The sequence below is a fragment of the Pseudomonas sp. B21-051 genome, from assembly GCF_024748795.1.
Taxonomy (GTDB): domain Bacteria; phylum Pseudomonadota; class Gammaproteobacteria; order Pseudomonadales; family Pseudomonadaceae; genus Aquipseudomonas; species Aquipseudomonas putida_A.
Window position 1 is genome coordinate 2859003 of sequence record NZ_CP087166.1, and the last position, 57671, is coordinate 2916673.

Annotated in this window: 42 protein-coding genes (2 of these 42 cut by a window edge); 23 read left to right on the top strand and 19 right to left on the bottom strand. The window is 59.7% G+C overall.

What is annotated here, in order from left to right:
* The 9 genes from LOY52_RS12810 to LOY52_RS12850 all read right to left on the bottom strand — a co-directional run.
* Positions 1–1163 carry the 5' portion of an ATP-binding protein gene (locus tag LOY52_RS12810; RefSeq protein WP_258679718.1) on the bottom strand. 508 nt of this gene lie to the left of the window's left edge, so only the first 1163 of its 1671 coding nucleotides appear in the window; its start codon is at positions 1161–1163; its stop codon lies off the left edge, out of view.
* Entirely contained in the window at positions 1160–2662 is a 1503-nt protein-coding gene (locus tag LOY52_RS12815; RefSeq protein ID WP_027612749.1) for an ATPase domain-containing protein, read from the bottom strand. Before LOY52_RS12815 ends, LOY52_RS12810 begins: the two co-directional genes overlap by 4 nt.
* A 140-nt stretch (positions 2663–2802) precedes the next feature.
* A complete protein-coding gene (locus LOY52_RS12820; protein ID WP_258679719.1) occupies positions 2803–3858 on the bottom strand; it encodes a tetratricopeptide repeat protein in 1056 nt (351 codons plus the stop codon).
* Between the two features lie 266 nt (positions 3859–4124).
* A complete protein-coding gene (locus LOY52_RS12825; protein WP_258679720.1) occupies positions 4125–5546 on the bottom strand; it encodes an efflux transporter outer membrane subunit in 1422 nt (473 codons plus the stop codon).
* A complete protein-coding gene (locus LOY52_RS12830; RefSeq protein ID WP_258679721.1) occupies positions 5546–8734 on the bottom strand; it encodes an efflux RND transporter permease subunit in 3189 nt (1062 codons plus the stop codon). Before LOY52_RS12830 ends, LOY52_RS12825 begins: the two co-directional genes overlap by 1 nt.
* A 15-nt stretch (positions 8735–8749) precedes the next feature.
* Positions 8750–10003, bottom strand: coding sequence for a multidrug efflux RND transporter periplasmic adaptor subunit MexE (gene mexE / locus LOY52_RS12835; RefSeq protein ID WP_258679722.1), 1254 nt, complete (start codon positions 10001–10003; stop codon positions 8750–8752).
* A gap of 273 nt (positions 10004–10276) precedes the next feature.
* Complete coding sequence (locus tag LOY52_RS12840) at positions 10277–10729, bottom strand: DUF805 domain-containing protein (RefSeq protein ID WP_258679723.1); 453 nt, start codon at positions 10727–10729, stop codon at positions 10277–10279.
* Between the two features lie 15 nt (positions 10730–10744).
* Positions 10745–11092, bottom strand: a complete 348-nt coding sequence (locus LOY52_RS12845; protein WP_258679724.1) for a DUF4190 domain-containing protein — start codon at positions 11090–11092, stop codon at positions 10745–10747.
* A gap of 85 nt (positions 11093–11177) precedes the next feature.
* A complete protein-coding gene (locus LOY52_RS12850) occupies positions 11178–11522 on the bottom strand; it encodes a hypothetical protein (protein ID WP_258679725.1) in 345 nt (114 codons plus the stop codon).
* Positions 11523–11733: 211 nt separating this feature from the next.
* Between LOY52_RS12850 and LOY52_RS12855 the strand changes: the two genes are divergently transcribed.
* On the top strand, positions 11734–12918 hold the full coding sequence (locus tag LOY52_RS12855; RefSeq protein WP_258679726.1) for a sugar transporter: 1185 nt from the start codon (positions 11734–11736) through the stop codon (positions 12916–12918).
* Positions 12919–13043: 125 nt separating this feature from the next.
* On the opposite strand, the gene LOY52_RS12860 is transcribed toward LOY52_RS12855, so the two are convergent.
* The 7 genes from LOY52_RS12860 to LOY52_RS12890 form a co-directional block, all read right to left on the bottom strand.
* Positions 13044–13982, bottom strand: a complete 939-nt coding sequence (locus LOY52_RS12860) for a hypothetical protein (RefSeq protein ID WP_258679727.1) — start codon at positions 13980–13982, stop codon at positions 13044–13046.
* 116 nt (positions 13983–14098) lie between these two features.
* Positions 14099–14512: a hypothetical protein gene (locus LOY52_RS12865; RefSeq protein ID WP_258679728.1), complete on the bottom strand. Its 414-nt coding sequence runs from the start codon at positions 14510–14512 to the stop codon at positions 14099–14101.
* Positions 14513–14563: 51 nt separating this feature from the next.
* A complete protein-coding gene (gene hxsA / locus LOY52_RS12870) occupies positions 14564–15172 on the bottom strand; it encodes a His-Xaa-Ser repeat protein HxsA (RefSeq protein ID WP_202368277.1) in 609 nt (202 codons plus the stop codon).
* Positions 15169–16404 carry a His-Xaa-Ser system radical SAM maturase HxsC gene (hxsC, locus tag LOY52_RS12875; protein ID WP_258679729.1) on the bottom strand — a complete coding sequence of 412 codons (1236 nt, stop codon included), beginning with the start codon at positions 16402–16404 and terminating at the stop codon, positions 15169–15171. Before hxsC ends, hxsA begins: the two co-directional genes overlap by 4 nt.
* Entirely contained in the window at positions 16404–17891 is a 1488-nt protein-coding gene (gene hxsB / locus LOY52_RS12880; RefSeq protein WP_202368275.1) for a His-Xaa-Ser system radical SAM maturase HxsB, read from the bottom strand. The genes hxsC and hxsB overlap by 1 nt, the downstream gene beginning before the upstream one ends.
* Positions 17888–18187, bottom strand: coding sequence for a His-Xaa-Ser system protein HxsD (gene hxsD, locus LOY52_RS12885; protein ID WP_258679730.1), 300 nt, complete (start codon positions 18185–18187; stop codon positions 17888–17890). The genes hxsB and hxsD overlap by 4 nt, the downstream gene beginning before the upstream one ends.
* 337 nt (positions 18188–18524) lie before the next feature.
* A complete protein-coding gene (locus tag LOY52_RS12890; protein ID WP_027612769.1) occupies positions 18525–19439 on the bottom strand; it encodes a LysR family transcriptional regulator in 915 nt (304 codons plus the stop codon).
* Positions 19440–19708: 269 nt separating this feature from the next.
* Here LOY52_RS12890 and LOY52_RS12895 point away from each other — a divergent pair, with 269 nt between their 5' ends.
* The 4 genes from LOY52_RS12895 to pgm all read left to right on the top strand — a co-directional run bounded on the left by LOY52_RS12895 (position 19709) and on the right by pgm (position 25940).
* Entirely contained in the window at positions 19709–20731 is a 1023-nt protein-coding gene (locus LOY52_RS12895; RefSeq protein WP_123586427.1) for a zinc-dependent alcohol dehydrogenase family protein, read from the top strand.
* Positions 20732–21275: 544 nt separating this feature from the next.
* Positions 21276–22748: a hypothetical protein gene (locus LOY52_RS12900; RefSeq protein ID WP_258679731.1), complete on the top strand. Its 1473-nt coding sequence runs from the start codon at positions 21276–21278 to the stop codon at positions 22746–22748.
* Between the two features lie 48 nt (positions 22749–22796).
* Entirely contained in the window at positions 22797–24197 is a 1401-nt protein-coding gene (locus tag LOY52_RS12905) for a PLP-dependent aminotransferase family protein (protein WP_258679732.1), read from the top strand.
* Between the two features lie 96 nt (positions 24198–24293).
* Positions 24294–25940 carry a phosphoglucomutase (alpha-D-glucose-1,6-bisphosphate-dependent) gene (gene pgm / locus LOY52_RS12910; protein WP_258679733.1) on the top strand — a complete coding sequence of 549 codons (1647 nt, stop codon included), beginning with the start codon at positions 24294–24296 and terminating at the stop codon, positions 25938–25940.
* A 179-nt stretch (positions 25941–26119) separates the two neighbouring features.
* Here the strand turns inward: pgm and LOY52_RS12915 are convergent, their stop codons facing one another.
* Positions 26120–26815, bottom strand: coding sequence for a pirin family protein (locus LOY52_RS12915; RefSeq protein WP_123586423.1), 696 nt, complete (start codon positions 26813–26815; stop codon positions 26120–26122).
* 278 nt (positions 26816–27093) lie between these two features.
* On the opposite strand from LOY52_RS12915, the gene LOY52_RS12920 reads away from it, so the two are divergent.
* Positions 27094–29568 (top strand): UvrD-helicase domain-containing protein, encoded by a 2475-nt coding sequence (locus LOY52_RS12920; RefSeq protein WP_258679734.1) that lies wholly within the window; start codon positions 27094–27096, stop codon positions 29566–29568.
* Positions 29569–29626: 58 nt separating this feature from the next.
* Here LOY52_RS12920 and LOY52_RS12925 read toward each other — a convergent pair whose 3' ends face one another.
* A complete protein-coding gene (locus LOY52_RS12925) occupies positions 29627–29899 on the bottom strand; it encodes a DUF1652 domain-containing protein (RefSeq protein ID WP_258679735.1) in 273 nt (90 codons plus the stop codon).
* Positions 29900–30162: 263 nt separating this feature from the next.
* On the opposite strand from LOY52_RS12925, the gene LOY52_RS12930 reads away from it, so the two are divergent.
* The 14 genes from LOY52_RS12930 (at position 30163) to LOY52_RS12995 (ending at position 51983) form a co-directional block, all read left to right on the top strand.
* On the top strand, positions 30163–30978 hold the full coding sequence (locus LOY52_RS12930) for an AraC family transcriptional regulator (RefSeq protein ID WP_258679736.1): 816 nt from the start codon (positions 30163–30165) through the stop codon (positions 30976–30978).
* A gap of 52 nt (positions 30979–31030) precedes the next feature.
* Positions 31031–32437 carry an FAD-binding oxidoreductase gene (locus LOY52_RS12935; RefSeq protein ID WP_258679737.1) on the top strand — a complete coding sequence of 469 codons (1407 nt, stop codon included), beginning with the start codon at positions 31031–31033 and terminating at the stop codon, positions 32435–32437.
* 31 nt (positions 32438–32468) lie between these two features.
* A complete protein-coding gene (locus LOY52_RS12940; RefSeq protein ID WP_096796762.1) occupies positions 32469–32813 on the top strand; it encodes a cupin domain-containing protein in 345 nt (114 codons plus the stop codon).
* Between the two features lie 55 nt (positions 32814–32868).
* A complete protein-coding gene (locus LOY52_RS12945) occupies positions 32869–33954 on the top strand; it encodes a polyamine ABC transporter substrate-binding protein (protein ID WP_258679738.1) in 1086 nt (361 codons plus the stop codon).
* A 457-nt stretch (positions 33955–34411) separates the two neighbouring features.
* Entirely contained in the window at positions 34412–35875 is a 1464-nt protein-coding gene (locus LOY52_RS12950) for a serralysin family metalloprotease (protein ID WP_258679739.1), read from the top strand.
* A 93-nt stretch (positions 35876–35968) separates the two neighbouring features.
* The gene (locus LOY52_RS12955; protein WP_258679865.1) at positions 35969–36397 is read left to right on the top strand and encodes a protease inhibitor Inh/omp19 family protein; all 429 of its coding nucleotides are present in this window, start codon (positions 35969–35971) and stop codon (positions 36395–36397) included.
* Positions 36398–36599: 202 nt separating this feature from the next.
* Positions 36600–38375: a type I secretion system permease/ATPase gene (locus LOY52_RS12960; RefSeq protein WP_258679740.1), complete on the top strand. Its 1776-nt coding sequence runs from the start codon at positions 36600–36602 to the stop codon at positions 38373–38375.
* On the top strand, positions 38372–39721 hold the full coding sequence (locus tag LOY52_RS12965) for an HlyD family type I secretion periplasmic adaptor subunit (protein ID WP_007963525.1): 1350 nt from the start codon (positions 38372–38374) through the stop codon (positions 39719–39721). The genes LOY52_RS12960 and LOY52_RS12965 overlap by 4 nt, the downstream gene beginning before the upstream one ends.
* Before the next feature lie 2 nt (positions 39722–39723).
* Positions 39724–41088 (top strand): TolC family outer membrane protein, encoded by a 1365-nt coding sequence (locus tag LOY52_RS12970; RefSeq protein ID WP_202368249.1) that lies wholly within the window; start codon positions 39724–39726, stop codon positions 41086–41088.
* A 159-nt stretch (positions 41089–41247) separates the two neighbouring features.
* Positions 41248–44199 (top strand): autotransporter domain-containing protein, encoded by a 2952-nt coding sequence (locus LOY52_RS12975; protein WP_258679741.1) that lies wholly within the window; start codon positions 41248–41250, stop codon positions 44197–44199.
* A gap of 312 nt (positions 44200–44511) precedes the next feature.
* Positions 44512–47598 (top strand): autotransporter domain-containing protein, encoded by a 3087-nt coding sequence (locus tag LOY52_RS12980; protein WP_408980430.1) that lies wholly within the window; start codon positions 44512–44514, stop codon positions 47596–47598.
* 56 nt (positions 47599–47654) lie between these two features.
* Complete coding sequence (locus LOY52_RS12985; RefSeq protein WP_258679742.1) at positions 47655–49343, top strand: polyurethanase; 1689 nt, start codon at positions 47655–47657, stop codon at positions 49341–49343.
* Between the two features lie 173 nt (positions 49344–49516).
* Complete coding sequence (locus LOY52_RS12990) at positions 49517–51370, top strand: polyurethanase (RefSeq protein WP_258679743.1); 1854 nt, start codon at positions 49517–49519, stop codon at positions 51368–51370.
* Between the two features lie 238 nt (positions 51371–51608).
* The gene (locus LOY52_RS12995; protein ID WP_258679744.1) at positions 51609–51983 is read left to right on the top strand and encodes a hypothetical protein; all 375 of its coding nucleotides are present in this window, start codon (positions 51609–51611) and stop codon (positions 51981–51983) included.
* Between the two features lie 118 nt (positions 51984–52101).
* Here LOY52_RS12995 and LOY52_RS13000 read toward each other — a convergent pair whose 3' ends face one another.
* Entirely contained in the window at positions 52102–52326 is a 225-nt protein-coding gene (locus tag LOY52_RS13000) for a YgdI/YgdR family lipoprotein (protein ID WP_041064149.1), read from the bottom strand.
* Positions 52327–52531: 205 nt separating this feature from the next.
* On the opposite strand from LOY52_RS13000, the gene LOY52_RS13005 reads away from it, so the two are divergent.
* From LOY52_RS13005 to LOY52_RS13015, 3 genes are all read left to right on the top strand, one after another.
* Entirely contained in the window at positions 52532–54184 is a 1653-nt protein-coding gene (locus tag LOY52_RS13005; RefSeq protein ID WP_258679745.1) for a VRR-NUC domain-containing protein, read from the top strand.
* Positions 54181–56472 carry an ATP-dependent DNA helicase gene (locus LOY52_RS13010; protein ID WP_258679746.1) on the top strand — a complete coding sequence of 764 codons (2292 nt, stop codon included), beginning with the start codon at positions 54181–54183 and terminating at the stop codon, positions 56470–56472. The genes LOY52_RS13005 and LOY52_RS13010 overlap by 4 nt, the downstream gene beginning before the upstream one ends.
* 76 nt (positions 56473–56548) lie before the next feature.
* On the top strand, positions 56549–57671 hold the 5' portion of the coding sequence (locus LOY52_RS13015) for a PAS domain-containing sensor histidine kinase (RefSeq protein ID WP_258679747.1). 800 nt of this gene lie beyond the right edge of the window; the window shows 1123 of its 1923 coding nt (coding positions 1–1123); its start codon is at positions 56549–56551; the stop codon falls past the right edge of the window.

A 57671-nucleotide genomic window follows, 5' to 3' on the forward strand; every position in this document is an offset into this window, starting at 1 on the left:
CCATAAATCATCGACAGGCCCAGCCCGGTGCCTTGGCCGATCGGCTTGGTGGTGAAAAACGGGTCGAACGCGCGGCTGACCACACTCTGCGGCATGCCACTGCCGTTATCGGTGACGCTGAGCATCACGTAGTCGCCGGGCTCGAGATTCGGGTAGGCCTCGGTGAATTCGGGCTTAAGCACCTGATTGCTGGTTTCGACCACCAGTTTGCCGCCCTCGGGCATTGCATCGCGGGCGTTGAGTACCAGGTTGAGCAGGGCGCTTTCCAGTTGATTGGGATCCGCTTCGGCGATCCACAACTGGTCGTCAAGGCGCATGTCCAGCTGAATACTTTCGTTGAGGCTGCGCTGTAGCAACTCGCCCATCGACAGCACCAGCGTGTTCATCTGCACGGCCTTGGAGTCTAGCGATTGCCGGCGGGAAAACGCCAGCAAACGGTGGGTGAGGCCAGCCGCGCGGTTGGCTGAAGTGACACCGAGATCGATCAGGCTGTCGAGGTCTTCGGTACGCCCACGGGCGAGGCGTCGGCGCAGCAGTTCCAGACTGCCGATAATCCCGGTGAGCATGTTGTTGAAGTCGTGAGCGATGCCGCCGGTCAGTTGACCGACCGCTTCCATTTTCTGCGACTGACGCAAGGCTTCTTCGTTGTGGCGAAGTTGTGCGGTGCGTTCTTCGACCTGCTGCTCAAGGGTTTCCAGGGTCGATTGCAGTCGGCGTTCGCTTTCACTCAGATCAATCAGGCGATCGCGGGCTTCGTACTGTCGTCGTCGCCCGCGCAGGGCGGTGGAGACCAGACTGACCAGGGTCGCCGGATGAAACGGGCGCTCAAGGAACGTGACGTTGCCCAGCAGTTTGCTCAGGCGCGAGGAGGGGCCCGGTTCCGGGCCGCCATGGTGGGTCAGCAGGACGATCGGCAGATCGGACCAGGCCGGCTGCTGCTCCAGAAAATGCAGAAGATTTTCCAGCTCGGGGCCGCGCAGGGCTTCGGTGGCAATCAACAAAAGTCCGGCGCCAGGTTCCAGCTCTGCGCACAGTGCACCCAGATCCGGAGTGATGACCCCGCCGTAACCCGCCTCATTGAGGATCATCAGCGCCACTTGGCTGTCCCGGCCCATGGGCGCCAGAATCAGCGCCCGTTCCGGCAGTGATACGGAGGCTGTCACAAGGTTTCTTCCCGCAACAGCGGATTGCTCGCGCCGAGGTAAGTCGGCACGCCACGCAGCACACCCTGGAACGCTTCCAGTGGTTCGCCGATGGTCATGCCCTGGCCCGAAATGCGGTATTCACGGATGGTCGACTCGTGGCTGCCGGTGCGTTTCTTGATGATGGAAATGGCTCGGCGAACCTTGCCGATGGCTTCGAAGTAGCGCAGCAGGATCACCGTGTCGGCCAGATAAGTGATGTCGACCGGCGCCTGCATGTCGCCGACCAGACCATGCTGGGCAACCGTCATGAAGGTCGCCGCACCTTTGCGGTTCAGGTAGAGCAGTAGCTCGTGCATGTGCAGCACCAGCGCGTTTTCTTCCGGCATCGCGGCCTGATAGCCGTTGATGCTGTCGATCACCACGGTCTTGATGTTGCCTTCGTCTACGCAACGACGCACCCGATGCGAGAACTCGCCGGGGGACAGCTCGGCGGCGTCCACTTGATCGATCAGCAAGTTGCCGGTGGCCTGCAGGGCCTTGAGGTCGATGCCGATGTTTTTCATGCGTTCGAACAGCAGACCCAGCTCTTCATCAAAGATGAACAGCGCAGCTTTTTCGCCCCGGGCCACTGCGGCAGCGGCGAAGATCATCGAAATCAGCGATTTGCCGGTACCGGCCGGGCCGAGAATCAGTGTGCTGGAGCCGGTCTCGATGCCGCCGCCGAGCAGGGCGTCCATTTCCTTGATGCCGCTGGTCAATTGCAGGCGCGGGTAGTCGCTGCGGTGTTCGGCGGCGACCAGTCGTGGGAATACATGGACGCCGTCGCCCATGATGGTGAAGTCGTGGTAACCGCCACGGTATTTCTGGCCGCGATACTTGACGATGCGCACGCGGCGGCGCTCGGCACCGTAATTGGGCGTCAGTTCTTCGAGGCGGATCACCCCGTGGGCGACGCTGTGCACGGTCTTGTCGAGAGACTCGGTGGTCAGGTCGTCAAGCAGCAGCACGGTGGCGTCATAACGCACGAAGTAATGTTTGATCGCCAGAATCTGCCGGCGATAGCGTAGAGAACTCTGCGCCAGCAGGCGGATCTCCGACAGGCTGTCGAGCACCACACGGGTCGGCTTGAAGCGCTCGACCACTTCGAAAATCTGCTTGGTGGCTTCGCCCAGCTCAAGGTCGGAGGAGTACAGCAGGCTTTGCTGATGCTCGGCGTTGAGCAGGCTTTCGGGCGGCGTCAGCTCGAAGATTTCAATGTTTTCGTTCAGCTCCCAGCCATGGGAGGCCGCGCCTTGACGCAATTCTCGCTCGGTTTCCGACAGTGTGATGTACAGACAGCGTTCGCCGGCACGGGCGCCCGCCATCAGGAAATGCAACGCGACGGTGGTTTTGCCTGTACCGGGTTCACCTTCGAGCAAAAACACATGCCCTCGGGACAGACCACCGGCGAGGATGTCATCCAGGCCAATGATGCCGGTGGCGGCTTTTGCACTGATCAACTCGTTGGACGTAGACAAAGAATGCCCTCTCATGACTAGGGGAATCGAGGCAGCAGGCTGTATCAGCCGTTGTGCTCTACCTGATTACTTGACCGCTGCCAGTCATGACGGTTCCGATGTTTCGATATCAAAATGTCATTGAATTAATGGGTAAAGGCTCAGAGTCCCTGCTGCAGGGCCGGGTCATCAGGGTTCATCTGCTCCAGTTGCGCGAGCAGAATCTGCACGTTCTGCAACTGGCCGCTTTCCTTCCAGTAATTGATCAGCAGCACCCGTGCCTTGCGGTCGGCGGGGTGGCGCTGGACGACTTCCTGCAACTGCTTTTGCGCCGCTTCCAGCTCTTCGGCGGAGTGCAGAGTGGTGGCGAGGTCGTAGCGGTAATCCTTGTTGTCAGGCTCAAGTTCTACCGCTTTGGACAAGCCGAGCAGGGCGAATTCACGCTGGCCGTGGTGCAACAGCCACAGCCCGAGCGCGTGTTGCAGATAGGCGGAGTCCGGTTGCGCCTGCAGTTGTTTGGCGAGCAGCTGGCGGGCGGCGTCACTCTGGCCCTGGCGGTCGAGGACATCGATCTGCATCACCAGCGCCTGCAGATTGCCCGGTTCCAGCCGCAGGGTGTTGTCCAGCGCTTGTTGGGCCTGTTTGAGTTCGGCGTTGTGCAGATACAGGCGCGCCAGTTGCGCATAGGTGGCGGCGCTTTCCGGCTGCCCCTTGAGCGCTTGTTCCCAGCCATCGATCGCTTGCTGCAGCGGGGCGAAATACAGACCGAGTTCATCCGGCGTCAGGCCGAGCAGGGCGTTGATCGCGGCGAACCGAACGCTTTGATCCTTATCGTCGAGCATCGGCCCGAGCAGCAGACTGCGTTGTCCGCCGGGCACCAGTCCGACCACACTTTGAATCGCCGCCAGCCGTACTTCGGGGGCTTCGTTCTGCAGATGGGCGTCGGCCAGTTTCAGAGCTTGCGGGCTCGGATAGTTGGGCAGCTCGGCCAGCAGCCAGACACTGCGCTTGACTGAGAGGTCCGGGCGGCCCAATTGCTGATACAACTGCCGTGCGGCCCCCGGTTGGCCGGCGCGGGCCGCCGTCAGTGCTTCGCTGTAGCCGCGCTTGATCGCTTCCGGCACCACTGGGGCTGTGGAGCGCAGGGATAACCAGGCAATGACGACGAGCAGCACAAGGCCAAGGCTGATAAGCAGGTAGTGGCGGGACTGAGGCATGCAGATTTCCGTGAACTGGCGTTCTATAGCAGAGGGGCAAGCTTCGGTCAGAGAAGGCCATGAGTCAAACCCGTGCTTGCGAATTGACCTGTAGGAGCTGCCGAAGGCTGCGATCTTTTGATGTCGCTTCTGAAAAGCAAGATCAAAAGATCGCAGCGTTCCGCAGCTCCTACAGGGGGCGGGCAAAAAAAGCCCCGCGACCGAATGATACGCGGGGCAAAAAAATTGGTTGGTTGCGGCCAACCAAAGGAGCTCTTTAACAACTATTACTTACTGGCGACGGTTTCCGGCTGCCAGCCACCCCCCAGGGCCTTGTAGATCGCGACGATGCCGCGATACAAGTCAACCTCGGCCTGAGCCTGGCTGTCTTCGGCATTCAGGCGTTCGCGCTGAGCATCGAGCAGCACGAGGAAGTCGGTGGTGCCTTCGCGGTAGCGGATTTCCGCGAGATCGGCAGCCTTGCGGCTCGATTCACTCTGGCGAATCAGCGAGATCAGCCGTTGCTGACGCTTGCCGTAATCGCTGAAGGCGTTTTCCGATTCTTCCAGTGCCAGCAGCACTTGTTGCTCGTAGGTGGCGAGGGCGCCTTCGGCATCAGCATCGGCGCCGCGCAAACGGGCGCGGACGCTGCCCAGATCGAACGCCGCCCAGGTGATGCTCGGGCCGAGCGCCCAGGCGTTGGCCGCCGAGGAGCCGATCTGCGAACCACGCCCGGCCGTCCAGCCGAGGAACCCGCTGAGGCTGACCCGTGGAAACAGATCAGCTTTCGCCACACCGATTCGCGCGGTGGCCGAGGCCAGTTTGCGTTCAGCGCTGAGGATGTCCGGGCGGCGTTGCAGCAGTTCACCCGGATCACCGATCGGCAAGGCCTTGGCAATCGCCGGCAAGTCTTTCGGGCTCAGATCCACGGTCAGCTTGTCCGGACGCTCACCCAGCAGGGTCGCGATGCGGTTTTTCTGCCGAACCTGTTCGGCCTGCAATTGCGGCACGCTGGCTTCGACCGAGGCCAGACGCGCATCGGCACGTTCGACGTCGAGCTGATCACCGACGCCGGCGTCACGCAGGCTGATGGTGATCTTGCGCGACTCCTGCTGGTTTTCCAGGTTGGCCACGGCGATCTTCTCGCGCAATTGCGCACCGCGCAGTTGACCGTAGGCGTCCACCAGTTCGGCAATCATGGTGACTTGCAGTTGGTACAGATCGGCTTCGGCCGCCTGCTGGTCGGCGTCGCTGGCTTCCAGATTGCGCTGGATCCGGCCGAACAGATCGAGTTCCCAGGCCATGTCCAGACCCAGATCGTAGCGTTCGCTGTTGACCCGTTTGGTGGTCTGGCCGGGGATTTGCCCCTTGGCCAGATCACTGCTCGCGCGGCTGGTGATGGTCGGCATCGCATCGTTGCTGACGTCGTCGCGGATCGCCCGGGCGGCTTTCCAGCGGGCGAACGCCACGCGCAGTTGACGGTTGCCTTGCAGCGATTGCGTCACCAACTGGTTGAGGGTCGGATCGTCGAATTGCTGCCACCAGATGCCTTCGAACTTCGAACGGTCAAAGTTCTTCTGACCGGCAGCGCCGTCGGTGGCGGTCGTGATATTGGCCGCCTCCGTGGCTGGGGTCTTGTAGTCGGGGCCGACGGCGCAGGCGCTCAACGCCAGCACCAGCAGACTCGGCAGGAAGACTTTCAGACTCATTATTGCGCCTCCAGTGGCTTTTGAAGAGCGTGCCCCTTGGCCGCTTTGCGGGCTTCGCCGCGCTCGACGAAATTACGGATCAATACGTAGAACACTGGCGTCAGCAACAGACCGAAGAAGGTCACCCCGAGCATCCCGGAGAACACCGCCACACCCATCGCGTGACGCATCTCGGCACCGGCACCGCTGGAGAACACCAGTGGCACCACACCCATGATGAACGCGAAAGAGGTCATCAGGATCGGCCGCAGACGCAGACGGCAGGCTTCCAGTACCGCGGCCAGCGGATCGAGACCTTCCAGCTGTTTATCCTTGGCGAACTCGACGATCAGAATCGCGTTCTTGCACGCCAGGCCCACCAGTACGATCAGGCCGATCTGGGTGAAAATGTTGTTGTCGCCGCCGGAGACAATCACCCCGGTGATAGCCGACAGCAGGGTCATCGGTACGATCAGGATCACCGCCAGTGGCAGGCTCCAGCTTTCGTACTGCGCCGCGAGCACCAGGAACGCCAGCAGTACGCAGAGCGGGAACACGAACAGTGCGGTGTTGCCGGACAGAATCTGCTGGTAGGTCAGGTCGGTCCATTCGTAGGTCATGCCGTTCGGCAGTTCATCTTTCAGCAGTTTTTCGATGGCTTTTTCGGCCTGGCCGGAGCTGTAGCCGGGGGCTGCCGCACCGTTGATTTCTGCGGTGATGAAACCGTTGTAGTGCATCACGCGATCCGGGCCCGAGGTGTCGCTGACCTTGATGAAGGTCGCCAGCGGGATCATTTCGCCCTTGTTGTTGCGCACTTTCAGTTGGCCGATCTGGTCGGATTCGAGGCGGAACTGTTGCTCAGCCTGAACGTTGACCTGATAGGTGCGCCCGAAGCGGTTGAAGTCGTTGGCATACAGCGAACCCAGGTAAATCTGCAGGGTGTCGAAGATGTCGCTGACGGCCACGCCGTGGGTCTTGGCTTTTTCGCGGTCGATGGCAGCATCGACCTGCGGCACGTTCACGGTGTAGCTGGTGAACAGCCCCGCAAGCTCAGGCACGCTGTGGCTCTTGGTGATGATGTTCATCGTCTCTTTGTACAGCTCGTCGTAACCCAGGTTGCCCCGGTCTTCGATTTGCAGGCGGAAACCGCCAATGGTGCCCAGACCTTGTACCGGCGGCGGCGGGAAGATCGCCATGTACGCTTCCTGAATGTTCGCGTACTGACCGTTCAAGGCCCCGGCGATGGCACCGGCGGACATGCTCGGGTCTTTACGCTCGTCGAACGGTTTCAGGGTCACGAACACGATGCCGGCGTTCGGACTGTTGGTGAAGCCGTTGATCGACAGGCCCGGGAACGCTACGGCGCTTTCCACGCCCGGCTGTTTCAGCGCCAGGTCGGACATACGCTTGATCACGTCTTCGGTGCGATCCAGGCTCGCGGCGTCCGGCAGTTGCGCGAAGGCCACCAGGTATTGCTTGTCCTGGCCGGGTACGAAACCGGTCGGGGTGCTGGAGAAACCGAAGAACGTCAGCACCATCAGGCCTGCATACAACAGCAGTGCGATGCCGCTGCCACGGATGACCCGGCGCACAGTACCGACATAACCGTGGCTGGCCTTTTCAAAGAAGCGGTTGAACGGACGGAACAACCAGCCACCAAAGATCTTGTCGAGCACTTTGGAGAAGCGGTCTTTCGGCGCGTCATGACTTTTCAGCAATACAGCGGCCAGCGCTGGCGACAGGGTCAGCGAGTTGAACGCGGAGATCACGGTCGAGATCGCAATGGTCAACGCAAACTGCTTGTAGAACTGCCCGGTGAGGCCGGAGATGAACGCCGCCGGCACAAACACCGCACACAGCACCAGCGCCGTGGCGATGATTGGGCCGGTCACTTCACCCATGGCTTTTTTGGTCGCATCGAACGGGTTGAGTCCCAGTTCAATATTGCGCTCGACGTTCTCCACCACCACGATGGCGTCGTCCACCACGATACCGATCGCCAGTACCAGGCCGAACAGCGACAGGGCGTTGAGCGAGAAGCCGAACAGGTGCATCACCGCAAACGTACCGATCAACGATACCGGCACCGCCACCAACGGAATGATCGAGGCGCGCCAGGTCTGCAGGAACAGGATCACCACCAGCACCACGAGGATCAGCGCTTCGAAGAGGGTGTGAACCACCGCTTCGATCGAGCCGCGCACGAAGATCGTCGGGTCATAGACGATGCTGTAGTCCATGCCTTGCGGGAAGCCTTTCTTCAGCTCTTCCATCTTGCCGCGAACTTCGTTCGAGATATCGATGGCGTTGGAGCCAGGACGCTGGAAGATCGGGATTGCTACAGCAGGCTGGTTGTTCAGCAGCGAACGCAGGGCGTACTGGCTGGAGCCCAGCTCGACGCGCGCGATGTCCTTCAGACGGGTGATTTCACCGTTGTCGCCGGAGCGAATGATGATGTTCTCGAACTCTTCTTCAGTGACCAGACGGCCCTGAGTGTTGACCGACAGCTGGAAGCTCTGGGCATTCGGGGCAGGGGGCGCACCGAGCTGACCGGCAGCGACCTGACGGTTCTGTTCACGAATCGCCGTCACCACGTCGGTGGCGGTCAGGTTGCGCGAAGCAGTCTTGTTCGGATCGAGCCAGACCCGCAGCGAGTAGTCGCCCATACCGAACAGCTGCACGTCACCGACACCGCCCAGACGCGCCAGCTCATCCTTGATGTTGAGGATCGCGTAGTTGGACAGGTAGAGCATGTCGTAACGTTTGTCCGGCGAGGTCAAGTGCACAACCATGGTCAGGTCGGGCGAGGCCTTGTCGACGGTGATACCGATGCGCGTCACTTCCTCGGGAAGTTTCGGCTCGGTCCGGGTCACCCGGTTCTGCACCTGCACCTGCGCGTTGTCCAGGTCAGTGCCCAGAGCGAAGGTGATGGTCAGCGTGATCTTGCCGTCAGCGGTGGACTGCGAGGACATGTACAGCATGTTCTCGACGCCGGTGATGGCTTGCTCCAGCGGAGCGGCCACTGTTTCACCGATGACTTTGGGGTTGGCGCCCGGGAAGTTGGCACGCACCACCACGGTCGGTGGCACGACTTCCGGGTATTCGCTGATCGGCAGCTGGAACAGCGAGATCGCACCGGCGATCAGGATCAACAGCGAGAGCACCGCTGCGAAGATCGGCCGTGAAATGAAGAATTGGGAAAAATTCATCGGAATTGTCGTCCCTTAACCGCGTGGGGTCGCAGCGGCGAGCTTCACAGCCGTACCCTGTGCACCTTTGGCGGGTGCGACTTTGGGCAGGTTGCTGGCTTCCAGCGCTTGACGTTGTTGAGCCAGCGCGGCAATGGTCTGCTCGCTGGCCATCGGGATCACTTCAGGCGTCACCGGCGAACCCGGACGTACCCGCTGCAGACCCTTGACGATGATCGTGTCGTCCTTGTTCAGACCGGTGCGCACGATGCGCAGGCCTTCGATCTTCGGCCCCAGTTCGACGGCGCGGTAAGCGGTCTTGTTGTCCGCATCCATCACCAGCACGAACTTCTTGCCCAGATCGGTACCGACCGCTTCGTCGTTGATCAGCATGGCGTTGTAGGTGCCGCTGCCGACCAGTTTCAGCCGCGCGTACAGGCCCGGGGTGTAGGTGCCGTCGCTGTTGTCGAACACCGCGCGACCACGGATGGTGCCGGTCTTCGGGTTGACCTGGTTGTCGACGAAGTTCATCTGACCGAGGTGCGGGTTGCCGTCCTCGTTGGACAGGCCCATGTACACCGGCGTGGTGGCGCCACGTTGGCCGTTGCGGGCGAGTTGGGTGTATTTGAGGAACACACGCTCGTCGGCGTCGAAGTAGGCGTAGACCTTGTCGGTGGAGACCACGCTAGTCAGCGGGGTGGTGTCGGCAGTCACCAGGTTACCGGCGGTGATCTCGGCACGGCTGACGCGACCGCTGATGGGCGCGGTGACGCGGGTGAAGCTCAGGTTCAGTTTGGCCAGGTCCAGTTGCGCCTGCAGGGCGCCGACGGCGGCGCGGGCTTCCTGGGCAGCGCTGGTACGCGAGTCGGCCAGTTCAGCGGAAATCGCGTTGCTCGCACGCAGACGTTCGCCACGCCCGGCTTCGTTTTCACTGCGGGTGGCATTGGCACGGGCTTGGGCTACCAGGGCTTCGAGGCGGCGCACTTCAGCCTGGAAAGGACGCGGATCGATCTGGAACAGCAGGTCGCCTTTTTTGACCAGTGCGCCTTCGGTGAAGGCCACCTCGTCGATCTGGCCGGAGACCCGAGGACGGATTTCAACAGTTTCCGGTGCTTCGAGGCGCCCGGTGAATTCGTCCCACTCGTTGACCGGTTGTTCCAGCACCTTGGCCACGCTGACTTTGGCAGCGGGCAGGGTGGCGGCAGTCTCCGGAGTCTTGCCGCAAGCGCTCATCACCAGCACGGCCAACATGGCCAAGGGGAAGCGCAAATGTTTGAGTGACTGTTCCATGGAATCATCCGCCAATGTATTGAAGATGGGCGGATGATGCTCGGCGGGCTGTGATGGCACGAATCGAATGAAGCAAAGGTAACTATCATTCGGAATGATATAAGACCGATTCGAGCCCTCTAGCATGCACCTTTCGTTAGGGTGCTATCAATTGGTTTGATGACAAATGTGTGTTGCGCCGTCAGTAAAAATCCAGTGGCGGCTTCAGGGACTGATTGCACAAACAAAGAGACGGCCATGAAGGCCGTCTCGTTCAAAGTGTTGCGGGGTGACTCAGTTGTTGCCTTTGCGGTTCGGCCCAAAGCGATTAGGACCTGGCTGGCTGTCTTGTACCAGGAACACCAGGTTGACGATCGGCAGCAGCAACCACCAGCCACTGCGGTCGGTGTCGTGCATGCGGCGCGCGCCTACTGCGATGCTCGGCAGCAACATCGCCAGGTTGTACAGGTTGTAGAGCACGCCGTTGGTGTTGAGCATGGCGTCGAGAACGCCCATGACAATGCAGATACCCAGGTTGATCAGCACGAACATCCAGTACTCGCGGCGGGTCGCGCGGCCTTTGAATTCGGCGTAATTTTTCAGTGCTTCCACGTAAGGGTTACCGGTGGTGATGGCGGGGCCACTGGCAAAGGACGGTTGAGCAGCCTGAGGTGCGCCGCACTGTGGGCATGCCACGGCCAGGCTACTAATTTCCTTGGCGCAACCACGGCAGAAAACCAAGCTCATATTTTTTCCCTAAAATTATTCAATCGATAGACAGGACAAAACGAACGCGGCAAGGCCAGACAAAATGATGCCGGCGATCGCGAGGTTTCTTCCTGAGTGTTTTTGGTTGATACAGACGATGCCGCAAGTGAGGCCCGCAAGGCTGAGGATGCCCACACCGACAATCGCATCCCTGTCCCATTCGGAATCATCAAACAGGGTGAGTGCGCTGATAATCCCGAGGATCAATGAAACGATGGCCAGCCAGGGTGTTTCGGCTTGCGTTTGCGGCACGGAGGCCTGTTGGGGCGCCCCGCATTGGGGGCAGGTGAGCGCCGTTTCGTGTAGCTCCTTGGCGCAAGCACGACAATAGACCATTGCCATCGTTTTCCTTAACTGAGTGCAAATGCCCGACCCTCCAGCGGTCGGGGCGGCGCTAAGTTAAACTTTATTACCGGATTTGTCATTATCACTTTGCCATCATTGCTGCCGTGGGAGCACGGGTACGCAAACTGCTCAAGACAGGTCGTGCGGCACGAACCGTGCGCTCGGAGAGTATTTCCATGCGCGGCGATTGCAACTCCCAGGCGTGCCAATAAAGCGCTACATCGGTGAAATCATTCAGCGCGACATCCACCAGCTCCCGACTTTTCAGCAAGTCGCTGACCTGCATATGCGGCACCATTCCATAACCCAGGCCACGGCGTATGGCTTTCAGGCGTGCCTCCGGAAGTGACAGGTTGTGCGTGGGGTAGGCCGCCGCAGTGAGACCGAAACGCGACTGCATGAAATCCAATGACTGCATGCGCGTCAAAGATTACTCGGGCCAGTGAACAAGGCAGCTTGATTGATCAAGACCTCGTATGCTTCCACGGCATTGGACCAGATCAGTGTGGCTTGACCCTCTGATGATGCGTCCCCTGAACGTCGAAACATTCGGCAATCGGTATCAAGGCACCGACAGATGGGCACAGATCGCTTGCGTACATTCACGCGCGATCATCGACGAGTAATACGACGTTTAAATGAGTGATTCTACGGCGACAAACAACGGCAACTGGTACGCAGTCATTGCCTTGGCACTGGCTGCGTTTGTGTTCAACACCACTGAATTTGTCCCGGTCGGTCTGTTGAGTTCGATCGGCAGCAGCTTCGACATGTCGACCGCGCAGGTCGGCCTGATGTTGACCATCTATGCGTGGGTCGTGTCTCTGACGTCGCTGCCGATCATGCTGCTGACGCGCAACGTCGAGCGGCGGAAATTGCTGATTGTGCTGTTCGGGATGTTTATCGCCAGTCACATCCTGTCGAGTCTGGCGACCAGCTTCGGGGTACTGCTGGTGAGCCGGATCGGCGTGGCGTTGTCGCACGCTCTGTTCTGGTCGATCACCGCGTCTCTGGCCGTGCGCCTGGCGCCACCGGGCAAGCAGGTTCAAGCCTTGGGCTTGCTGGCAACCGGTACTTCGCTGGCAATGGTGCTGGGCATTCCCCTTGGCCGCTTGCTGGGCGAGGCCATGGGCTGGCGCACCACGTTCATCGTGATTGCTGGATTTGCCGCGGCGCTGGTGTTCTGCCTGGCGAAGGTGCTGCCGCTGTTGCCCAGCCAGAACTCGGGCTCGCTCAAGAGCCTGCCTATATTGCTGAAGCGACCTGCGCTGGTGGCGGTCTATGTCCTGACGGCGATGGTGGTGACGGCACAGTTCACTGCCTACAGCTACATCGAACCGTTCGTACTGACCGTGGCCAACATGAGCGGCGACGTGGTGACGCTCCTGCTGTTGTTATTCGGCGGCGCCGGTATTTTCGGCTCGCTGCTGTTCAGCTATCTGCACAGCTATAACCCCCAGCGCTTTCTGATCATCTGCGTATCGGTGCTCGCCTTGTGCCTGGCTTTGCTGTTGCCGTTGAGCGGCAATGTCTCATACCTCGGCGTGTTGAGTGTGTTCTGGGGCATGGCGATCATGGGTTTCGGGCTGGCATTGCAGTCGAAAGTCCTGGTACTGGCGCCGGACGCCACCGACGTGGCGATGGCGCTGTTTTCCGGGATCTACAACATCGGTATCGGCGGCGGGGCATTGGTGGGGAGTTGGGTCGGCAGCCAGTTTGGTTTTGCTTACATCGGGGTGGTTGGCGGCATGCTGGCGGCGTCGGCGTTGGCGTTTTACTGTCTGTCGATTTATCGCAACAGCCGGGCTGGGGCTGGGGCCTGAGTTTGAGGGGGAGGGTTCGCCACCAGGGATATTTTTAGTTCGAATGCTGATTGTGTCTGTTTCTGGCAATGCTCTGCTATTTGCCTAATATCTCAAATTTTCGTCCTGTTGGCTCGAAAACTGGTCTAGCGCAGAATCGAGTCAGACTGCGTTGAAGCAGCGCCGAGCAGCCAAACCAACGCAGGAGATTTTTTGACGTGTTCTGCCATGGTTGTCATTGCAACCTTGAGAGGCGGAATAGTAGACACGACGACATCGTAATTCTCGGCAGGCTGTAAACGAACGCCAATGATGACACTTTTGTCTTCTTTTTCGCGAGCATAAGCAATGAAGCCATTTTCCAACGGGTGTACATATTCTCCAGTCCGTACGTAGGGATAGTTTGGGACCTTGTGGAAATCACTTCGCAGTGCGATGACTTTGGTCACGGCCTTGAAGGCGGGGCTGAAGTTGTCGGTAAGGTAGCCGTAGCTCATGGTAAATAGCACGCTAATGATAAGTGCGCCTGCAGCGTGGAACATGATCATGCTGCGCGATTGCTTGAATTTAGCTTGAAATCCGAGGAATGCAGCCAACTGGGTCATATGTTGCCAAGCTGCTTCGAATAGCAGGCTGATCATCGCGATGACCGTGATCAACATTGCTGTCAGGCCAAGAAGTATTGCGACCACAAACAGCCACGATGGAATGTAGAACAGCAACGCGAGAAAGCTGACAGTCAGATCAAAGCTTTGAGGGGGCAGACCTAACGTCTCAGCAACTGCGAAACGTGCGCATGCTGTCGATATCAGCAGTGCAAGCAGATGCATGATTATGATGGGCGTTTTGGCAAATGGCTTGTCCCAAGCGGTATGAAGCCAGCGAGCGAAAGGGATGCACCAAGCAATGAATCCGCACATTATCAATGCAGCCGCGACTGTCGTCCCGATGGTAACCGTGGATGTACCGGTGCAGAGGGAAGCTACAAACGTGATGAAGTACGTAACTACTGAGGCAAGGTAGAACCGCTGAGATACGGAATACTGCTCGAATTTGACGAGCAGCATTGCTTTCAGTGCTTTCATTTTCGTCCTTGAATTTCCTTTCACGGCTTCCAAAATCCCGGCGGATAGAAATACCTGGCCGCCTTGATATACGTTTTGTCGAGGCGGTGCCGCGTTGCAAACATATCAGGCGTTGTTCAGGGTAGCAGCCAAGTGCTGTTTGGGGTGGTTGACCGGATTCCGACTGCCTGGCACCGCTCCAGAATCGGCAGAATGTAGGTGATGTTGGTGCGGCCTGGCTTGCCTTCTGCTCTGTAACGAGCCGCCTGGCAAAGTGGGCCGGCTTTTTCGTACGTATGGTTGGAGCTGATTTCCACAGCTTGTGCTTGGCCGAAATGATTGTTACCGGCGAGGTAGTCCAACGTTTGCTGGAAAGCTGCTCGAGTCAGCGCCAACTGCGAGTCTTCCGATCCGGTCTCAATCAGAACGCGATTTGCATCGACGGTCGTGATACGGAAACGGGCGCTATGCGATGGTGTTTGTAGTTCCTTGCCTTGCAGGCGACTGATCAATGCCCAGAGGGTGTTGTCGACTTGAACGATGTGCTGCATGAAATAACTCCTTGGTTCCTGGACGGACGCTAGCTTTTAACCGGAAGCAATTTATGGGACCTTGATACCTAACGCGTTCAGCGATGGCGTATCCATCCGGCCATTTACGGTCAGTCCAGTGTCCGCCTGAAATGCCATTAACGCTCCACGTGTTGCCTTGCCCATCACTCCATCAATAGTGCCTTGGTAATACTGGCGTACCATCAGCGCGGTCTGCACACGTGCGACCAGATTGCTTTTCTGCTCATTGGTCGCGCGGCTCTTTGAAGTATTCGAACTTGTCCCGCTGGTAGTGCCAGACGACTGATAAAAGCTATTGCTGTTTGAGGTGCTGCTCGAAGCACTCGGCGCGCTGTAACTCCGGGTACTGGGGGCGGGTGGGCTGTAGTAGCGAGGTGCGCTATAACCACCCGAGCCGCTGTAGTGAGAACTATGCGAACTGTGGGATCGGTGTGAACTATGCGAACGATGTGCCGCATAGATGTTGACGGTGCCTGGCGCATTGAGCGTATCGGCAAATACTGGGGGCTGTAGTTTGTCGTTGGGTTGCCAGTTCGCATCGGCGAGCGAGAGATGGCCCGCCTGTGCCAGGGTGGTACCTGCCATTGGCAGCAAACTGATCCCACTGATCAGGACTTTCCAGCGGTCGAGCAATTTCACTGTGCACTCCTTGCATAGGCGCTAAAGGCGTCGGTCGATAATAGTTGTACGCCGCGGCTCTGCCAGCGGTCGGTCTGGGATTTGAAGAAGCCAGAGCAATGTTTGACGGCAGCGCATTGTTGGCAGGTATCGATGAACAGATTCTTCCAGTCCGAGATGCTCTGGCGGGCGAAACGCGAGAGGTGGGCCGGGATCAGGCACAGGGGCAAGTTGTAGATCGAAACCGGCACTCCGCGGTTGAACAGGAAATACACGGCCTGGCTCAACGACTCTTGATAGTCCAGCGGGTCAATCCACAGTTCTTCGTAGTTTTTCCTGGCCAGGCCGGTGCTTTCGATACCCATCAGCGCAACATGCCGCACGAAGGGCAGGTTCCTGAACACGTAGTGGGCGAGCTCGGGCAAGCGTGGCGCGGTCAGGCGATTGAGCACCACGCGTATCTCGATGATCTGGTTGGCGCGCGCCAGGTTGTAAAGACCTTGCAGGGTTTCGCTGAACGCGCCTGGAGCCTGCACCACATGGTCATGGTCTTCGGCATTGTCGGCATACAGGGGGATGCCCCAGCTCAACTGAGGGTGGCCGATTGCAGAGAGCGCTGCGATCCAGCTCGGGTCTTGGAACAGACGCCCGTTGCTGAGTACATGAATGGATTTCTGTGGCAAAACGGCTTTGCACTTGGCCAGGATTTCGAGCAGGCCGTCGCGATAAAGCGTTGGTTCTCCACCGCTGATTCCCAGATTTTCTTCGCCCGGGTCCATCAGGTCGATCAGCCGTAGGTTCTCTTCGATGTGCCAGCGGTCATCGATATTTTTGGGCGGCTGCGAGCACATCAGGCAGAGGCTGTTGCAACGATCGGTCATGAACAGCAGGTTGCTGTCTGAGCCTCGCCGATAGAGCACTCGCACCAACGCGTTGCCTGGTGTGATGGCAATGACATCGCCGGGCTGCACGACATCCGCATCTTTGGGGGTGTGCAGGTATGGCCGCGCGCAGTCGAAGTCGCCGATCAATGGCTCCGGGATCAGGAATCCACCCACTGGTAATGAGAGCAGATGCGGGCTCCGTAGCCGTTCTTCGTTTGGCAGCCAAAGCAGCAGGTCACCGAACTCAGCGCTTCCGGCACAAACAGCCAGGCCTTGCTCGATGAACTCATCCAGAGTGATGACCTTGAGCAGTTTCGGCTCATTCAGGTGATGGATTTCGAAGCGAGTATCTTTGCGCAGCATCGCCATCAGCCCCTGTAACCCGGAAATCGAACATCGTTGTAAGAGCGCCTGTTCAACCAAGACAGCAGCACTCTCTGCACGTTGTCGTCGCCATCGCAAAGCAGGCCGAAGAGATGCTTCAGCAGCCCCATATTTTTCCTGCAGAAGCTGCTGAACACTCGGTGTCCGATCGGGTCAGCTTGGCGGGCATAGTGTTCGATGGGGTCAGCACCACAGTACGGGACAAGTGCGCAGTCGGAGCAGCCCGGCAGCGCCTCTGCTACACCACTGGCGAGCAACGCATTCATAACGGGCGATGTGAGTAATTCAGACAAGGGTTGCTGCACGGTGCCAAGTTTCAAGCCGTCTTCACCCATCTCCAGCAACATTCGGGCTTCGTCCGAGGGATAGACGTAACCGTCATAGTTATAAACCAGCGCCGCAGTGCCTGCGCCAGCAGGGGAACGCAGGTCTACATAGCCGGAGGAGAAGGGTGTCAGGATATTCTTCAGCAACAGGCTCGTATAACTCTCTGAGAGGTATACGCCCTGCTGGTTGACATGCAGCAAATAGGCCAGTGCCTTCTTGTAGAAGGCCAGGTATTGCTCAATAGGGTAATCAAGTCGATGGGCACTCTTGGTGGCAAACCCATATGGGCTCAGAGGCCGAAGCGAGATGCTGGAGAAGCCCTGACTTACATACTCATCGATGATCGCTTCAGGCTGTTCGAGGCTTCTTGAAGTCAGCGTGGTCAACGCGGAAACTGCATCATGGCCAAGGCGCTCACGGACCCATTGGATGCCTTTTACTGTGCGTTCGTAGGAGTCTCGTGACGGTGTAGGGCGGTTCGCATTGTGCAAGGGCGCCGGCCCATCGAGCGAGGTCGAAAACTGGATGCGATTTTGTTCTGCGAAGTCGAGTATTTCCTCCGTCAGGTGGTGCAGCGTTGTGGTGATGACGAACTGAATATCCCGTTGTTCGACCACGTTCCGTTCAACGATCCATTCGACAATCTGGCGGACGCGCTCGAAGGCCAGAAGCGGCTCGCCACCCTGAAACTCCACAGTCAGGGCGGGAGCGTTCGATTCGAACAGGCGATCGACCGCCGCCTGTGCATCCTCTTCCGACAGGTCGTGGCCGGATCCTCCCAGAGGAGCCCGCGACACCTGGCAGTACTGGCAGGTGTGGTTGCAGCGCAATGTAACTACGAATAAGTGCAGTGCTGGGCCCTGGAAGAGGAAGTCCTTGCGGCTGCGATACTGCGCAGCCATTTCCGGGAACGGGTCGTGTTGGCCTGGTTCGTAGATGAAGTGGCGGGCCAGCAGGTCCCTGTAAAAAGGCGTACTTGCTTGAACGTCGAAGTAACTGAGGGCTCGTAATTGCGCGTCGTTCACGTGCATGTACTCACCGGTATCAGAGGTGAGCAGGATGTCACGGTCATGTCCCGTGTTCATGCGCATGAATCGAAAAGGCAGCAAGCGGTAGTGCTTGGCGTCTGTCGCTATCAGTGTCACTGCGAAACCCCACATCCAGCGAGCGCGGCGCGGGCCAGGACTTCGCGCAACCCTGCTGTTTCGCGGTTGATATGGTCGCGTAGGGCGAAGTCGTTCAGGTACTGGAGGATCAGTGAGTGAGCCTGCTCCGGGGAAAGCGTTAACCTTGCTTCAGCGGGGTGGGCCGTGAGGCTAATTTGCTTGGCTTCAATACCGATCTGAATTGCGACAGTGTCGGCCAGTGAATAAGCGGCGCGTTGCACCACGCTGAGTGGGTAGGCTGCGCTGTCGAGTTTCAGCGTGACTGGCCATGTCATCGGAACCGGTCCTTCAAATCCGTTGGGAACGTGTGGATTTTGCCGGTTGACGAGGCATTATGCCATTATAATTTTGCACGCATTTGTCTAGTGTGGTGGGTGGTGTGCTCACTACGGCTCGGCCATTGATACGGGTAGGGCCGAGTGTTCATATCTCCCTCAATCCACGCATCCTCATCAATAGCCAGCTTGGTCTCAGGCTGGGTACATCCTTTTCAAACCATCCAAAGCATGCTTTCAGATGTGCCCCCAATGTAGCCATCCACTGGAAGTGAATGGATCTCCATGGCCTATGAAAAGTCAGAAATGATCAACTGCACACCATGCCCGACGACCCCTAGAGACTCTCAGGATCCCCAAAGAACATCTGAATCCGCGACCGCAACCAACGTTCCCCCGGATCGTTATCCTGCGACCCACGCCAAGCCATATGCAACTCAAACGTACGTGTCGGCAGCGGCGGATCCTCCGCCCGCACGCCGCCGGCAGCCGTCAGCGCATCAGCGGTGTAGTCCGGCACGGTCGCTACAATGTCAGTGCCCGCGAGCAACGTGCTCAAACCATTGAACTGCGGCACGGCCAGTACCACGTGGCGTTTGCGGCCGAGTTTTTCCAACTCTTCATCGATGAAGCCACTGAGGTCGCCGGCGAACGACACCAGCGCATGCGGGCGTGCGCAGTAATCATCCAGGCTGAGCGGGCCGGGCACGGTGTCGGCGCGCAGCAGTTTCGGCTGGCTGCGCCGCAGCACCTTGCGCTTGGCGTTGGCCGGCAGGTCGGTGGTGTAGCTGACGCCGATGGAGATTTCGCCGGAGGCCAGCAGGCCCGGCATCAATATGTAGTTGACCCGACGCACGACGAGGACGATGCCCGGTGCTTCGGCGCGCAGGCGTTTGAGCAGCATCGGCAGCAGGGCGAATTCGACGTCGTCGGACAGGCCGATGCGAAATACCGAAGTGCTGGTGGCCGGGTCGAATTCCGCCGCGCGGCTGACAGCCGTTGAAATCGAGTCGAGCGCCGGGGAGAGCAGGGCGAAGATTTCCACCGCGCGGGCGGACGGTTCCATGCTGCGTCCGGTGCGCACGAACAACGGGTCATCGAACAGGCTGCGCAGCCGTGAGAGCGCCGCACTGATCGCCGGCTGGCCGAGAAACAGCTTCTCGGCGGCGCGGGTCACGCTGCGTTCGTGCATCAATGTTTCGAATACGATCAACAGGTTCAGGTCGACACGACGCAGGTCATTACGATTCATCTGGAGTCCTGGCAGAGTCATCAAGCTTGACGAGAGCGACCATATGAGAACAATGGCCGGCATGAATATTACGGGGAAAGGCTGGTACTCTGCACCGCTAAATTCAGCTTTACCGAGCCGGTGGCGGCATTTTTTCATCGATTTTGCCAATGCCGCTCATACTGCGGAATCAATGACAGGCATGTCGACTATTAATAGCCACTGATAGTCTTGGGTCAAAAGCCCAGATAGAGTTCAGGGCATTAGAGGTTACTTTGACGAGGTTTGCGATGTCCCGCACGATCCGTTTTCACAAGTTTGGTCCGGCCGAGGTGCTCAAATGCGAAGAGCATGCGGCCGCTCAGCCAGGTCCTGGCGAAGTGCAGGTGCGTGTCGAGGCGATCGGCATCAGCTGGTACGACATTCTCTGGCGTCAGAACCTGGCCTCGTCCCAGGCACGCTTGCCGTCCGGTCTCGGCCATGAAATGGCCGGTGTGGTGACCGCCGTCGGTGACGGTGTGGACGATCTGTCGGTGGGCGACAAGGTGGCCAGTTTTCCGGCCGAAAGCCCGAACGACTACCCGGTGTATGGCGAGCAGATCGTGCTGCCACGCACCGCGCTGACCCGTTATCCGGATGTACTCAGCCCGGTTGAGGCCAGCGTGCATTACACGCCGTTGTTGATCGCCTATTTCGCCTATGCCGATCTGGCGCGGGTCAAACCGGGGCAGTTTGCCTTGGTCACTGATGCCAGTCATTGCGCCGGTCCGTCCTTTGTCCAGTTGGGCAAGGCCATGGGGGTGCGGGTGATTGCCGCGACGAAAACCGCTGATGAGCGTGAATACCTGCTGTCGCTGGGCGCCGAGAAAGTCATCGTCACCGAGGAAGAAGATCTGTTGATGCGAATCAACAAGATCACCGACAACCGTGGCGTCGATGTGGTGTTCGACGGTCTTGGTGGCCCGCAGATGTCGTTGCTCGGCGATGTCCTCGCACCACGTGGCAGCCTGGTCCTGTATGGTCTGCAGGGTGGTAACCAGACACCATTTCCGGCCTGTGCAGCGTTTCAGAAAAACATCCAGTTCTTCGTGCACTGCATCGGCAATTTTACCGGTAAGCCGGAGCTCGGCATCACTCAGGACCACGTCGCCTTGCAGCGTGCCCTGCGTGACATCAACCAGCTCACCGCCGACCGCGTACTGCTGCCACTCAAGACTCGGGTCTTCCCGTTCAACGAGTTCGTCGAAGCACATCGCTACATGGACGAATGCCCATGCCGCGAACGGGTCGCCCTGCAGGTCGAACCCGCGTAACTCCCTCCGAACAGAGTCCGTGACCCCACGGACTCTTGCGTTTTACCCCGCGCATAATCAGGCATACCGAGCACGGTACGTGGCCGGTTGTACATCTGAACCGGTTTTTGTCCGCTATCTGTATCTTCTAATCGGTCTATAAGTCCTGATAATTGAATGATTACTTTCATCTCAAGGAATGAGCCATGTCTGTGCATTCTGTTTTTTGTTGCGTGTTTAATAGTTTCTCTCGTGGGCGATATACCGGTTTCTGTTTAATGGCTGTAGGTAGTTTCCTATTGTCGGTCTGCTTTTCTTGTACTCAATGTTCGTGGGACGTTGTAAGAAGTTTCCTCAGATATTTTTACTTCAGGAAAAAACCAATGGTGGCGGGGGTTTGCGTTACCTAGAGCGACGATCCTGCCGACTTCTTTGTGTCAAGTGTTTCAAATAACTACGAAAGCATAAGTGTTAGTATTTGATCGTCTATTACTTATTGATGAATTTATTGCGCCAGCTCACCGCTGATGCGCGATATGAATTTTTTACGCCGGGTAAAGTACTGATGAGCACGATCCATGATCAGGCAATGAACTATGTCTACCAGCAAGTATTGCAGCGTCTGTTGAGTTTTTTTTCCAGAGCCGAACGGACAGCGCTGCAATTGCTGATTCAGCGGCTGGTGGTCGCCGCTGGCGGAATGGAGCGCATGGGTGGCTACAAGGTCATGGTGACACCGTCCGGTACCCGTGACAGTTGTTACACCCTGGCGCTGCTGCGCGCCGCGCAGCTGAGTATCGCCGGCCGTGCACCGGCCACTTTTCAGTTGCGTGTGGCCATGTTGCGCAGGAGTGGATCGGGGGCGGCACCCGGCAATATGCACCGCAGTTTCGCTGCTCTGTTTCTGTATGACGACCCCCGTGTCGAGTTGCTGATGGTGGATCATCGTCACGTGTTGCCATTCAATCACCTGGCGCCACCTGACAAGGACAGTACGCAAGCCAATCGCACCAACCTGCTGATGATGGGGCATCGACGGGGCGCGGACGAGAAGATCGAGTTGTGGGGCGAGGCCTGCCTGGCCCGGGCGGAGTTTTGCGGGCAAATCGCTCGCTGGGGCAATGGTGTTGATGCCTGGGTTGCCAGTGAGTCGTTGCGTCGCCAGAAACAATTCATCGACAACCTCGATCGTGCGGTGCAAAAGGCTGGCATTGGTGCGCTGCCGCCCAATGCCGGGACTTTCGATGAGTTGTTCGCCTTGCTCGACGGATTGGGAGGGGACTTGTACCGCGGTTTTTACGCCGAAGCCGAACGACTGTCCTGGCGTCCCGAGGACGGGTTCGAGTCATGCCGTCGCACGACGTTTGTCGACATTCACGACATGGTGGTGGGTAACCTGGAAGAACGTTGGCCATTGCTCAGTGAGTTTCTCGGGTTTCAGGCAGAGGAATGGCTGTTCCACCAGCGCGAGGGCGAATACGCCGACCCGTTGATCGAGGCCCATTTATGCGGGCTGGAGGCGGAGTTTGTCGATGGCCGCAGCTATGAAGCCGGGTTTTCGCAACATGTTCAGCACATGCTGGTGTCCATGCAGCAGCAACGGGTTCCGGAACCGGTATGTGAGCAGATGATTGCCCGATTGGGGCCGCAGTCAGCGCTTGATGAACTGCGCGAAGCAGCGGCGAACTGCATTCAAGCCACGTATGGCTTGAATGAAACCCAATGGATCTGCCTGTTGTTTTCGCCGTTTATCAACCGTGGAGCCGGCCTCGAACGGTTCCTGCGCAGCTGTCATCCCGGCATGTTGGTGGCGATGCCTGATTTGCATCGTGCAATGCAGGGGCTGCACGGCCCGGAGCAAGTGCTGCAATGGATGATGGATGTCAGTGGTTTACCGGTCAGGCTGATCAGTCGTCTCTACGCCATGGAGTCATTGCCGGTGTGTGGGGCTGTCCTACATACAACGGGCGCTGCACAACAAACAGCGGATCTCGATGGCATCGACATCAGCGTGGGTGACCGGTCAGCGGAACGTTGAGGTGAGTGATCGATTCTTCGGCGCAGCCGTGTCAATGGTATTGAGCTCATGAGGACTGTACGGGAGCCTGGTTTCGCTTATCAGGCCGTCTATCGCTACTTGATACGACTGATAGCGGATTCGGCCGAAGCAGGCAACGTCAGGCTGCCGTCACTGCGTCAGCTGGCAGATCGCCTGAACGTATCGATCTCGACCATTCAATACGCGTATTCGCTGCTGGAGAAAGAAGGGCGGGTCTATTCCGTCGCCAAGTCCGGGTACTACGCCCAAGCGATTGCGGGGCTGACACCTCAGGCCATTGGCAACGATCTGCTTGAGGCGCTTTACATCAATGCGCGACGCCCGGGGATGCGTTTGTTAAGCGCAGAAGATCCGGTTTCAGTGCAGTCGCTGGACAGTCCATTGCTGTTGCTGGAACGCGAACTGCTGCGTCAATACCCCCGCAAGCCGCCGGCGCTTGATCAGCCCTGCGGGGAGCTGGAATTGCGCGCCGCTCTCGCGGCTCGCTACACCACTTCGCCGAGACAATGCTGGCACGCCGAGGATGTCTACATTGGCGCGGATTTACGCGGAGTACTGGAAATTCTGGTGGCTGTTCTGCAGCTTAAACACGCCACCATTCTGGTTGAGTCGCCCTGTGACTGGGTGATATTGCGATTGCTGCAGGCGGCAGAGGTGCGGGTGATCGAACTGCCGTTGCAGGCCTGTGGCGGGCTGGATCTGCAACGCTTCGAAGCACTGCTCAACACTGTAAACGTGCGGCTGATTCTGCTTTCTTCGGGCCTGTGCATGCCGCGCGGTACCCGGGTTCCTGCGGAAAACCGCAACATCATCGCCAGTATGCTTGCCGAGCATGGTACTTGGGTGCTGGAGAACGATTGCTATGGCGAGCTTGGCGAGATCATGGGCGACGAACGTTTGCGTGATCGGCTGGATCCTGACCGGCTGTTGATCTTCTCTACGTTCGAGAAAACCATCGGCATCGAGGCACCTTACGGGTTCGTACTGTCGCGCCAATGGAAAAGCGAGATGTTGCGGCATTTTCTGCTGCGTTCGTTCCGACTATCGCCAATCCGCCAGAAGGCGATCGCGCGACTGTACGGAAATGGTCGGATTGATCAGCATCTAAACGTGCTGCGCCGACTCCTCAAGGAGCGTCGAACTCCGATGATCCACTTGCTGCGCGAACGTTTGGGCGATGCCCTGCAGGTCGTCGAGCCGCAGGGCGGTGCGACCGTCTGGGTGCGGGCGCTGCGACCGGTGGACATGCACGGTGTGTTTCAGCGTCTGCTCAGACAACAAGTATTGATCGCGCCGGGCGAACTGTTCAGCGTGCAGGGATTACATCGTCGTTATCTGCGTCTGAACCTGCTGGATCAGGGCGAAACCGGATTGGCCGGGGCGATCGCCATGCTCGGCGATGCACTGCGTCTGGCACCTTTGGAATGAACGTTGAAATCTGTCGGATAGATCCCGTCGCGCTGTGGTCGAACTGCCAGTAAACTGCGCTGTATTTCCTGAACCACTCTATTTCAGAGGTTTTGCATGACTATCAGTCCTTTTGCGGGCAAACCGGCACCGGCAGAATTGTTGGTCGATATCCCGCGACTGGTAACGGCTTATTACACCGGCCAACCGGATGCTTCGATTTCCACCCAGCGCGTGGCGTTTGGTACGTCCGGGCACCGCGGCAGTTCCTTCGATCTGAGTTTCAATGAATGGCACGTTCTGGCAATCAGCCAGGCGATCTGCCTGTACCGCGAAGCTCAGGGCATCGACGGCCCGTTGTTCGTCGGTATCGACACCCATGCGCTGTCGACCCCGGCCGGCGCCAGCGCGCTGGAAGTGCTGGCGGCCAACGGCGTGACCGTGATGATCGCCGAAGGTGACGAATACACGCCGACACCGGCGATTTCCCATGCAATTCTCTGCTACAACCGTGGCCGCACCTCGGGCCTGGCCGATGGCATCGTGATTACGCCGTCGCACAACCCGCCACAAAGCGGGGGCTACAAATACAACCCTACCAACGGTGGCCCGGCCGATACCCACATCACCAAGTGGATCGAAGCCAAGGCCAACGAGCTGCTGGCCAACAAACTGGCAGGCGTCAAACGCATCAGCTACGAGCAGGCGCTCAAGGCCAGCACCACCCACCGTCATGACTACCTGAACACTTACGTCGCCGACTTGATCAACGTGATCGACTTCGATGCCATCCGTGACGCCAAGCTGCGTCTGGGCGTAGACCCGTTGGGCGGAGCAGGGATGCGCTACTGGTCGGCGATTGCCGAGCATTACCGTCTTGATCTGGATGTGGTGAACAAGCAGGTCGATCCGACTTTCCGCTTCATGACGGTCGACTGGGATGGACAGATTCGCATGGACCCGTCGTCCAGCCATGCCATGCAAGGTTTGATCGGTCTCAAGGAACGTTACGACGTGGCCTTCGCCTGCGACCCGGATCATGATCGCCATGGCATCGTCACCCCGTCGGGTGGTCTGCTGGCACCGAACAACTATCTGGCGGTGTCCATCGATTACCTGTTCCAGAACCGTCCGCAATGGCGCGCCGACGCCGCCGTGGGTAAAACCGTGGTCAGCAGTGGTCTGATCGATCGCGTGGCCAAACGTCTGGGGCGCCGTCTGTACGAAGTGCCGGTCGGTTTCAAATGGTTTGCCGATGGCCTGTTCGATGGCTCGCTGGGTTTTGGTGGCGAGGAAAGTGCTGGCGCTTCGTTCCTGCGCAAGGACGGTGGCGTCTGGAGCACCGACAAGGACGGTTTGATTCCGGCGTTGTTGGCGGCTGAAATGACTGCCCGTACCGGCCGTGATCCGAGCCAGGCCTATCGCGCCCTGACCGATGAACTGGGCGAACCGTTCTCGGTGCGCGTCGATGCCAAGGCCAACCCTGAGCAGAAAGCGCTGTTGAGCAAGCTGTCGCCGGAGCAAGTGACATCGACCGAGCTGGCAGGCGAGAAGATTCAGAGCATTCTCAGCCATGCGCCGGGCAACGATCAGGCCATTGGTGGTCTGAAGGTGATGACCGAAAACGGCTGGTTCGCCGCACGTCCTTCGGGTACCGAAGACATCTACAAGATCTACGCCGAAAGCTTCATTGGCGACGACCACCTCAAGCAACTGGTGGCTGAAGCGCAAACGCTGGTGGATGGTGCTATTTCCACGAAATAGTAGTAATCACCAAAGAAACTGTGGCGAGGGAGCTTGCTCCCGCTGGGCTGCAAAGCAGTCGCAAAACAGGGACGCTTCGCGCCCCGGCGGGAGCAAGCTCCCTCGCCACAAGGTTGGGGGCCGTTAAATCATGTGTAAAAAGGGTGACCCAATTGGTCACCCTTTTTCATACCCGCTATCTAAGCCAGATCCACCAGAACGATTTCGCTGTCCTCCAGCGCCGTCACCGTCAGCACCGACTCATGCTCGACGGCAACACCGTCTCGAGCTTGTGCGCGCAAGCCATTGACTTCAATCAGGCCAGTGGCGGGTACCAGATACGCTCGACGTCCGGCATCCAGCTGATACTCAGCGGTTTCTCCCGCCTTGAGATTGGCTGCGACCAAACGCGCATCGCCGCGAATGCGCAGGCTCTGGTCGTCGCCGTCCTTGCCGCTGGCGAGGGTCACGAAGCCTTCGCGCTGGCCTTTGGGGAACGGTTTGGCACCCCACGATGGCGGCGCGCCAGTTTCCGTCGGCAGAATCCAGATCTGGAAGATTCGGGTCTCTTTGTCTTCAAGGTTGTATTCGCTGTGTGCGATGCCGGTACCGGCGCTCATGACCTGCACGTCGCCGGCCTCAGTGCGCCCCTTGTTGCCAAGGTTGTCCTGATGGGTAATCGCACCTTCACGCACATAGGTGATGATTTCCATGTCGCGGTGCGGGTGCAGCGGGAATCCGGTGCCGGCGGCGATCACGTCATCGTTCCAGACCCGCAGATTGCCCCAGTTCATGCGTTGCGGGTCGTAGTATTCGGCGAACGAAAAGTGGTGATGGGCATCCAGCCAGCCGTGATGAGCACCGCCCAGCGTGTTGAAAGGTCTGAGTTCAAGCATGATCGTCTCCTCAAAAGGTTCGTCATGGGGCATAACGCCAGAGCCACGAAGCGAGACCGTCGGTTAATGACGCGCATCATCCATCAGGCAACCATCGAGAAAAAGCGTAAAAAGTGCGGCATTCTCATCGAATCCATTGATTAGAAACTGGCTCGAAACGATCTCATCCAACTTTCAGTTCATCGCTTAAACCAATGACCTGTAAGCATTTCGCTAGAACTCATGGGCAAATAAAGACACCATAGCCTCAACAGCCTCACACACTGGAGCTCCTCAGCGTGGCGCAACACACTCCCGATCTTCCTCCCGAACTTCGTCCATTGGCCGAAATGCCTTGGTTCAAGCGACTGGCCGCGCGTTTCTTCGGCCACGGCCTGACGCGTTTGCGCGCCCAGCACCGTGCCTCTTGGCTACACGGCCAGGCTGACGGTTTTCGCAGCGGCCACACTGCGGGTGTGGAATACGGCTTCAAAGAGGGAAAACTCGAAGGGCTGGAGGAAGGCCGCCAGGTTTTACTGATTCGCGACAGCCGCAGCACCGAGCATCGCCCGCCGAGCGTCGACAACCACCTTTTTGACGACTGGCGTCTGCCACTCAGTGCCGAGCTGAAGAAACGCATGAAAGCCGATGTGGCGCGCCTGCTGCCCGCGCATGCCCAGCCAAGCCTCGCACAATGGAAGATGATCTTCAGCGACACCCCCTCGACCTCGGTGATCGCCGGGGCGGGGGCAGGCAAGTCGACCACGCTGGTGCTGCGTATTCTGTTACTCACGCACTATCTGGGCTTTGAGCTGGATTCGATGACCGTGGTGACCTTCACCCGTGAGTCGCGCAAGGATTTCATCAATAAGCTGATCGAGATGTTCGCACTCTGGGGCCAGCCATTGAGCCTGCAACAGGCGCGGGAACTGGTGCGCACCTTTCACTCACGCATTCTGCCGATGGTACGCAGTCTGCCGGGGTTCGAACGCTTGCAGGCTTTTGAAAATCTCAGCAATCGGCCACAAGGCGCTGACGAGGAAGTCGACAGCAACCCGTTCGATCTGCGAATCAATGATGCCCAGCGCCAGCAGCTCAACGCGTGCTACCACCGGTTATTCAATCAAGACGAACGTTTCCGCCAGTTGATTCAACCGCTGGCCAAAGCTGCCTTGCAGCTCAAGGAACTTGAGCGCGATCACCCGGACGTGCAGAAGCGCATGGCGGTGACCGAGCTGGCGGCCAAACGCGACGAAGAACTGTGCGATGCCATCGAAGATCTGTGGTTTCGCGCCGGTGCCTGGCCGATCAAGGGCATCGAGCCCAGCCGTCAGACCTTCGAGATCAATGGATCGGCCTTTCACTGCCACGGCTACATTCCCAGCCTCGATGCCTGGGTGGTGCTCGGCTTCGATCCCCGGGAAAACCCGCAAATCTGCCGCCCCAACGCCAAGCTCAGTGTGCGCGCTGAATGGGCTGTGAAGCGCACTCTGTTTCAAGCTTTCTGTCGTAAGCCATTGATTTGGCTAGATAGTTATGAGGCCTCAAAGCGGGTTTTATCGACTTTGGCTGGCGACGCGAGCGCCGGTCCAGGCTTCGATTACAAGGTCAAGGGTGAGCTGGTCTCGGCGCCGTTGCTCGATTGTTTTGTCGCGGCGGCCGGCTTCATCGAAAACCTTGGGCTGGATGTGCCGGACGCTGTCGGCCGAATGAGTTTTGCCAAGGACGACCCGGACCGGTTTTTCTTCGAGGCACTGAGCCTGTTCTGGCGAGCACTGGAAGATCATCTGCTCGATCAGAAGCCGCCGGTGATGACCTACAACCGAATGTTCGCGCTGTTCAGCGAACATTCGCCGGAGAACCTCAAGTTGCTCAGCGATGAGCTGCTGCGGCCCATGTCGCACCTGATGATCGACGAGTTTCAGGACGTATCGCCGCAGATCGTCTCGTGGATCCGCGCCAGCCTCGCGGAAATCCGCAGTCGCGGCCCGGCCATGCATGTCGGGCGAGGTGCGCAGCGTTCGTCATTGCTGTGCGTCGGTGATGACTGGCAGTCGATCTACGGCTGGCGCGGCAGTTCGCCGAGTTACTTCATGGAGTTCAACAAGGAATTCCCGTCACCGAGCACCACGCGGGTGATGCTCAGTGACAACTATCGCAGCCATCAGCACATCATTGATGCTGCCGAGCACATCGTTCGTGCCGCGCCGGCAATCCCCGGCAAGAAGGCCAAAGCCAGTGGTGCACCCAAGCCTGCGCAGCCGGTCAACGTGCTTGAGCGTGATGACCAGGCCATGGGGCAGCGTTTGGCTGAACATTACAATCGTGGCGAGTCGATCTTGATGCTCTATCGAAAAAGTAGCGATAAGTTATTGATAGAACAGCATATTCAGTCGGTAGTTAATGTTGATTCGAGCTTGCCTTACGAGGCTCGACGGCTGAAGCAGCTGACCTACCACAGTGCCAAAGGTCTGCAAGCCGATGCGGTATTTCTGCTCGGTGACTGCCAGCACCTGACCAGCTCGCCTTATAAGAACCAGGTGTATCGCATGGCTGGACTGGGCAAGGCTGGCGACAGCGAGCCTTATGACACGGCGCAAAAGGACGAGATTCTGCGGCTGGCCTACGTTGGTATCACCCGGGCGGTCAGCCATTGCTACTGGTACGTCGAGCCGCAGGATACCCAGACCGTGAACATGCCAAGGGCGTCCGATCGAGTTGCCCAAGGCAAGGCGTTCTTCGCCGATCACCGGAAACAGCCGCAAACGGCGTAATACGCATGCACAAAAAAGCCCGCCTGAATTGGCGGGCTTTTTTATTAAAAACAACAGGTTAAGCGTAACTTCTGAAAGTTTCAGGAGGAATGAAAGCCTCCAGTTCATCTTCCACCGCTTCGATAATGCGCTCGACGTCCGCTGCGTTCATCACCGTGGCACACGGGATGCCCGCGATGGCGATCATGGTTTCGCCGCTGGCACGATCAAACAGACGAGCAATCATGCTGCCCGGTGCATCCATCGTCGCTTCAAAACCCATGGGATGAAAGTGCCAGCGCATCAGCTGGCACGCGTTGGGAAACGTGACTTTGCTGGAACCTTTGTTCATGTGTTGCCCGCCTTCTTCATCGAGCGCTTCCTTTTGCTCACGTTAGGTGGGAAGAGCCTTCATTGGCTCAACCGGTCAGTGACGTTAAAAGTAGCACCCGCATGTGAATTTTCCGTGAGATTTTTCAGTTCATTTTGCGATTGCTACGCATTTTTTGATGTAAGTCACGCCTTGATCACTCATCGCCAAATGGCCACTGCGGTTTGCTCGTTGATCGTTTCGTCGAACTTGGGCAAGCTCGGTTCTTTTGCGCCGAGCCCTTTATGCACGCCGACGATGACGGCCCAGAACAGACTCCGGCCACGGCCGCTACGGTCATGCGCTATCACCTGAGCTGGAAACACCGCGATCTGGACAGCGTCATGGCGCTGTATCATCCGGACGTCCAGTACAACGATTTTTTCCAGAACCGGGTCCTCGGCCTCGACGAGTTGCGTGAGTACGTGCGCGTGAGCATGCCGCGAGAATCCGACGAAGCGCTCGAACATTGCGACCGGATCCGCGTGGATGGCAACACTGCGTTCATTCAGTACGAAGTGACCCTGCGTGGCGGTGACGGGTTGGTGTCGTTCCGTTCCAGCGAAGCGCTCACGGTCAAGGACGGCTTGATCTGGCGGGTCAACGAATACGCTTCGCTGGTTCGCGCACAAACCAATAGCGCCGCCGCACCCAGTGAGCGCCCGGCGGTGAGTCGCCTGGGTTTGTCACCGCGCCAGATCAGTTTCATGGCCGAGGATCTGCAGCAGTACTTCGAACGCCAGCAACCGTATCTCGATCCGGAACTGGACCTGCAACGGGTGGCGAAGGAGTGCGGCTACAGCCGCAATCAGATTTCCTACCTGCTCAATCAGGTGCTGGGCCAAAGCTTCTACCGCTACGTCAATCAGGCACGCTTGCAGCACTTGCTCAAGACACTGGATCAGGCCACGCCACCGCTGCGCATCGATGAGCTGGCGTTTGCTGCCGGTTTCAACTCGCTCTCAGCGTTCTACAGTTGTTTCCGCCAACACACTGGTCAGTCGCCGAAGGCCTACGCCAAACAAATTTCTTTGCGGGCACGCGCGCAAGACAGCCATTGAAGTCACGCACTAGGATCGACGCCATCGAAGGTTTTCAGTGGCGGAGTCTTGCATGCCGGCGTGGCGCACTATCAGTTTGTGGATGGATCAACTCGACGAGCCGCTCACCGCGCGGCCGGCGTTGGAGCAGGATCTGGATGTCGACGTGGCGATCATCGGCGCCGGTTATACCGGGCTGTGGACCGCGTACTACCTGAAAAAACTCGCTCCGGGTCTGGATATCGCCATCGTCGAGGCGCAAACCGCCGGTTTCGGCGCGTCCGGGCGCAATGGCGGCTGGCTGATGGGCAATCTGCTGGGCGAGGATCGACTGCTCGCCGGTCTCTCTCCAGAACAACGTCGCGCATCGTTTGATCTGCTGCACAGCATTCCGGATGAAGTGGAAGTTGTCCTCGAACGTGAGGGCATCCACTGTGATTACCGCAAAGGCGGGGTACTGTACTGCGCCGCCCGCTACCCGGAGCAGGAAGCCAGCCTGCGCGAATACCTCGACAAACTGCACGCCCAAGGCCTGACCGACAACGATTACCGCTGGCTGAACCCCGAACAGCTGGCGCAACAGATTCGTGTGGCGAAACCCTACGGCGGCATCTATGCGCCGCACGTGGCGACCATTCACCCGGCGAAACTGGTGCGCGGTCTGGCGCGGACCGTGCAGAACATGGGCGTGAAGATCTACGAAAACAGCCCCGTAACGCATTGGCAGTCCGGCAGTTTGCGCACAGCCAGGGCCAGTGTGCGCAGTCGCTGGATCGTGCCGGCGGTCGAAGGCTATTCGGTCACGCTGCCACCGTTGGGTCGCTATCAGTTGCCGGTGCAAAGCCTGATTGTCGCCACCGAACCGTTGTCGGCAGCGACCTGGGATGAAATCGGCCTCAACCGTGGCCAGGCGTTCAGCGAGTTCAGCCGTCAGGTCACCTATGGCCAGCGCAGTGCCGACAATCGCCTGATCTTTGGCGCCCGCGGCGGTTATCAGTTCGCCGGCAAACTGCGCCATAACTTCGATCTGACCCGTGATGAGGTTGAGCTGCGGCGTTATCTGTTCGGCGAACTGTTCCCGCAACTGAAAAACGTGCAGATCACCCACGCTTGGGGCGGCAACCTCGGCATGTCCCGGCACTTCAAGCCGCACATGCTCTGCGATCGCGCCAATGGCATTGCGCTGTCCGGCGGTTATGGCGGGGAGGGTGTGGGTGCCAGCAACCTCGGCGGCCGCACCCTGGCCGATCTGATTCTCGAGCGCGATACCGAACTGGTGCATCAGCCGTGGGTGCTGCCGGACGGCGGGATTCATGCGCTGCGCGCCTGGGAGCCGGAGCCGTGCCGCTGGCTCGGTTACAACGCGATCATCAAAAGTTTCGTCCACGAAGACCAGACCCTGGCCAACCCGGCCAGCGCCCCGTGGCGGCGCAAGCTGGCCAGTCAGGTCGCGGGCTTCATGGAAGGTTTCATGCACTAACCGCCGTTTTCTTCACAAGACAGGTCTCACCATGAGCATTACGCAGTTCAAGAACACCGCCAGCCTGCAACTGGATGAATCCAACCCGGTCGCCGTGCCACTCGGCGAGCCGGTCGCCATTGCCTCGACCACCAGCGTCGAGCGCGATGACGGCGTTGAGACCGGCGTCTGGGAATGCACCCCGGGGCGCTGGCGCCGGCAGATCACCGCGCAGGAGTTCTGCCACTTCATCTCTGGGCGTTGCACGTTCACCCCGGACGACGGCAGCGAAACCCTGCACATACAAGGTGGCGACGCACTGATGTTGCCGGCCAACACGCTCGGTATCTGGGATATCCAGGAGACCGTGCGCAAGACTTACGTTCTTATTTTCTGATTGTTTGATCCTTTGATTGCCTGCCAACAAAAATAGCCACTACAGGAATCACCTCATGATCCAGAAAACCCTCGCTCTGGCGCCGCTGCTGCTGGCCGCCTCCATTAGCCATGCCGCCGAAACGGTGAAGATTTACAACTGGTCGGACTACATCGCGCCGGACACCACGAAAAACTTCCAGAAGGACACCGGCATCGGCGTCACCTATGACGTCTATGACAGCAACGAAACCCTGGACGGCAAGTTGATGACCGGCAAATCCGGTTATGACGTGGTGTTCCCGTCCAACCACTTCATGGCGCGACAGATCCAGGGCGGGGCACTGAAGAAGCTCGACAAGAGCCAGTTGCCGAACTGGAAGAACCTCAACCCGGTATTGCTCAAGGCCTTGCAGGTCAACGACCCGAACAACGAGCACGGTTTTCCGTATCTGTGGGGCAGCACCGGCATCGGCTACAACGTCGCCAAGGTCAAGGCGGTGCTGGGTGACAACGCGCCAGTGGATTCCTGGGACCTGATCTTCAAGCCCGAATACATGGAAAAACTGCAGAAGTGCGGCGTGGCGATCCTCGATAACGGCCCGGAATTGCTGCCGGCAGCGCTCAATTACCTGGGCTTGCCGCCCCACAGCAAGAACCCCGAGGATTACAAGAAAGCCGAAGCGCTGCTGATGAAAGTGCGGCCGTATGTCAGCTACTTCCATTCCTCGAAGTACACCAGCGACCTGGCCAATGGCGATATCTGCGTGGCGGTCGGTTTCTCCGGTGACATCCTGCAAGCGGAAAACCGCGCCAAGGAAGCGAAGAACGGCATCGACATCGGTTACGCGATTCCCAAGGAAGGCGCCGCCATCTGGTTCGACATGGTCGCCATGCCCGCCGATGCACCGGACGAGAAGGCCGGTTACGCATTCATGAACTACCTGCTGCGCCCGGACGTGATGGCCGGCATCAGCAATTACGTGCACTACGCCAATGGCAACCAACAGGCCGACAGCCTGATCGATCCGGCAATCAAGAGTGACACCAAGGTCTATCCGAGCCCGGAGATGATGGGCAAGCTGTTTGCGCTGGAGGCAATGCCGCTGAACATTGACCGGATCCGCACGCGGGTGTGGAACAAGATCCGCACTGGCAGCTGAGCCAACCCCAAACCCTGTAGGAGCTGCCGAAGGCTGCGATCTTTAGATCTTCAAATGCAAAGATCGCAGCCTCGTTCCACTCGACAGCTCCTACAGGGACAGGGGTATCAGGCGTTATTAAATAGTTGATATCAATACACTGGCATCGCACTAATAGAGTGCAGGAAAGTGAGACGTACCCATCAAAAAGCAACTTACCAATATTTAATATTTAAATAGAAAATCGTCAGACAATTGGGCGATGCCTAATCCGTTAAAACAATCTTTCGACCCCGCAGGCTTTGTTTACGGCAGTTTTGCGCAACAGTGCAATTTGATCTCAAAAAAACGCTAGACGACAGATTTCAAATTGTGTCAGGTTTCTTACGCCTTCATTGGGCGAGTGATAGGACGATCTCGCCAGGGATTGTCGCTATCTGACAAAAACTGTTCCATTGCTAAACAAGGAAGTGTGTTTATGTCGAAAGTAAAAGCTAATGCTGTTGATATCACCGCAGACACATTCGTGCCTGTCGGCGCAGCGCAATCTCTGGCTGCGACCAGCTCTGCCTGGAACCAGATCAATAGCTTCAGCCATCAATACGATCGTGGCGGCAACCTCACGGTCAATGGCAAACCGTCCTTCTCGGTGGATCAAGCCGCCACTCAATTGTTGCGCGACGGTGCCTCCTGGCACGACCTCGACAACAGCGGCAAGATCGAACTGACCTACACCTTTCTGACCGCCAAAACCGCTAACTTCAGCGGCCTGGGCGTCACCGGTTTCAGTCAGTTCAGTGCCCTGCAAAAAGCCCAGGCCGTGCTCGCCATGCAATCCTGGGCGGATGTCGCCAACGTGACGTTCACCGAATCGGCCCGTGGTGGCGACGGTCACATGACCTTCGGTAACTACAGTGGCGGTCAGGAAGGCGCGGCGGCGTTTGCGTTCCTGCCAGGCACCGAGCCAGGCTATGACGGTCAATCCTGGTACCTGACCGGCAGTGGCTACGACGTCAACAAAACCCCGGGTCTGAACAATTACGGGCGTCAGACCCTGACCCACGAAATCGGCCACACCCTGGGCCTGTCTCACCCTGGCGACTACAACGCCGGCGAAGGCAACCCGACTTACAAGGATGCTTCCTACGGGCAAGACACCCGCGGTTACAGCCTCATGAGTTACTGGAGCGAAAGCAACACCGCCCAGAACTTCAGTAAGGGTGGTGTGGAAGCCTATGCTTCCGGCCCGCTGATGGATGACATTGCGGCCATCCAGAAGCTGTACGGCGCCAACATGAACACCCGTACCGGTGACACCACCTACGGTTTCAACTCCAACGCCGGTCGCGATTTCCTCAGCGCCTCGTCGTCGAGCGACAAGCTGGTGTTCTCGGTCTGGGATGCGGGCGGCAAGGATACCTTCGACTTCTCGGGTTTCACCCAGAACCAGAAGATCAATCTTAACGAAGCCTCGTTCTCCGACGTTGGCGGCATGATTGGTAACGTGTCCATCGCCAAGGGCGTGACCATCGAGAACGCTATCGGCGGTTCGGGCAACGACCTGCTGATCGGTAACAGTGTGTCCAACGAGCTGAAGGGCGGTGCCGGCAACGACATCATCTACGGCGCCGGTGGTGCGGACAAACTGTGGGGCGGTGCGGGTTCGGACACTTTCGTGTTCGCCTCCAGCTCCGACTCCAAGCCGGGTGCAGTCGATCAGATCCTCGATTTCGTCAGCGGTCTGGACAAAATCGACCTGAGCGCCATCACCAACGGTTCCGGCCTGCACTTTGTCAGCAGCTTCACCGGTTCGGCCGGCGACGCGATCCTGACCTCGTCGGGCGGCAACAGCCTGTTGTCGGTGGACTTCTCCGGGCACGGCGTAGCGGACTTCCAGGTCAGCACCGTGGGCCAGGCAGCGACCAGCGACATCGTGGCGTGATGTAAAACGGGAAAGCGGCGCTTGATGCGCCGCTTTCTTTACTTGCATCGTCCTGGCCGCTGGGCAAGGCTACGTGTCGGAGCGAATTTTCTGATGATCTATAAAGCTTTTACTTACAAGGCAATGGCGTGGCTTTCGGCGGCGCTGATCATGATTTCTGGAGAAACAACCATGGCAAGCAGCCTCAGACTTGAAGATCCATCGGTGTTTGCCGGGCAATGGCAGGCTGTATTGACTGCGCCCGACGACGCCCCACAGGCGCAGGCATTGCAGGACAAGCCGTCGAACACTTGCCTGATCGATCTTGAACCGAACCAGACGCTGGGCAAGGGCGCCGAATGCCTGGGGGCATGGCTTGAGCAAGCGCCGATCGGCTGGTTCCCTGATCCTGACGGCCTGTCGATTACCGGCAAGGAAGGTTCAAGAATCCAGTTCTTCAGCCGACAACGTGATGGGCTTTATCTGAGCGCTTTGAGGTCGGGGCTGGTGATTACGCTAACGCGCCATACACCGCAACCGTGAACAACGCTACCGACTGAGCAGTTGACATAAGGTTTGATGTTGCAGTTATAAGCAACAGTTCAATGCAACGAGTGGCGTTGAAATGTTGAAAGTTGTTATTGAAGTGTAAATGCAAGTTGCAAGAACCCGTCCGATCTGCGCACGGATAATTATTGGAAGCGTCTCGCCAAAGAATGGCGGGGATTACATTCAGGAATAATCAATGAAGATGGCGAAGGCCCCAGCCACCGCTCCCTTATTCAAGGCTTTGGGTGACTATAAAAGCATTCTGATCAGCGTCGGGTGCTTTACCGCACTGATTAACGTGCTGATGCTGGTGCCCTCCATTTATATGCTGCAGGTCTATGACCGCGTGCTGTCTTCGCAGAACGAAACCACCCTGGCGATGCTGTCGTTGATGGTCGTCGGGTTCTTCGCGTTCATCGGCATGCTGGAAGTGGTGCGCAGCTTCATCGTGATCCGCATCGGCAGCCAACTGGAACGCCGCTTCAACCTGCGGGTGTATCAGGCGGCGTTCGAACGCAATCTGTTCAAGGGCGAGGGCAACGCCGGGCAATCGCTGGGCGACCTGACCCACATTCGGCAATTCGTCACCGGGCCGGCCCTGTTCGCGTTTTTCGACGCGCCGTGGTTCCCGGTCTATCTGTTTGTCATCTACCTGTTCAACGTCTGGCTGGGCGTGCTCGCCACGGCCGGCGCGCTGCTGCTGATCGCTTTGGCATGCCTCAACGAATACATGACCAAGAAACCGCTGGGCGAAGCCGCCGGTTACTCGCAGAAATCCAGCCAACTGGCCACCAGTCACCTGCACAACGCCGAAACCATTCAGGCCATGGGCATGCTCGGCGCGTTGCGCAAGCGCTGGTTCGGTGTGCACTCGCGGTTCCTCGGCTTGCAAAATCAGGCCAGCGACACCGGTGCGGTGATCAGTTCGATCAGCAAAACCCTGCGCCTGTGCCTGCAATCGCTGGTGCTGGGCCTCGGTGCGTTGCTGGTGATCAAGGGTGACATGACTGCCGGGATGATGATCGCCGGTTCGATCCTGATGGGCCGCGTGCTGAGCCCGATCGACCAGTTGATCGCCGTGTGGAAGCAGTGGAGCGGGGCGAAGCTGGCCTACCGTCGTCTGGATTCGCTGCTGCAGGCGTTCCCGCCGAGTGACGACGCCATGGCGCTGCCGGCACCGAAAGGCCAGATTGCCTTTGAGCAAGTCAGTGCCGGCCCTCCGGGGCAGCGCGCGGCGACCCTGCACATGGTCAACTTCGCGATTGGCGCGGGCGAAGTGCTGGGCGTGCTCGGTGCTTCCGGTTCCGGCAAGTCGACCCTGGCCCGGGTGCTCGTCGGCGTGTGGCCAACCCTCGGTGGCACGGTGCGCCTGGACGGTGCGGACATCCATCGCTGGAACCGCGACGAGCTCGGCCCGTACATCGGCTACCTGCCACAAGACATCGAACTGTTCAGCGGCAGCATCGCCGAGAACATCGCCCGTTTCAGCGAAGCCAACCCGGAAAAGGTTGTGGCTGCCGCACAGCAGGCTGGCGTGCACGAGATGATTCTTCGGATGCCACAAGGCTACGACACGCAACTGGGCGAGGACGGCAGTGGCCTGTCCGGCGGCCAGAAGCAGCGCGTCGCGTTGGCGCGCGCCATGTATGGCGATCCGAGCCTGGTGGTGCTCGATGAGCCGAACTCCAACCTCGACACCGTCGGTGAAGCCGCGCTGGCCAGCGCCATTGCCCAGCTCAAGGCCAAGGGCACCACGGTGGTGCTGGTCACGCACCGTTCTTCGGTATTGGCCCAGGCCGACAAGTTGCTGGTGCTCAACGACGGACGTTTGCAGGCCTTCGGCAACAGTCAGGACGTCCTCAAGGCACTGTCCGGCAATCAGGAACAACCACGGGAAAAATCTGCGCAGGCACCGGGCGGGCTCAGCATGAGCCGGCAGTACCAGCCCACGACAAGGAATTCGGGTGTATGAGCAGCGCCAGCATGAACACTGAAAACGAAGCCTCCATGGAACACGCGTACGTCACCGAGCGCCCGGAGCGCGATGCGAAGTTCTTCGCGCGCATGGGCTGGATTCTGGCCATCGTCGGCGCCGGCAGTTTCTTCACCTGGGCCGCACTGGCGCCGCTGGATCAAGGCATCCCGGTGCAGGGCACCGTGGTGGTGTCGGGCAAGCGCAAGGCTGTGCAGTCAATGAGCGCCGGCGTGGTCAGCCGGATTCTGGTGCGCGAAGGCGAGATCGTCAAACAGGGCCAGCCGCTGTTCCGCCTCGACCAGACCCAGGTTGCGGCCGACGTGCAGTCGCTGCAAGCCCAGTACCGCATGGCCTGGGCCAGCCTTGCACGCTGGCAGGCCGAGCGCGATAACCTCAAGCAGGTGACCTTTCCGGCGGAGTTGAGCAACGACCCGGATCCGCGTCTGGCGCTGGTTCTTGAAGGCCAGCGTCAACTGTTCAGCAGCCGCCGCGAAGCGTTCTACCGCGAACAGGCCGGTCTGCGCGCCAGCATCGAAGGCGCCACCGCGCAACTGGCGGGCATGCGCCGCGCCCGCACCGACCTCAACGCCCAGGCCGACTCGCTGCAGCAGCAACTGAGCAACCTGCAGCCGCTGGCGGACAACGGCTACATCCCGCGCAACCGCTTGATGGAATACCAGCGTCAGCTGTCGCAAGTGCAGCAGCAACTGGCGGAAAACACCGGTGAAAGCGGCCGGGTGGAGCAGGGCATTCTCGAATCGCGCTTGAAGCTGCAACAGCATGGCGAGGAATACCAGAAGGAAGTGCGCACCCAACTGGCCGACGCGCAGCTCAAAAGCGTGACCCTGTCGGAGCAACTGACCTCGGCCGGTTTCGACCTGCAACACAGCGAGATCCTTGCCACCGCCGATGGTGTGGCGGTCAACCTTGGCGTGCACACCGAAGGCGCCGTGGTGCGTCAAGGCGAAACCTTGTTGGAGATCGTCCCGCAAGGCACCACCCTGGAAGTCGAAGGGCACTTGCCGATCAACCTGATCGACAAGGTCGGCACGCATTTGCCGGTCGATATCCTGTTCACCGCGTTCAACCAGAGCAAGACCCCGCGTGTACCGGGTGAGGTCAGCCTGATTTCCGCCGACCAGATGGTCGACGAGAAAACCGGCGTGCCGTACTACGTGTTGCGCAGCAGCGTCAGTGATCAGGCGATGGAAAAACTCCATGGCCTGGTGATCAAGCCCGGTATGCCGGCGGAAATGTTCGTGCGCACGGGCGAACGGTCACTGCTCAACTACCTGTTCAAACCATTGCTCGATCGCGCTGGCTCTGCGTTGACTGAAGAATAAGGATGTTCGGCTGTATGAATAAGCTTTCGATGTTGGGAGCAGCGTTCGCGCTGCTCGCAGGAAACAGCGCGCTGGCGGCCATGGGGCCATTCGAAGTCTACGAACAGGCATTGCGCAACGATCCGGTGTTCCTCGGCGCGATCAAGGAGCGCGACGCGGGCCTGGAAAACCGCACCATCGGCCGCGCCGGGCTGTTGCCGAGACTGGGTTACAACTACAACCGCGGTCACAACACCTCGAAGGCCACGCAACTGACCGCTCGCGGCAACCTCACCGAAGACCGCAACTACAACAGCTATGGCTCGACCCTGACCTTGCAGCAACCGTTGCTCGACTACGAAGCTTACGCGGCGTATCGCAAAGGCGTGGCGCAGTCGCTGTTCGCCGACGAAGCGTTTCGCGGCAAGAGTCAGGAGCTGCTGGTACGGGTGCTGGACAACTACACCAAAGCCTTGTTCGCCCAGGATCAGATCGACATCGCCCAGGCCAAAAAGAAGGCTTACGAGCAGCAGTTCCAGCAGAACGAGCACATGTTCAAACAGGGCGAGGGCACGCGCACCGACATTCTGGAAGCCGAGTCGCGCTATGAACTGGCGACCGCCGAAGAGATCGAGGCGCGCAATGAGCAGGACGCCGCGCTGCGTGAACTGGGGGCGCTGGTCGGCGTGCAGACGGTGGACATCAGCGAGCTGGCGCCACTGGATCAGAATTTCCAGACCTTCGCCTTGATGCCGGCCAACTACGACACCTGGCATGAACTGGCGATCAGCAACAACCCCAACCTGGCGTCGCAGCGCCAGGCGGTGGAAGTGGCCAAGTACGAAGTCGAGCGCAACCGCGCCGGGCACCTGCCGAAAGTCAGTGCCTATGCGTCGATCCGCAAGACTGAATCGGACAGCGGCAACACCTACAATCAGCGCTACGACACCAACACCATCGGCTTTGAAGTCAACGTGCCGCTGTATGCCGGTGGCGGGGTATCGGCCTCGACCCGTCAGGCCAGCCGCACCATGGAGCAGGCGGAATACGAGCTCGATGGCAAGACCCGCGAGACACTGATCGAACTGCGCCGCCAGTTCAGCGCCTGCCTGTCGGGCGTCAACAAACTGCGCGCCTACCAGAAGGCGCTGGCCTCGGCTGAAGCGCTGGTGGTGTCGACCAAGCAAAGCATTCTCGGCGGTGAGCGGACGAACCTCGATGCGCTGAACGCCGAACAACAACTGTTTACCACCCGCCGCGATCTGGCCCAGGCGCGCTACGACTACTTGATGGCCTGGACCAAGCTGCATTACTACGCGGGGACCTTGAACGAACAGGATCTGGCGCGGGTGGATGAGGCCTTCGGACAAGGCCCGAAAACCCGGTAACACGGAAAATCCTGTAGGAGCTTGAAGCAGAGCAAAAGATCGCAGCCTGCGGCAGCTCCTACATAGAACACAGCAATCCCTGTAGGAGCTGCCGAAGGCTGCGATCTTTTGATCTGGCTGTCAGTGCCTGCAAAACAATAAGAAAAGTGAGTGGTGAACATGGAAGTACGCATCAAGCCGGCAGCGGTCGGCACCCTGTTGCTCGCAGTTTCCATCGCGCAAGCCCATGCGCAGTACCTCGAATCCGGCAAGCCCGGCGATCCCGCCAGTTGGCGCAGCGCCGAATTCCAGCGCGACTGGGGTCTGGCGCGGATGCAGGCCGATCAGGCCTACGCGGCCGGCATCACCGGCAAAGGCGTGAAGATCGGCGCCCTCGATTCCGGCTTCGATGCCGCCCACCCCGAGTTCGCCAGCGACCGCTACCACCCGGTGCTGGCCTCCGGCAGTTACGTCGACGGCTCACTGTTCAACGTCAACGGCACCCTCAATTCCAACAACGATTCCCACGGCACCCACGTGGTCGGCACCATGGGCGCGAGCCGTGACGGCACCGGCATGCACGGCGTGGCGTACAACGCGCAGATCTACGTCGGTAATACCAACAACAACGACAGCTTCCTCTTCGGCCCGAAACCCGATCCGCGTTATTTCAAAGCCGCGTATGACGCCTTGGCCGCTGCCGGCGTACGAGCGATCAACAACAGTTGGGGCAGCCAGCCGCCGGATGTCAGCTACCGCACTTTGGCCGATCTGCACGCCGCGTACGCGCAGCACTGGAATCAGGGCACCTGGCTCGACGCGGCGGCGGACGTCTCGCGCCGTGGCGTAATCAACGTGTTCAGTGCCGGCAACAGCGGCTACCCGAACGCCAGCGTGCGCTCGGCGCTGCCGTACTTTCAGCCGGACCTCGAAGGCCACTGGCTGGCAGTTTCCGGGCTGGACCAAAGCAATCAGCAGAAGTACAACCAGTGCGGCATCGCCAAATACTGGTGCATCACCACGCCGGGGGCGAAGATCGACAGCACCGTTCCGGGTGGCGATTACGCGATCAAGTCCGGCACCTCGATGGCCGCGCCGCACGCCACCGGGGCACTGGCGCTGGTGATGGAACGCTACCCGTACATGAACAACCAGCAAGCGCTCGAAGTGCTGCTGACCACCGCCACGCAACTCGACGGCTCGGTCACCGATGCACCGACCGAGCGGGTCGGCTGGGGCGTGGCCAACCTCAATCGGGCGATGCACGGGCCGGGGCAATTGCTCGGCGCGTTCGATGCCAATCTGGCCGCCGGGCAAAGCGATGTCTGGAGCAATGACATCTCCGACAAGGCATTGCTTCAGCGCCAGCGCGAAGACCTCGCCGAACACGGCGCCTGGCAGCAGACCCTGCAGGACAAGGGCTGGCAGAACGGTATTCCGGCCGGCGCCAGTCAGCAGGATCAGACTGACTACGCCGTGGGCATGGCCCGTGATGCTGCAGCGGCGACGCGGGTCTATCAGGGCAGCCTGGTCAAGTCCGGGGCAGGGCGCTTGCTGCTGACCGGCGACAACACTTTCCGCGGCCCGACCACGGTCAATGGCGGCTTGCTCAGCGTCAACGGCTCGCTGGCCTCGGCGGTGACCGTCAACGACAGCGGTACCCTCGGCGGTTCCGGGCGGATCGCCTCGTTGCTCGCCAACAGCGGCGGCCGCGTGGCACCGGGCAACTCCATCGGCACGTTGAACGTGGCCGGTGACGTGACCTTCGCCCCAGGCTCGACCTACGCGGTCGAGCTGTCGCCGACCAGCAGCGACCGCATCGTTGCCGGCGGCAGCGCGAGCATCAGCGGTGCCACGGTCAGCCTGTCGCTGGAAAACAGTCCGACCCTGCTCAGCACCCCGCAAGCGCGCAGCCTGCTCGGTCATTCGTACGACATTCTGCAAGCGGCCGGCGGCATTCAGGGCCAGTTCGGCGCGGTACTGCCGGATTACCTGTTCATCGGCGGCAACCTCGACTACACGGGCAACGCCATTCAGCTCGACATCCAGCGCAACGCCACCTCGTTCGCCAGTGTCGGGCAAACCCCGAACCAGCGCGCGGTGGCGGCCGCCGTCGAAGGCCTCGGCGCCGGCAATTCAGTGTATGAAAGCCTGCTGCTGTCGGCGTCTGCCGCCTCGGCGCAACAGGCGTTCCAGCAATTGAGCGGCGAAATCTACCCAGCGCTCGGCTCGATGTTGATCAATGACAGCCGCCAGTTGCGCGACGCGATCGGCGAACGTCTGCACGATGCCAACGCCACGCAAAGCAATGGCTGGATCAAGGCCCTCGGCGCCTGGGGTTCGACCAACTCCGGTAACGACACCTCGCGCTACAGCACCTCGATCGGCGGCTTGCTCGCCGGTGTCGACGGCGCGCTGGACGAGCAGACGCGCATCGGTCTGGTCACCGGTTACAGCGACAGCTCGCTGAACATGGGCTCGGACACGCACTCGTCAGCCAAGATCGACAGCTATCACCTCGGCGCTTACGCCGGACATGAAATCGACGCCTGGCGCCTGAGCACCGGCGCGGCCTACAGCTGGCATCGCGCCGATGTGAAGCGCGATCTGCAGTACGGCGACGTCAGCGCCAAACAGGAAGCCAAGGTCGATGCGGCCACCACGCAGGTCTTCGGCGAAGCGGCTTACCGTCTGAACCTGCAACCGCTGGCGCTGGAGCCGTTCGCCAATCTCGCTTACGTGCATCTGGATACGGAAGGCTTCACCGAAAAGGGCGACGCGGCGGCGCTGAAAAGCTCCGGCGAGCAGCGTGATGCAGTCCTCAGCACCCTCGGTGTGCGTGCGGTCAAACGCTTCAATTTGTCGACGCAACAGGCACTGGACGTCAGCGGCCACCTCGGCTGGCAGCACAGCCTGAGCGACATCGATGCCGAACAGCATCTGCGTTTTGCCAGCGGCAGCACGCCGTACTCGGTCGAGAGTTCGGCACTGGTCCGTGACGCGGCGCTGGTCGGTGTGCAAGCCAGCCTGGCGTTGAGCAAGGACGTGCGGGTCAACCTCGATTACAACGGACAACTGGCCAACCGCGAGAAGAGCCACGGCGTGGGGCTGAGCCTGAACTGGCAGTTCTGACGGAGGGTGAATACGTCCCCTGTAGGAGCTGCCGCAGGCTGCGATCTTTTGACTTTGATTTTTTAACAACAAGATCAAAAGATCGCAGCCTGCGGCAGCTCCTACAGATTCAGTGAGCACACACCTGTGGCGAGGGAGCTTGCTCCCGCTCGGCTGCGCAGCAGTCGCAAATCCGATGAGTCGGGTTCGACTGGAAAAATGCACAGGGCCGCTTCGCGCCCCAGCGGGAGCAAGCTCCCTCGCCACACAAAGCAGCATTCATGAGATTGAAGTACACGGATTTTTCGCAACAACACTAAGGAAGGTCGCTGGATGAATAACAACAATACCCCCGCGCAAACGGGCGGTCGCTTCGCCATGAAAACCCTCAATTGCGCCGTACTCTGTGCGCTGACCAGCTGGGGCAGCGCGCACGCGGCGCCTTATGTGGAAAGCGGCCGCAGCGGCGATCCCGCCAGTTGGCGCAGCGCCGAGTTCCAGGCGGAGTGGGGCCTGGGCGCCATTGGCGCGGATTACGCCTACGCCGCCGGTTACACCGGCAAAGGTGTGAAACTGGGGATCTTCGACCAGCCGGTGTACGCCGCGCACCCGGAGTTTTCCGGTGCCAACAAAGTCATCACCCTGGTGACCAGCGGGATCCGCGAATACACCGACCCTTACATCCCGGTCAAAGCCGGGGACGCGTTCCGCTATGACGGTTCGCCCTCGGTCGGTTCCGACGGCAAGCTCGGTGCCCACGGCACCCACGTCGGTGGCATCGCTGCCGGCAGCCGTGACGGCGGGCCGATGCACGGGGTGGCGTTCGGTGCGCAGATCATCAGCGCGGATAACGGCGACCCTGGCCCGGAAGACGGCATCGTCCGTGGCAACGATGGCGCGGTGTACAAGGCTGGCTGGGATGCGCTGATCGCCAGTGGCGCGCGGATCATCAACAACAGCTGGGGCATCGGCATCACTGACCGTTTTGACCTCGGCGGCCGCGACCCGGCGTATCCGCATTTCACCGTCAACGACGCGCAATTGCAGTTCAACGAAATCCGCACATTGCTCGGCACCAAGCCGGGCGGCGCCTACGACGGTGCGATTGCCGCTGCCCGCAGCGGTATCGTGACGATCTTCGCCGCCGGTAACGATTACAACCTGAACAACCCGGACGCCATCGCCGGCCTCGGTTACTTTGTGCCGGACATCGCGCCGAACTGGATCACCGTCGCCGCGTTGCAGAAGAACCCGGATCTGGCCAGCGCCAATCCGTACATCATGAGTACGTTCTCCTCGCGCTGCGGCTACACCGCGAGCTTCTGCGTCTCGGCGCCGGGCACGCAGATCTACAGCTCGATCATCAGCGGCACCAACGCCGACAACCTGACCACCGGCTACAAGAACTACAACGGCACCTCGATGGCCGCACCACACGTGGCCGGCTCGATGGCGGTACTGATGGAGCGCTTCCCGTACATGACTGGCGATCAGGTCGCCACGGTACTGCGTACCACCGCCACCGACCTCGGCGCACCGGGCATCGACGCCTTGTACGGCTGGGGCATGATCAACCTGCGTAAGGGCATTGATGGCCCGTCGATGTTCGTCACCGAGCAGGACATTCCGGAAGAATTCCGCATCCAGGGTGCCTACGGTTCCGGGCAGTTTGTCGCGGACTTGCCGGGCATCGGCGCGATCATCGACAAGGGCAAACCCACCGAGCGCGTTTGCACCGACATCACTTGCGGCCTCGACACTTGGCGCAACGACATTTCCGGTCACGGCGGCCTGACCAAGCAGGGCATCGGCACGCTGGTGCTGACCGGCAACAACACCTACAGCGGCCCGACCCTGGTCAATCAGGGGCGTCTGGCGATCAATGGCTCGCTGGCTTCGGCGGTCACGGTCAACGACAGCGGCATCCTCGGCGGTAACGGCCGCATCGGTGCACTGACCGCGAAAAGCGGCGGTACCGTCGCCCCGGGCAACTCGATCGGCACGCTGAACGTCGCCGGTGACGTGACCTTCGAGCGCGGTTCGACCTACGCGGTGGAAGTCTCGCCGACCAGCAGCGACAAGATCGTTGCCGGTGGCAAAGCGCTGATCGATGGCGCCACGGTCAGTCTGTCGCTGGAAAACAGCCCGACCTTGCTGACGACGACTGAAGTGAAGAGCCTGCTCGGTTCGCAGTTCAACATCCTGCAAGCGGCCGGTGGCATCCAAGGACAGTTCGGGCAAGTGCTGCCGAACTACGCGTTCCTCGGCGGCACCCTGGCGTACTCGGCGAACGGTGTGCAACTGGACGTCGGGCGCAATGGTGCGTCGTTCGCCAGTGTCGGTCTGACGCCGAACCAACGTGCAGTCGGCGCGGCTGCCGAAGGGCTGGGCGCGGGCAATGCGCTGTTCGAAACCCTGCTGTTGTCGCCGAACGCGGCGTCGGCGCAGCAAGCCTTCCAGCAACTGTCCGGCGAGATTCACCCGGCCATCGGCACGATGCTGATCAACGACAGCCGCTACCTGCGTGAAGCGGTGGGCGAGCGTCTGCGTGAGCGTGATCTGTTCAATGCCGACGCACCGACCGACGAGCGCAGCAATGCCTGGGTCAAGGTGCTGGGTTCGTGGGGCAAGAGCGATGGCGGCCACGAAAACGCCGACTCCAACAGCTCCATCGGCGGGCTGCTGGCCGGTGTCGACGGTTTGATTGCTGAAGATACCCGTCTGGGTTTCGTTACCGGTTATAGCGACAGCTCGTTGAACATGGGCGGCGGCACGCATTCGTCGGCCTCGGTCGACAGCTACCACCTGGGTGCATACCTGGGACATCAGATCGATGCGCTGCGTCTGACCGCCGGTGCGGCTTACAGCTGGCACCGCGTGGACGTGAAGCGTGATCTGCAGTTCGCGGGCGTCAGCGGCAAAGAGAAAACCAAGCACGATGCGGCGACCACTCAGGTGTTCACCGAAGCGGCTTACGATCTGCGCCTGCAACCGATGAATCTGGAGCCGTTCGCCAACCTGTCGTACGTGCACTTGAACACCGACAGCTTCACCGAGAAGGGTGATGCCGCGGCGCTCAAGAGCGGCGAAGACAACCGCGACGTGGTGCTGTCGACCCTTGGCGTACGCGCCAAGCGCAGCTTCGCGCTGTCGGACAAACATCAACTGGAACTGGGCGCGACCCTCGGCTGGCAGCACAACCTGAGCAGTGTCGATGCTGACAGCCACCTGGCCTTCGCCAATGGCAACAGCGCGTTCACCGTACAGAGTGTGTCGATGGATCGGGATGCGGCAGTGGTCGGCGTACGCGCCGGGCTGGCGCTCAATCGCGATGTCCGGGTCAACCTGGACTACAACGGACTGATCGGTAACAACGAGAAGGACCACGGTGTGGGTCTGACCCTCGACTGGCAGTTCTAAAAGCGTGCCGGCAGTCCCTTGGGGGCTGCCGGTTTTGAAGGAAGAGAGAGCACAACATGGGATTGTTCGATTACAAGAATGCCGACGGCAAAGCGTTGTACAGCGACGCCATCGCACTGACGCTGTATGCCTACACACCGACTGGCCAGCCGTTGCCGGCCACCGCCTGGAAACCGCTCAGCGCGACGGCGCTGGGTTATCAGGGCAAGGTCGGCGCCCAAGGTACGTTCTTCGGCGAGAAGGACGGCTTCACCAGCGCCGAGGCCGAAGTGCTCGGCAAGTACGACGCCAGCGGCAAGCTGATTGGCATCGGCGTGGCCTTTCGCGGCACCGGCGGGCTGGGTTACAGCGATACCTTCGGCGACATGAAGAACAACCTGCTGGCCGCCATCGGGCCATCGGATTACGCGAGCAACTACGCGAAAAACGCCTTCGACAATCTGCTCAAGGCTGTCGCCGCGTTCGCCATGGCCAACGGCATCGCCGCCAAGGACGTGTTGTTCAGCGGCCACAGCCTCGGTGGTCTCGGGGTCAACAGCGTGGCCGAGTTGAGCGGCGGCAATTGGGGCGGGTTCTTCAAAGACGCCAACTACATTGCGTTCGCTTCGCCGACCCAGAGCAGCACCGGCAACAACGTGCTGAACATCGGTTACGAAAACGATCCGGTGTTCCGTGCGCTGGACGGCACCACGTTCAGCAGCGGTTCGCTGGGCAAGCACGACGGGCCGCATGAGTCGACCACCGACAACATCGTCAATTTCACCGACAACTATGCGTCCACCGCGCAGAACCTGGTGCCGTTCAGCATCGTCAATCCGCTGAACTGGTCGGCCCACAGCTCGCTCGGGTATGCCGATGGCTTGAACCGGGTGATCGATTCGAAGTTCTACAACCTCACGCACAAGGACTCGACCCTCATCGTCTCCAATTTGGAAGAAGCTTCCCGGGGCAAGACCTGGGTCGAGGACTTGGGGCGCAGCGGCGAGCCGCACACCGGTAGCACCTTCATCATCGGTACCAACAGCAACGACTGGCTCAAGGGCGGGGCGGGTAACGACTTCCTCGAAGGCCTGGGCGGTGACGACCGGTTCCGTGATGACGGCGGTTTCAACATTCTACTCGGAGGTCAGGGCCACAACACCTTCGAGCTGCAGAAACCGCTGCAGAACTTCAGTTTCGCCAACGACGGAGACGGCACGCTGTATGTGCGCGATGCCTACGGCGGCATCAGCATGACCCGCGACATCGGCGCGCTGGTGAGCAAGGAGTCGGGTTCGTGGTGGGGCAGCAAGGAAATCACCTGGGGCGTCACGGCCAAGGGTTTGACCAATGGCAGCGAACTGACCCAGTACACCCATTCGCTCAACGGCGATGCGTACGGCAATGCGCTGCACGCCAGCGCCGACGGTGACTGGCTGTTCGGTCTGGGCGGCGATGACAAACTGATCAGCGACAAGGGCCACGTGACCTTCGTCGGCGGCGCCGGCAACGACGTGATGACGGCGGTGGGTGGCAACAACACCTTCCTGTTCAGCGGCGCGTTCGGTTTCGATGCGATCAATGGCTACCAAGGCAGCGACAAACTGGTGTTCATGGGCGTCGAAGGCGCGGGGCAGGGCTATGACTACAAGCAGCATGCTGTGCAGTCGGGGGCCGATACCGTGCTGAAGATTGGCGACTATGCCGTGACCCTGGTCGGGGTGGGAGTGGCTAACCTGTCGGACTCGGCGTTCGTTTTCGCCTAAGCACTCATCCTGTAGGAGCTGCCGCAGGCTGCGATCTTTTGATTTTGATTTTCAAGATCAAGAGATTGAAGCCTTTTATGCAAGTAGTACTGAAATGCTCCGGGGCGTGCCCGTGAGGGGCGCCCTGGCTGTGAGCTATCTCTGACAATTCCAACAAAAGAGAGGCAATAGCAATGGGTGTGTATGACTACAAGAACTTCGGCACAGCCGATTCCAAGGCGCTGTTCAGCGATGCCATGGCGATCACGCTGTATTCCTATCACAACCTCGATAACGGCTTTGCCGCCGGTTATCAGCACAACGGCTTCGGGCTCGGCCTGCCGGCCACATTGGTCACGGCGCTGCTCGGCGGTACTGATTCGCAAGGGGTGATTCCCGGTATTCCGTGGAACCCCGACTCGGAAAAACTCGCCCTCGACGCCGTGAAAAAGGCTGGCTGGACTCCGATCACCGCCTCGCAGCTGGGCTACGACGGCAAGACTGACGCCCGCGGAACCTTCTTCGGCGAGAAGGCCGGTTACACCACCGCCCAGGTGGAAATCCTCGGCAAGTACGACGCCCAGGGCCATCTCACCGAAATCGGTATCGCTTTTCGCGGCACCAGCGGTCCGCGGGAAAACCTGATCCTCGACTCCATCGGCGACGTGATCAACGACCTGCTGGCAGCCTTCGGTCCCAAGGATTACGCCAAAAATTACGTCGGCGAAGCGTTCGGTAATCTACTGAATGACGTGGTGGCGTTCGCCAAGGCCAACGGCCTTACCGGCAAGGACGTGCTGGTCAGCGGCCACAGCCTTGGCGGGCTGGCGGTCAACAGCATGGCCGATCTGAGTGGCGGCAAGTGGGGCGGGTTCTTCGCCGATTCCAACTACATTGCCTACGCCTCGCCGACCCAGAGCAGCACCGACAAGGTGCTCAACGTCGGTTACGAAAACGATCCGGTGTTCCGCGCCCTCGACGGCTCGACCTTCACCGGCGCCTCGGTCGGCGTGCACGACGCGCCCAAGGAGTCGGCCACCGACAACATCGTCAGCTTCAACGATCACTACGCCTCGACCGCGTGGAATCTGCTGCCGTTTTCGATTCTCAATATCCCGACCTGGATCTCGCACCTGCCGACCGCTTACGGCGACGGCATGAACCGCGTTATCGAGTCGAAGTTCTACGACCTGACCAGCAAGGACTCGACGATCATCGTCGCCAACCTGTCGGACCCGGCGCGGGCCAACACCTGGGTGCAGGACCTCAACCGCAACGCCGAAACCCACAAGGGCAGCACGTTCATCATCGGCAGCGACAGCAACGATCTTATCCAGGGCGGCAGCGGCAATGACTATTTGGAAGGTCGCGCCGGCAACGACACCTTCCGTGACGCTGGCGGCTACAACGTGATTCTTGGTGGCGCCGGCAACAACACCCTCGAGTTGCAGAAATCGGTGAACACCTTCGACTTCGCCAACGACGGCGCCGGCAATCTGTACGTGCGCGACGCCAACGGCGGGATCAGCATCACCCGCGACATCGGCAGCATCGTCACCAAGGAGCCGGGCTTCCTCTGGGGCCTGTTCAAGGACGACGTGACTCACAGCGTCACGGCCAGCGGTCTGAAGGTCGGCAGCAACGTCACGCAGTATGAGTCCAGCGTCAAAGGCACCAGCGGCGCCGACACGCTCAAGGCAAATGCCAGCGGTGACTGGTTGTTTGGTCTGGATGGCAACGATCATTTGATTGGCGGCGTCGGCAACGACGTGTTTGTCGGTGGCGCCGGCAATGACCTGATGGAGTCCGGGGGCGGGGCGGATACGTTCCTGTTCAACGGCGCGTTCGGTCAGGATCGGGTGGTGGGTTTTACGTCGAACGACAAACTGGTGTTTCTTGGCGTGCAGGGTGTGTTGCCCAATGACGACTTCCGCGCGCATGCCTCGATGGTGGGGCAGGACACGGTGCTGAAGTTTGGCGGGGATTCGGTGACATTGGTTGGGGTGGCGCTCAATAGCCTCAGTGCCGATGGAATTGTGATCGCCTGATGCATCCGTAACCTGTGGCGAGGGAGCTTGCTCCCGCTGGGTAGCGAAGCGGCCCTGAAGATTTTGTGAGCGCTACGCGCTCAAGCGGGAGCAAGCTCCCTCGCCACAACCTGGCATCAAAAGTGACTCGACAGCCACACCCTGACTCAAAAACTCTGCAAACAGCAAAAGCGGCCTAAAGCCAGCACGTGCACACACGTTCTATAGCCAGCCGCCATTGAGTACAGGAGATGCACACGTGAAAAGGTTCAAGGGGTATGTCGGGATTGTCGGACTGGCGCTGTTATCGGCCAATGCCTGGGCCGATCTGCCTCAAACCTCAATTCTGAGCCGCTACGGCATCAGCAGCGATCAATTGCCGAAACCGGCGAAGACCGAAGCAGCCGAGCCGGTCGAAGAGAAAAGCCTGTTTCAGATCCAGCCTGAACAGCCGTTCGTGACCATTCGCCTGGGTGACGGCAAACAACAGCAAGCCACTGGCAATCTGAGCATTGACCGCATGACCCAGCAGGATCTGGAGCGTTGCCGGCGTCTGCAAGCCGAGTTGGCGCGGCGGGGTGAACAGTATTTCAGCTGTGATCACAGCATTGTGGGCCTGCCGGCTTTCGAATAACCCACGCTTTGACTGCCTTCTGTAGGAGCTGCCGAAGGCTGCGATCTTTTGACTTTGATTTTTAAAAACAAGATCAAAAGATCGCAGCCTGCGGCAGCTCCTACACGTACAGCGGGGGTCAGTCTTCCTTGCGCACCGTCGCGACTTCGTCAGAGCGAACCTTCACCTTGGTCCCGGAAATATCCTCGAACTCATAGAACCCGTCCTTGTTCTTGGTTTTCGGCATGTCCTTGGTCAAATACTGAGTGCCGTTCTGCAAGGTCACCACCGTTGGCGTCGAGCAGCCGCCCAATGCCAGGAAGGCTGCTACCGCCAGGGGAAGACCCAGAGTCTTGATGTTCATACCCACCTCAAATACCTCATTCCATATCAATTGACCGACTTCGGTCTCTAACGCGGTTGGTGCGATCGAACCGGGAAAAGTTCGATGGCCCCCTGAAAAAATCCCGATTGCCGCTGCCATTGATCTTTTTCCGTTTGCACGCGATGGGGCAGAGCTGGTATCTGTACGCATAACCAGTATTCGCTTGCCATGGCCCTGAATTCCCGTGACTGCCAACCCGCTCGACGATCCGTTCTATTACCTCAACAACTTCCGGCAAGTGCTTGATTGGCTTGAACTTCGCTATGCCGATGTAATGAGCGAGCCCGAGCACGGCTTTATCCGCGACTTCCAGGCCTTGCCACGCGCTTCGCAGGGTTTGCTGGTGCGCATGATAATGCGCAAGGGCGTGCATTTCCGCTTCGGCAAACTCAACTACCCGGAAATCGGGGACATCAGCGACGCCGCGCAGCCGTTGTTGCGTCACGGCTGGCTCGACGATCAGGCGCAGTTGAGCGTGGCCGAAGTGTTCGACGTGTTGCTCAAGGCTGAACTGCTGCAGGCGTTCGGCAGCTTTATCGAGCAACCCAAGGGCCGCAAGGACGACTGGCTGCCGGCGCTCGCCGAGCAATTCAGCGAGTCGCGCAGCCTCTCCGATTGGGCACCGACGCTCGGCGACCGCTTGCTCAGCCTGACCATCATGGACCTGTGCGACCGCCTGCGTCTGATGTTCTTCGGCAACCTGTATCAGGACTGGTCGGAATTCGTCCTCGCCGACCTCGGGATCTTTACCTACGAAAAAGTCGAATTCTGCGCCGACTCCCGTGGCCTGCGCAGCCGCGAGGACGTTGACGCCTGCCTGTTCCTGCATCACTGCCAGCAACGCTTCGAGGCCGGTGAGCCGTTGGAGATCATCGTCGAGCAGGTCAGCGCGCTGCAGTTCGACAACCCGTGGCTGCAACGGCGGCGCAGCAAGGTGCTGTTCCAGATCGGCCAGTATTGCGAACGCATCGCCGAGTTCGCTCTGGCGCTGAGCATTTACCGCGATTGCGCCTACCCCGGCGCCCGTCAGCGAATGATCCGCGTGCTGGAGCGCTGCGGTGAATACGCACTGGCGCTGGAACTCGCGACGCTCGCCGAACAAGCGCCGGAAAGCGCTGCCGAACAGCAGAGCCTGCAACGGATGGTGCCACGGCTGCGGCGCAAACTCGGCGGACCACCGCTCAAACGCGCAACGCCACGCCCGGTCGAGCGCCTTGATCTGCAACTGCCGCGCACTGATCCGGGATTGTCGGTGGAGTTCTACGTGCAGGCGCATCTGCACGAAGACAGCGGTCCGGTGCATTACGTCGAGAACAGCCTGATCAACTCGCTGTTCGGCCTGTTGTGCTGGCCGGCGATTTTTGCGCCGTTACCGGGGGCGTTCTTTCATCCGTTCCAGCGCGGGCCGGTGGACCTGCTCAACGAAGACTTTCAGCAACGCCGGGCCGAACTGTTCCAGGCCTGTCTCGACCAGCTCGACGACGGCCGTTATGCGGCGACCATTCGTGAATGCTTCGTCGCCAAATGGGGCGTGCAGTCGCCATTCGTGTTCTGGGGCGCGTTGAATGAGCAACTGCTGGAGCAGGCATTGGCGTGTTTGCCGGCGGAACACCTCAAGCACTGGTTCAATCGCCTGCTGCTCGACATCAAGGCCAATCGCGCCGGCATGCCGGATCTGATCCAGTTCTGGCCGCAGCACAAGACCTACCGGATGATCGAAGTCAAAGGCCCCGGTGACCGCTTGCAGGACAACCAACTGCGCTGGCTGGAATTTTGCCACCAACACCAGATGCCGGTCGCCGTGTGCTACGTGCAATGGGCGGAGCAGAGCGCTTGAGCTACAGCATTGCCGTCCGCGCGCTGTGCGAGTTCACCGCCAAGACCGGCGACCTCGACCTGCGTTTTACCCCTTCACCGACAGCCCTCGAAGGCATGCTCGGGCACCGTACCGTGGCCTCGCGGCGCAGTGACAAATACCAAAGCGAAGTGGCGCTGGAAGGCGAGTTTCTGCAATTGAAAGTCAGGGGCAGGGCGGACGGCTACGACCCGGCGCAGAACTGTCTGGAAGAAGTCAAAACCTATCGCGGCGATCTGAGCAAGCAACCGGCCAACCATCGGCAGCTGCATTGGGCGCAGGCGAAAATCTACGGCTGGCTGATGTGCCGCAAGCTTGAACTTGAGCAGATCAATCTGGCGCTGGTGTATTTCGACATCGTCAGCGAAAAGGAAACCTGTCTGGTCGAGGCCTTCAGTTCGCCGGTCTTGCAGGAATTTTTCGAACAACAATGCCGGTTGTTCCTGAACTGGGCCGAGCAGGAAATGGCCCATCGCGAGGCGCGCAATCTGGCCGCGCAGCAATTGAGCTTTCCCCACGCCGACTTTCGCCCCGGCCAGCGACATCTGGCCGAATCGGTATTCAAAGCGGTCAGCACCGGCCGTTGCCTGATGGCCCAGGCGCCCACCGGGATCGGCAAAACCCTCGGCACGCTGTTCCCCATGCTAAAGGCGCTGGCGCCGCAGCAACTGGACAAGGTGTTCTTCCTGACCGCCAAGACCCCGGGGCGCAAACTGGCGCTGGATGCCAGTCAGGTGTTGTTCGATCAGTCTGAACGCTTGCCGTTACGGGTGCTGGAGATGGTCGCCCGCGACAAGGCCTGCGAACACCCGGACAAAGCCTGTCACGGTGAATCCTGCCCATTGGCCCAGGGCTTCTATGATCGCCTGCCCGCCGCCCGGCAAGCGGCCAGCCTGATCAATCTGCTCGATCAGGCAGCGTTGCGCGAAGTGGCCCGTCAGCACACGGTTTGCCCGTATTACCTGAGCCAGGAAATGGCCCGCTGGGCCGATGTGGTGGTGGCGGACTACAACTATTACTTCGATTTCAGCGCGCTGCTGTTCGGTCTGGCCCAGCTCAATCAGTGGAAAGTCGCGGTGCTGGCGGATGAAGCGCACAACCTGGTCGAACGTGGGCGCTCGATGTACAGCGCCAGTCTCGATCAGGCCGCGCTGGCCAGCGTGCGCAAGGCCGCTCCCGAGGTGCTGAAAAAATCCCTGCAACGAGTCAATCGTGAATGGAACGCGCTGCATCAGCCGCAACTGGCGCCCTATCAAGCCTACGACAAGGCGCCGGAGAAACTGCTGCAAGCCGTGTCTCTGTGCAGCGCGGCCATCGGCGACTACCTCAATGATCATCCGCAGGGACTCGACAGCGCGCTGCAAACCTTCTATTTCGACATGCTGCAGTTCGGCCGGGTGGCGGAGTTGTTCGACGAGCATTACCTGTTCGACATCAGCAAGCGCGACCTCGAGCGCAAGCGGCCGCTGTCGCAGCTGTGCCTGCGCAACGTGGTGCCGGCGGCGTTCATCGGCCCGCGCCTGAAAGCGGCGCGCAGCAGCGTGTTGTTCTCGGCGACGCTAAGCCCGCGGCGCTATTACGCCGACCTGCTCGGCACGCCCGCCGACACGGTGTGGATAGACGTCGAATCACCGTTCAGCGCCGAGCAGTTGCAGGTGCAGATCGTCAGCCGCATTTCCACGCGCTTCAATCATCGCCAGGCGTCGCTGGAACCGATCGTCGAGCTGATCGCCCGCCAGTTCAGCGAGCGCCCGGGCAATTACCTGGCGTTCTTCAGCAGTTTCGATTACCTGCAACAGGTGCTGACGCTGCTCGCCGAACGCCATCCGCAGATCAATCTGTGGCAACAGTCCCGGGGCATGGCCGAAGGGCAGCGGCAGGCCTTTCTCGATCAGTTCACCGCCGACAGCCAGGGCATCGGCTTCGCCGTGTTGGGCGGTGCGTTCGGCGAGGGCATCGACCTGCCCGGAGCACGGCTGATCGGCGCGTTCATCGCCACCCTGGGCCTGGCCCAGCTCAACCCGGTCAATGAGCAGATGAAGCGGCGCATGGCAGCGATTTTTGGCGCCGGTTACGACTATACCTATCTGTATCCGGGTGTTCAGAAAGTGGTACAGGCTGCCGGGCGGGTGATCCGCACGCGTCAGGATCGCGGCGTGGTGATGCTGATCGATGAGCGCTTCGCCGAGCCGCGCATTCAGCAGCTGTTGCCGCGCTGGTGGTCGCTCGGTACCGACTCGCCCTCAATCAACCCATTGATCACGCCGTGAATAGAAGCGCGTTTGCACCTTCCCATGGCGCCGGATTGCCGCATACTTGCGCTAATGAAAACCAGCGGTGAACCTGATGAGTGACAACCCGAGCAAAACTGCCGCGATCGAGGAGATGCGTTTTCGTCTGCTGATCGATGCGGTGGTCGATTATGCGATTTACATGATCGACCCGGACGGCATCATCACCAGTTGGAACTCCGGCGCGAAACGCTTCAAGGGCTACGAAGAGGCGGAAATTCTCGGCGAGCATTTCTCGCGCTTCTATACCGCCGATGATCGTGCGGCGGGCCTTCCGCAACGCGCGCTCGACACAGCGCTGCGCGAAGGACGGTTCGAAGGCGAGGGCTGGCGGGTGCGCAAGGATGGCACCAACTTCTGGTGCCACGTGGTCATCGATCCGATCATTGATCCCAACGGCAAACTGCTCGGCTACGCCAAGATCACCCGCGACCTCACTGATCGCAAGATGGCCGAGGAAACCCTCAGGCAAAGCGAGCAGCAGTTCCGCCTGCTGGTGCAGGGGGTCACCGATTATGCGATCTACATGCTCAGCCCCGAAGGTCGTGTGAGCAACTGGAATCAGGGCGCCCAACGGATCAAGGGGTACCAGCCGGAAGAAATCATCGGCGAGCATTTTTCGGTTTTCTACACCCCCGAAGACCGTGTCGCCGGCGAACCGCAACGGGCACTGGAGATTGCCACCCGCGAGGGCCGTTTCGAGAACAAGAGCTGGCGCATGCGCAAGGATGGCACGCGGTTTCTGGCCCACGTGGTGGTCGATGCCATTCGCGGCGAAACCGGCACGCTGCTCGGGTTTGCCAAGATCACCCGCGATGTCACCGAAGCCCATGAGGCGCAAGTGGCGCTGGAAAAGACCCGTGAGGCGTTGTTCCAGGCGCAGAAGATGCAGGCCATCGGTCAGCTCAGCGGCGGCATCGCCCATGACTTCAACAATTTGCTGACGGTGATTCTGGGCAATCTGGAGATTCTGCAAAAGCGCATCGGTGATGATCCGAAAAACAGTCGTCTGCTGGAGAACGCCACGCAAGGTGCGTTGCGTGGTGTATCGCTGACCCAACGCATGCTGGCCTTCGCTCGCCGTCAGGAACTCAAGACCGAGCCGGTCGATATCCCGCAACTGGTGCAAGGTATTACCGGACTGTTGCGCAGCTCGATAGGCCCCGGGATTCGCATCG

Coding starts and splice junctions, on each gene's coding strand:
- pgm (WP_258679733.1), top strand. CDS start 24,294: ATGACTATCAGTCCTTTTGCGGGCAAACCGGCACCGGCAGAATTGTTG.
- LOY52_RS12970 (WP_202368249.1), top strand. CDS start 39,724: ATGTTCGGCTGTATGAATAAGCTTTCGATGTTGGGAGCAGCGTTCGCG.
- LOY52_RS12860 (WP_258679727.1), bottom strand. CDS start 13,982: ATGAAAGCACTGAAAGCAATGCTGCTCGTCAAATTCGAGCAGTATTCC.
- LOY52_RS13000 (WP_041064149.1), bottom strand. CDS start 52,326: ATGAACATCAAGACTCTGGGTCTTCCCCTGGCGGTAGCAGCCTTCCTG.
- LOY52_RS12945 (WP_258679738.1), top strand. CDS start 32,869: ATGATCCAGAAAACCCTCGCTCTGGCGCCGCTGCTGCTGGCCGCCTCC.
- LOY52_RS12915 (WP_123586423.1), bottom strand. CDS start 26,815: ATGCTTGAACTCAGACCTTTCAACACGCTGGGCGGTGCTCATCACGGC.
- LOY52_RS12960 (WP_258679740.1), top strand. CDS start 36,600: ATGAAGATGGCGAAGGCCCCAGCCACCGCTCCCTTATTCAAGGCTTTG.
- LOY52_RS12820 (WP_258679719.1), bottom strand. CDS start 3,858: ATGCCTCAGTCCCGCCACTACCTGCTTATCAGCCTTGGCCTTGTGCTG.
- LOY52_RS12935 (WP_258679737.1), top strand. CDS start 31,031: ATGCCGGCGTGGCGCACTATCAGTTTGTGGATGGATCAACTCGACGAG.
- LOY52_RS12840 (WP_258679723.1), bottom strand. CDS start 10,729: ATGAGCTTGGTTTTCTGCCGTGGTTGCGCCAAGGAAATTAGTAGCCTG.
- LOY52_RS12975 (WP_258679741.1), top strand. CDS start 41,248: ATGGAAGTACGCATCAAGCCGGCAGCGGTCGGCACCCTGTTGCTCGCA.
- LOY52_RS12900 (WP_258679731.1), top strand. CDS start 21,276: ATGAGCACGATCCATGATCAGGCAATGAACTATGTCTACCAGCAAGTA.
- LOY52_RS12855 (WP_258679726.1), top strand. CDS start 11,734: ATGAGTGATTCTACGGCGACAAACAACGGCAACTGGTACGCAGTCATT.
- LOY52_RS12825 (WP_258679720.1), bottom strand. CDS start 5,546: ATGAGTCTGAAAGTCTTCCTGCCGAGTCTGCTGGTGCTGGCGTTGAGC.
- LOY52_RS12940 (WP_096796762.1), top strand. CDS start 32,469: ATGAGCATTACGCAGTTCAAGAACACCGCCAGCCTGCAACTGGATGAA.
- mexE (WP_258679722.1), bottom strand. CDS start 10,003: ATGGAACAGTCACTCAAACATTTGCGCTTCCCCTTGGCCATGTTGGCC.
- LOY52_RS12965 (WP_007963525.1), top strand. CDS start 38,372: ATGAGCAGCGCCAGCATGAACACTGAAAACGAAGCCTCCATGGAACAC.
- hxsC (WP_258679729.1), bottom strand. CDS start 16,404: ATGGCGATGCTGCGCAAAGATACTCGCTTCGAAATCCATCACCTGAAT.
- LOY52_RS12990 (WP_258679743.1), top strand. CDS start 49,517: ATGGGTGTGTATGACTACAAGAACTTCGGCACAGCCGATTCCAAGGCG.
- LOY52_RS12950 (WP_258679739.1), top strand. CDS start 34,412: ATGTCGAAAGTAAAAGCTAATGCTGTTGATATCACCGCAGACACATTC.
- LOY52_RS12905 (WP_258679732.1), top strand. CDS start 22,797: ATGAGGACTGTACGGGAGCCTGGTTTCGCTTATCAGGCCGTCTATCGC.
- hxsD (WP_258679730.1), bottom strand. CDS start 18,187: ATGACATGGCCAGTCACGCTGAAACTCGACAGCGCAGCCTACCCACTC.
- LOY52_RS12895 (WP_123586427.1), top strand. CDS start 19,709: ATGTCCCGCACGATCCGTTTTCACAAGTTTGGTCCGGCCGAGGTGCTC.
- LOY52_RS12980 (WP_408980430.1), top strand. CDS start 44,512: ATGAATAACAACAATACCCCCGCGCAAACGGGCGGTCGCTTCGCCATG.
- LOY52_RS12985 (WP_258679742.1), top strand. CDS start 47,655: ATGGGATTGTTCGATTACAAGAATGCCGACGGCAAAGCGTTGTACAGC.
- LOY52_RS12955 (WP_258679865.1), top strand. CDS start 35,969: ATGATCTATAAAGCTTTTACTTACAAGGCAATGGCGTGGCTTTCGGCG.
- LOY52_RS12925 (WP_258679735.1), bottom strand. CDS start 29,899: ATGAACAAAGGTTCCAGCAAAGTCACGTTTCCCAACGCGTGCCAGCTG.
- LOY52_RS12830 (WP_258679721.1), bottom strand. CDS start 8,734: ATGAATTTTTCCCAATTCTTCATTTCACGGCCGATCTTCGCAGCGGTG.
- LOY52_RS12865 (WP_258679728.1), bottom strand. CDS start 14,512: ATGCAGCACATCGTTCAAGTCGACAACACCCTCTGGGCATTGATCAGT.
- LOY52_RS12890 (WP_027612769.1), bottom strand. CDS start 19,439: ATGAATCGTAATGACCTGCGTCGTGTCGACCTGAACCTGTTGATCGTA.
- LOY52_RS12930 (WP_258679736.1), top strand. CDS start 30,163: ATGCACGCCGACGATGACGGCCCAGAACAGACTCCGGCCACGGCCGCT.
- LOY52_RS12845 (WP_258679724.1), bottom strand. CDS start 11,092: ATGGCAATGGTCTATTGTCGTGCTTGCGCCAAGGAGCTACACGAAACG.